The organism is Marinifilum fragile JCM 15579, from assembly GCF_001310955.1.
GTDB lineage: Bacteria > Bacteroidota > Bacteroidia > Bacteroidales > Marinifilaceae > Marinifilum > Marinifilum fragile.
In genome coordinates, this window is sequence record NZ_BAZX01000009.1 from 1 (window position 1) to 57,671 (window position 57,671).

General features: G+C 35.8%; 46 protein-coding genes, 1 pseudogene and 1 riboswitch (1 of these 48 running past the window's edge). Of the genes and pseudogenes, 17 read left to right on the forward strand and 30 right to left on the reverse strand.

Annotated features, from left to right (window positions below; all coding sequences use genetic code 11):
* Positions 1–386 precede the first annotated feature (386 nt).
* The 4 genes from JCM15579_RS08625 (at position 387) to JCM15579_RS08640 (ending at position 4,061) form a co-directional block, all read left to right on the forward strand.
* Positions 387–1,115, forward strand: coding sequence for a polyprenol monophosphomannose synthase (locus tag JCM15579_RS08625; RefSeq protein WP_245625856.1), 729 nt, complete (start codon positions 387–389; stop codon positions 1,113–1,115).
* Between the two features lie 31 nt (positions 1,116–1,146).
* Entirely contained in the window at positions 1,147–2,487 is a 1,341-nt protein-coding gene (locus JCM15579_RS08630) for a dihydroorotase (protein WP_054718676.1), read from the forward strand.
* A gap of 21 nt (positions 2,488–2,508) precedes the next feature.
* Positions 2,509–3,006, forward strand: a complete 498-nt coding sequence (locus tag JCM15579_RS08635) for a hypothetical protein (protein WP_054718679.1) — start codon at positions 2,509–2,511, stop codon at positions 3,004–3,006.
* A gap of 113 nt (positions 3,007–3,119) precedes the next feature.
* Complete coding sequence (locus JCM15579_RS08640) at positions 3,120–4,061, forward strand: 2-hydroxyacid dehydrogenase (RefSeq protein ID WP_054718682.1); 942 nt, start codon at positions 3,120–3,122, stop codon at positions 4,059–4,061.
* A 56-nt stretch (positions 4,062–4,117) separates the two neighbouring features.
* Here the strand turns inward: JCM15579_RS08640 and JCM15579_RS08645 are convergent, their stop codons facing one another.
* The 10 genes from JCM15579_RS08645 to JCM15579_RS08690 all read right to left on the reverse strand — a co-directional run bounded on the left by JCM15579_RS08645 (position 4,118) and on the right by JCM15579_RS08690 (position 18,304).
* Positions 4,118–4,756, reverse strand: a complete 639-nt coding sequence (locus tag JCM15579_RS08645; protein ID WP_054718684.1) for a hypothetical protein — start codon at positions 4,754–4,756, stop codon at positions 4,118–4,120.
* Positions 4,757–4,899: 143 nt separating this feature from the next.
* Positions 4,900–5,421: a hypothetical protein gene (locus JCM15579_RS08650; RefSeq protein ID WP_054718687.1), complete on the reverse strand. Its 522-nt coding sequence runs from the start codon at positions 5,419–5,421 to the stop codon at positions 4,900–4,902.
* A 183-nt stretch (positions 5,422–5,604) separates the two neighbouring features.
* On the reverse strand, positions 5,605–6,021 hold the full coding sequence (locus JCM15579_RS08655) for a hypothetical protein (protein WP_157471404.1): 417 nt from the start codon (positions 6,019–6,021) through the stop codon (positions 5,605–5,607).
* Between the two features lie 242 nt (positions 6,022–6,263).
* Positions 6,264–7,223, reverse strand: coding sequence for a methylenetetrahydrofolate reductase (locus JCM15579_RS08660; protein ID WP_054718692.1), 960 nt, complete (start codon positions 7,221–7,223; stop codon positions 6,264–6,266).
* Positions 7,224–7,288: 65 nt separating this feature from the next.
* Complete coding sequence (gene metH / locus JCM15579_RS08665; RefSeq protein ID WP_054718995.1) at positions 7,289–10,957, reverse strand: methionine synthase; 3,669 nt, start codon at positions 10,955–10,957, stop codon at positions 7,289–7,291.
* Position 10,958: 1 nt separating this feature from the next.
* On the reverse strand, positions 10,959–12,218 hold the full coding sequence (locus JCM15579_RS08670) for an aspartate kinase (protein WP_172677404.1): 1,260 nt from the start codon (positions 12,216–12,218) through the stop codon (positions 10,959–10,961).
* A 37-nt stretch (positions 12,219–12,255) separates the two neighbouring features.
* A complete protein-coding gene (locus tag JCM15579_RS08675; protein ID WP_245625858.1) occupies positions 12,256–13,350 on the reverse strand; it encodes a homoserine dehydrogenase in 1,095 nt (364 codons plus the stop codon).
* 84 nt (positions 13,351–13,434) lie between these two features.
* On the reverse strand, positions 13,435–14,469 hold the full coding sequence (locus tag JCM15579_RS08680) for a homoserine O-acetyltransferase family protein (RefSeq protein ID WP_054718698.1): 1,035 nt from the start codon (positions 14,467–14,469) through the stop codon (positions 13,435–13,437).
* A 122-nt stretch (positions 14,470–14,591) separates the two neighbouring features.
* Positions 14,592–15,911: an O-acetylhomoserine aminocarboxypropyltransferase/cysteine synthase family protein gene (locus JCM15579_RS08685; RefSeq protein ID WP_054718701.1), complete on the reverse strand. Its 1,320-nt coding sequence runs from the start codon at positions 15,909–15,911 to the stop codon at positions 14,592–14,594.
* Between the two features lie 472 nt (positions 15,912–16,383).
* Positions 16,384–16,495: riboswitch (SAM riboswitch) on the reverse strand.
* Between the two features lie 552 nt (positions 16,496–17,047).
* Positions 17,048–18,304 carry an aspartate kinase gene (locus tag JCM15579_RS08690; protein ID WP_054718704.1) on the reverse strand — a complete coding sequence of 419 codons (1,257 nt, stop codon included), beginning with the start codon at positions 18,302–18,304 and terminating at the stop codon, positions 17,048–17,050.
* Between the two features lie 289 nt (positions 18,305–18,593).
* On the opposite strand from JCM15579_RS08690, the gene fbp reads away from it, so the two are divergent.
* The 3 genes and pseudogenes from fbp (at position 18,594) to mfd (ending at position 24,147) form a co-directional block, all read left to right on the forward strand.
* On the forward strand, positions 18,594–19,616 hold the full coding sequence (gene fbp, locus JCM15579_RS08695; RefSeq protein WP_054718707.1) for a class 1 fructose-bisphosphatase: 1,023 nt from the start codon (positions 18,594–18,596) through the stop codon (positions 19,614–19,616).
* Between the two features lie 772 nt (positions 19,617–20,388).
* Positions 20,389–20,442 (forward strand): annotated as a pseudogene (locus tag JCM15579_RS22420) (hypothetical protein); the annotation flags it as partial.
* A 354-nt stretch (positions 20,443–20,796) separates the two neighbouring features.
* On the forward strand, positions 20,797–24,147 hold the full coding sequence (mfd, locus tag JCM15579_RS08705) for a transcription-repair coupling factor (RefSeq protein ID WP_083464613.1): 3,351 nt from the start codon (positions 20,797–20,799) through the stop codon (positions 24,145–24,147).
* A 66-nt stretch (positions 24,148–24,213) separates the two neighbouring features.
* Here the strand turns inward: mfd and JCM15579_RS08710 are convergent, their stop codons facing one another.
* Entirely contained in the window at positions 24,214–25,680 is a 1,467-nt protein-coding gene (locus JCM15579_RS08710; RefSeq protein ID WP_054718712.1) for a PAS domain S-box protein, read from the reverse strand.
* Between the two features lie 205 nt (positions 25,681–25,885).
* On the opposite strand from JCM15579_RS08710, the gene JCM15579_RS08715 reads away from it, so the two are divergent.
* The 6 genes from JCM15579_RS08715 to JCM15579_RS08735 all read left to right on the forward strand — a co-directional run bounded on the left by JCM15579_RS08715 (position 25,886) and on the right by JCM15579_RS08735 (position 32,667).
* On the forward strand, positions 25,886–26,629 hold the full coding sequence (locus tag JCM15579_RS08715; protein ID WP_054718716.1) for a type III pantothenate kinase: 744 nt from the start codon (positions 25,886–25,888) through the stop codon (positions 26,627–26,629).
* Between the two features lie 254 nt (positions 26,630–26,883).
* Positions 26,884–28,224 (forward strand): tetratricopeptide repeat protein, encoded by a 1,341-nt coding sequence (locus tag JCM15579_RS08720; protein WP_054718719.1) that lies wholly within the window; start codon positions 26,884–26,886, stop codon positions 28,222–28,224.
* The gene (lptC, locus tag JCM15579_RS08725; protein WP_054718722.1) at positions 28,217–28,795 is read left to right on the forward strand and encodes an LPS export ABC transporter periplasmic protein LptC; all 579 of its coding nucleotides are present in this window, start codon (positions 28,217–28,219) and stop codon (positions 28,793–28,795) included. The genes JCM15579_RS08720 and lptC overlap by 8 nt, the downstream gene beginning before the upstream one ends.
* A gap of 50 nt (positions 28,796–28,845) precedes the next feature.
* Positions 28,846–29,049: a hypothetical protein gene (locus JCM15579_RS20185; protein WP_157471406.1), complete on the forward strand. Its 204-nt coding sequence runs from the start codon at positions 28,846–28,848 to the stop codon at positions 29,047–29,049.
* On the forward strand, positions 29,050–30,309 hold the full coding sequence (locus JCM15579_RS08730; RefSeq protein ID WP_054718725.1) for a hemolysin family protein: 1,260 nt from the start codon (positions 29,050–29,052) through the stop codon (positions 30,307–30,309).
* A 234-nt stretch (positions 30,310–30,543) separates the two neighbouring features.
* The gene (locus tag JCM15579_RS08735) at positions 30,544–32,667 is read left to right on the forward strand and encodes a peptidylprolyl isomerase (RefSeq protein WP_054718728.1); all 2,124 of its coding nucleotides are present in this window, start codon (positions 30,544–30,546) and stop codon (positions 32,665–32,667) included.
* A gap of 280 nt (positions 32,668–32,947) precedes the next feature.
* Here the strand turns inward: JCM15579_RS08735 and JCM15579_RS08740 are convergent, their stop codons facing one another.
* The 15 genes from JCM15579_RS08740 to mraZ form a co-directional block, all read right to left on the reverse strand.
* Complete coding sequence (locus tag JCM15579_RS08740) at positions 32,948–33,394, reverse strand: GatB/YqeY domain-containing protein (protein WP_054718731.1); 447 nt, start codon at positions 33,392–33,394, stop codon at positions 32,948–32,950.
* 25 nt (positions 33,395–33,419) lie between these two features.
* The gene (ftsZ, locus tag JCM15579_RS08745) at positions 33,420–34,643 is read right to left on the reverse strand and encodes a cell division protein FtsZ (protein ID WP_054718734.1); all 1,224 of its coding nucleotides are present in this window, start codon (positions 34,641–34,643) and stop codon (positions 33,420–33,422) included.
* A gap of 54 nt (positions 34,644–34,697) precedes the next feature.
* On the reverse strand, positions 34,698–36,002 hold the full coding sequence (gene ftsZ / locus JCM15579_RS08750) for a cell division protein FtsZ (protein ID WP_054718737.1): 1,305 nt from the start codon (positions 36,000–36,002) through the stop codon (positions 34,698–34,700).
* A 32-nt stretch (positions 36,003–36,034) separates the two neighbouring features.
* Positions 36,035–37,297 carry a cell division protein FtsA gene (ftsA, locus tag JCM15579_RS08755; protein ID WP_054718740.1) on the reverse strand — a complete coding sequence of 421 codons (1,263 nt, stop codon included), beginning with the start codon at positions 37,295–37,297 and terminating at the stop codon, positions 36,035–36,037.
* A 1-nt stretch (position 37,298) separates the two neighbouring features.
* Positions 37,299–38,030: a cell division protein FtsQ/DivIB gene (locus JCM15579_RS08760; RefSeq protein ID WP_054718742.1), complete on the reverse strand. Its 732-nt coding sequence runs from the start codon at positions 38,028–38,030 to the stop codon at positions 37,299–37,301.
* Position 38,031: 1 nt separating this feature from the next.
* Complete coding sequence (murC, locus tag JCM15579_RS08765; protein WP_054718745.1) at positions 38,032–39,399, reverse strand: UDP-N-acetylmuramate--L-alanine ligase; 1,368 nt, start codon at positions 39,397–39,399, stop codon at positions 38,032–38,034.
* A 1-nt stretch (position 39,400) separates the two neighbouring features.
* Positions 39,401–40,501, reverse strand: coding sequence for an undecaprenyldiphospho-muramoylpentapeptide beta-N-acetylglucosaminyltransferase (gene murG / locus JCM15579_RS08770; protein ID WP_054718748.1), 1,101 nt, complete (start codon positions 40,499–40,501; stop codon positions 39,401–39,403).
* Positions 40,485–41,675 (reverse strand): FtsW/RodA/SpoVE family cell cycle protein, encoded by a 1,191-nt coding sequence (locus JCM15579_RS08775; RefSeq protein WP_054718751.1) that lies wholly within the window; start codon positions 41,673–41,675, stop codon positions 40,485–40,487. Before JCM15579_RS08775 ends, murG begins: the two co-directional genes overlap by 17 nt.
* 12 nt (positions 41,676–41,687) lie before the next feature.
* On the reverse strand, positions 41,688–43,025 hold the full coding sequence (murD, locus tag JCM15579_RS08780) for a UDP-N-acetylmuramoyl-L-alanine--D-glutamate ligase (protein ID WP_054719002.1): 1,338 nt from the start codon (positions 43,023–43,025) through the stop codon (positions 41,688–41,690).
* A 5-nt stretch (positions 43,026–43,030) separates the two neighbouring features.
* Positions 43,031–44,284: a phospho-N-acetylmuramoyl-pentapeptide-transferase gene (gene mraY / locus JCM15579_RS08785; RefSeq protein WP_054718753.1), complete on the reverse strand. Its 1,254-nt coding sequence runs from the start codon at positions 44,282–44,284 to the stop codon at positions 43,031–43,033.
* Positions 44,285–44,286: 2 nt separating this feature from the next.
* Positions 44,287–45,744, reverse strand: a complete 1,458-nt coding sequence (locus JCM15579_RS08790; protein ID WP_054718756.1) for a UDP-N-acetylmuramoyl-L-alanyl-D-glutamate--2,6-diaminopimelate ligase — start codon at positions 45,742–45,744, stop codon at positions 44,287–44,289.
* 10 nt (positions 45,745–45,754) lie between these two features.
* The gene (locus tag JCM15579_RS08795) at positions 45,755–47,872 is read right to left on the reverse strand and encodes a PASTA domain-containing penicillin-binding protein (RefSeq protein ID WP_054718759.1); all 2,118 of its coding nucleotides are present in this window, start codon (positions 47,870–47,872) and stop codon (positions 45,755–45,757) included.
* On the reverse strand, positions 47,872–48,252 hold the full coding sequence (locus tag JCM15579_RS08800; RefSeq protein ID WP_054719005.1) for an FtsL-like putative cell division protein: 381 nt from the start codon (positions 48,250–48,252) through the stop codon (positions 47,872–47,874). The genes JCM15579_RS08795 and JCM15579_RS08800 overlap by 1 nt, the downstream gene beginning before the upstream one ends.
* A gap of 4 nt (positions 48,253–48,256) precedes the next feature.
* The gene (gene rsmH, locus JCM15579_RS08805; protein WP_054718762.1) at positions 48,257–49,159 is read right to left on the reverse strand and encodes a 16S rRNA (cytosine(1402)-N(4))-methyltransferase RsmH; all 903 of its coding nucleotides are present in this window, start codon (positions 49,157–49,159) and stop codon (positions 48,257–48,259) included.
* A 64-nt stretch (positions 49,160–49,223) separates the two neighbouring features.
* Positions 49,224–49,688 carry a division/cell wall cluster transcriptional repressor MraZ gene (mraZ, locus tag JCM15579_RS08810; protein WP_054718765.1) on the reverse strand — a complete coding sequence of 155 codons (465 nt, stop codon included), beginning with the start codon at positions 49,686–49,688 and terminating at the stop codon, positions 49,224–49,226.
* Between the two features lie 207 nt (positions 49,689–49,895).
* Between mraZ and glsA the strand changes: the two genes are divergently transcribed.
* Both glsA and glsB read left to right on the forward strand, forming a co-directional pair.
* Positions 49,896–50,726 carry a lyso-glycine lipid O-acyltransferase GlsA gene (gene glsA, locus JCM15579_RS08815; RefSeq protein ID WP_054718768.1) on the forward strand — a complete coding sequence of 277 codons (831 nt, stop codon included), beginning with the start codon at positions 49,896–49,898 and terminating at the stop codon, positions 50,724–50,726.
* Positions 50,727–50,852: 126 nt separating this feature from the next.
* Positions 50,853–51,833, forward strand: coding sequence for a glycine N(alpha)-acyltransferase GlsB (glsB, locus tag JCM15579_RS08820; RefSeq protein WP_054718771.1), 981 nt, complete (start codon positions 50,853–50,855; stop codon positions 51,831–51,833).
* Between the two features lie 71 nt (positions 51,834–51,904).
* On the opposite strand, the gene JCM15579_RS08825 is transcribed toward glsB, so the two are convergent.
* From JCM15579_RS08825 to JCM15579_RS08835, 3 genes are read right to left on the reverse strand one after another with little or no spacing between them, the layout of a single operon-like run.
* Positions 51,905–53,806, reverse strand: coding sequence for an amidophosphoribosyltransferase (locus tag JCM15579_RS08825; protein ID WP_054718774.1), 1,902 nt, complete (start codon positions 53,804–53,806; stop codon positions 51,905–51,907).
* A 36-nt stretch (positions 53,807–53,842) separates the two neighbouring features.
* Positions 53,843–54,325 carry a hypothetical protein gene (locus tag JCM15579_RS08830; RefSeq protein ID WP_054718777.1) on the reverse strand — a complete coding sequence of 161 codons (483 nt, stop codon included), beginning with the start codon at positions 54,323–54,325 and terminating at the stop codon, positions 53,843–53,845.
* 56 nt (positions 54,326–54,381) lie between these two features.
* The gene (locus JCM15579_RS08835) at positions 54,382–55,218 is read right to left on the reverse strand and encodes a universal stress protein (RefSeq protein WP_054718782.1); all 837 of its coding nucleotides are present in this window, start codon (positions 55,216–55,218) and stop codon (positions 54,382–54,384) included.
* 515 nt (positions 55,219–55,733) lie between these two features.
* Between JCM15579_RS08835 and miaB the strand changes: the two genes are divergently transcribed.
* Both miaB and JCM15579_RS08845 read left to right on the forward strand, forming a co-directional pair.
* Complete coding sequence (gene miaB, locus JCM15579_RS08840; RefSeq protein WP_083464615.1) at positions 55,734–57,056, forward strand: tRNA (N6-isopentenyl adenosine(37)-C2)-methylthiotransferase MiaB; 1,323 nt, start codon at positions 55,734–55,736, stop codon at positions 57,054–57,056.
* A gap of 66 nt (positions 57,057–57,122) precedes the next feature.
* A complete protein-coding gene (locus JCM15579_RS08845; protein WP_054718788.1) occupies positions 57,123–57,641 on the forward strand; it encodes a GNAT family N-acetyltransferase in 519 nt (172 codons plus the stop codon).
* Positions 57,642–57,646: 5 nt separating this feature from the next.
* On the opposite strand, the gene JCM15579_RS08850 is transcribed toward JCM15579_RS08845, so the two are convergent.
* On the reverse strand, positions 57,647–57,671 hold the 3' portion of the coding sequence (locus JCM15579_RS08850; RefSeq protein ID WP_083464610.1) for an STAS domain-containing protein. The gene runs 287 nt beyond the window's last position; only the last 25 of its 312 coding nucleotides appear in the window; its start codon lies off the right edge, out of view; it ends in the stop codon at positions 57,647–57,649.

Genomic DNA, 57,671 nt, shown 5'->3' on the forward strand with positions numbered 1-57,671 from the left:
ATACCCATGTAAAGCGGCTGCAAAGATAACACATACTTTTTCAACTTTCCAAATCCAAAAACCAAACTTTTTCTCTACACCAACCTAACTTACTCATAACCCGTGAGAAAAAATTTAGAGAAATTTTCAGCGAATGTGATTTTTGATTGTTTTAAATATCTATTCGCTCATTTTTTCATGCACTACCCATAGAAACGATCCGGTAGGGATAGAAGCGGCATCCTTTTTCGAAGAATGAGGAAAAGATATAGCGGATAGCCCGACCCGAAGGGGACTGGCATAATTAATCATGGATTTCACTCTTTTTAACGAATGGAAATGACAGTTTTATTACAGATATACTATCTTCGTGCTAATAAATTGTTTTACAAATTAATTCTCTGAAGGTGACAAATAGACTTGTTATTATTCCGACCTACAATGAAAAAGAAAATATTGAATCCATTGTTAGGAAAGTATTTTCGCTGGAAAAAGCTTTTGATATCTTAATAATTGAAGACAATTCTCCTGACGGAACTGCTGCAATTGTAAAAAATTTGCAGAAGGAGTTTTCTCAGCTACACATGATAGAGCGCAAAGGAAAGCTTGGCCTAGGTACCGCATATATTGCCGGCTTTAAATGGGCACTTGAAAACAACTACGAATATGTATTTGAAATGGATGCCGATTTTTCACACAATCCGGAAGATTTGGTTCGTTTATACGAAGCTTGCGCTAATCAAGGTGGAGATATGGCCATTGGTTCACGCTATGTTTCTGGTGTAAATGTTGTAAATTGGCCTATGGGTAGGGTTTTGATGTCGTATTTTGCATCGAAGTACGTAAGAATTGTAACAGGAATGAAGATTCATGATGCAACTGCTGGCTTTAAATGTTATACCAGAAAGGTACTTGAAACCATTAATTTGGATAAAATTAGATTTAAAGGGTATGCTTTCCAGATAGAAATGAAATTTACCACATGGAAATTTGGCTTCAATATTATTGAAGTGCCAATCATTTTTACGGATAGAACACAAGGAACTTCGAAAATGAGTGGTGGTATTTTTAACGAAGCTGTGTGGGGCGTAATTAAAATGAAACTACGCAGCTTTTTTACCAAATACGAAAGATAGATTTTAAAATACTTAGAACTAAACAACCAAAATGTCAACTTATTTAATACAAAATGCCTTAATCATTAACGAGGGCAGGAAATTCGCCGGAAGTGTGCTGGTGAAAGATCAATTGATTGAAGAAATTTATACATCCACTCCTGAAAAGGTTGATTCATCGTGGAAGGTTATTGATGCTGGTGGCAAGTTGCTAATTCCCGGTGTGATCGATGATCAGGTACATTTTCGCGATCCAGGAATGCCACACAAAGGTGATTTGTATACCGAATCGAAAGCTGCTGTAGCAGGTGGTACCACTTCCTTTATGGATATGCCAAATGTAAAACCACAAACAGTTACCCAAGAGTTACTTGCAGAGCGTTACAAGCTTGGTGCTGAAAAATCACTGGCCAACTACTCGTTCTACATGGGTGCTACCAATGACAATCTGGAAGAGATTTTAAAAACGGATCCTAAATCGGTTTGTGGGATTAAAATCTTCATGGGATCATCTACAGGGAATATGTTGGTGGATGATATTGATACGCTTTCGCAGATTTTTGAAAAAGCTCCTCTGCTGATTGCTACGCATTGTGAGGACACACCAACCATTGAAAAAAATCAGGCTGAATACCTTGAAAAATATGGCGAGGACATTCCAATGGAATATCATGGAGTGATTAGAAGTGCCGAAGCTTGTTACAAATCTTCATCGAAAGCCGTGGAGTTGGCTAAGAAATACAACACTCGTTTACACATCCTTCATTTATCTTCCGGAATTGAGATGGATCTGTTTGACAACTCGATTCCTTCGAAAGATAAAAGAATTACAACTGAGGTTTGTGTACATCACTTATGGTTTGATGACAAAGATTACTTGACTAAAAAATCAAGAATACGCTGGAATCCTGCCGTTAAAACCAAAGCAGATCAGGATAAACTTTGGGAAGCATTGCTTGACGACAGATTGGATATAATTGCAACAGATCATGCACCTCATACTGAAGAAGAGAAAGATGGCAACTATTTGAATTCTGCAGGTGGAGGTCCTTTGGTTCAACATTCACTTGTGGCAATGTTGGAGCAAGCACGACGCGGCAAAATTAGTCTTGAAAAAGTGATTGAAAAAATGTGTCACACTCCTGCTGAGATTTTCCAAGTTGAAAAAAGAGGTTTTATCCGTAAAGGGTATTACGCAGATTTGGTATTGGTTAAGGAGGAAGATTGGACTGCCAACAAAGAAAACACATTGTATAAGTGTGGTTGGACTCCTTTCGATGGAGAAAAATTCCAATACATGGTTGAAAAAACTTTTGTGAATGGTCACTTGGTGTATAACAATGGTAAGTTTGATGAAAGCACGAAAGGTATGCGCTTAAGTTTCGATCGTTAACAAACACATATTATATAGAACATGAAAAAATTCTATTATACCTCAACAGCTCTGATTATCTCAGGGCTGTTTTTGTTTTCTTGCCAAAACAAACCAGAAAATTCGTCTACAAAAACAGAAGGTGAGCTTATTGCAGATCCTATTATTTACGAGGTGATCGTAAAAAATCCCAACCTGGATGATGAATGGCTGAACGAATGCCTGAAGAATACCAATAGCTCTTACCTAATCGTGCAAGTTTTGAAAGAAGTAAAAGCTGGTAATTTAAAGGCATATGATTATTACGACAATCACGAATTATCCATTAGTGAAATCAAACAAATTATTAAAGAAAATAATTTGAACGAGAGAACTGGAAAAATTCAGTTTGAAGAGAATTGGTATTGGGACAAGAATCTGTTACAACTAAAAAAAGAGGTTAAAAAACTGATGTTTGGCTTCGAAATATACGATGCTACCGGAAAACTGAGAGGTTATAAAGCCAGTTTTGTTGTGGATTTGGAAAGAGTGAGTGAATGATGAATTACATTCTAAATAAATGCTACGATTTATAAATTTCAATCTATTTTTGCATGAAATCCCGGAATCACAGAATCTCCTTATTCTTGATGTCCTTAACTTGATACTAAAAAATGAAAGTTCTATTTATAGATTCAACACACCCTCGTTTATTAGAAATGCTTCAAAATGCAGGTTTCGACTGCACGTATGCTCCTGAAAAAAACAAAGAGGAACTACTAGAAATATTTCCTGAGTTCGATGGTTTTATCATTCGAAGTAAGTTCAAATTGACCAAAGCAGAACTTGATATCGCCTCAAAACTTAAGTTTATTGGTAGAGTAGGTGCCGGATTGGAAAATATTGATGTTGAATATGCAGAAAGCAAAGGCATTAAATGCTTCAATGCTCCGGAAGGAAACCGCGACGCCGTTGGTGAGCATGCCATAGGTATGCTTTTAACTCTCTTCAATAATTTGTGTCGATGCAATTGGGAAGTTCGCAATGGAATGTGGAGACGTGAAGAAAACCGTGGAATTGAGATTATGGGCAAGACCGTAGGAATTATTGGATACGGAAACATGGGTGGAGCTTTTGCCCAAAGACTAAAAGGATTTGGTTGTAACGTAATTGCCTACGATAAATACAAGTTTAACTATACCGATGATTATTGTACTGAAAAACAGTTAGATGATTTGTTTGAGCAATGCGACATTCTAAGTCTGCATGTTCCACAAACCGAAGAAACCATGTTTATGGTGAATGATGAATTTCTGAATCAATTCAAAAAACCAATTTTCCTTATTAATACTGCACGCGGAAAAGTGGTTCGTATTGCTGATTTGGTGAAAAATCTAAAATCAGGACAGGTTAAAGGTGCTTGCTTAGACGTCCTGGAATACGAAAAAACTTCATTTGAAGATTTGCATGCTTCTGAACTTCCTGCTGAATTTCAATATTTAATTGAAGCTGAGAATGTATTGCTGAGTCCACATATTGGAGGTTGGACACATGAATCAAACATTAAACTTTCCGAGGTTACCGCTCAGAAAATCATTGATGAATTCACATTCTAAATATCAAAAGCCTCAATTCTATAGAATTGAGGCTTTCTTGTATCTTAAAATACTATCTAAAATTGTACAATCAAATCCGGTTCATTCATAAAAACTGATTGATTTTGCAATTGTTCTGCCAAATCATATAAAATTTCAATTTCAGATGAGTTGATAAACCAATCTTGAGTTGTATAAATTCCTACATACGATTTACCTTTCAGCTCCGGAATAAAGTCAATATTCAACATATTTATCCCAACTCTTAATCGAACATCAAAATCAAAAGCTTTTAAAATCAACTTCTGAATTTTGGCATTGATGAAAATCTTATTGGTTCCAATTGCTGTAAACTCATCAAATACAACTTGAGAATCAAAGGAGTCAACACCTGTTTTATAGTATTTCTTTTTTACAAACAAACTTATTTTATCGAATATGTGTTTTTTTCGAACACATATCTTTGTTTCTCTTGAAACATCAATAGGAAAAAACACACCACTATAAATCGAAAAATTATCCAATCTACGAGAATCTCCAAAACAAGCAAAAAAGACTCTTTTGTAATCATTCCCAGGTATACTTACAAATCTTCGGTGATAAGTAACAGGATGTAGTGCATTAGAGGGATACGCTTTCTCGCTAAAATTAATTTTACGATGCGTTTTAAGAGCAAAATCTTTTAATTTCTCAATAGAAGATTTTTCTTTTTCCATTTGGTAGCTGCAGTTTAATGATTAAAGTTTATCAAGACATTAATATACTTCAATTTCAATTCAGAATCAAAATACATTATTAACAGACTGTTAGTAACTTTAATTAGACCAAGATTAAAAGATTATCTATTTAATTTTATAAGCTACGCCAATTCCAAAATAATTATAGCTTCATCTGTTATTTCAACTTTAGCTTCAACCAGAACAGATAAGCCATTACCAATTTCCACATCTACCCCAGCTGGTAACCAAAGCGCCAATTTAGAATTATTGACCATATAATCACTATCCAATCCTGATGTAAATTTTATATTTGATCGAATAGGAGTGCTATATTTCACAGCTGCATCGAGAGCCATTTTACTAAAATGATGGGCTCCAGCTGAAATTGAGAACTTTTCTGCAAGCCACAACTCTATATCAGCACCATAATAACCATCTCTACTTAAAGGATCGATACTTACACCAAGATCCATTTTCTTTCCTAATCCATATTCACCATGAAAAAAAGTTCTAAAATCATCGCTTCCATCAAAAATAAAAAACCCAGGCTCAAAGGCAACAACCAATTCTCCCTTTTTTAAGATATCAGAAGAATCAAAAATTTGTCCAAATGATACCATTGATCCCATCATAAACGTTAAGGCAATTATAATCTTTTTCATATTCAGTTATTCTAATATTATTTATTATTAAACTACTAAATTAACTATAATTCTAAATTTTAAAACATAAAAATGATTAAAATTCATCAATTGAATTCTTGTTCAGTTTATTTGTATTAAATACCACAACGTAATCACTTAGTTTAAATAGACTTACATTCAATTAAAATGAATTACCGAGAATTAGAATCCATAGGCCATTCCAACTCCAAAATAATGATAGGCTTCATCGGTTAGTTCAATTTCTGATTCCATAATTAAGGACCAACCATTACCAACCGAAACTCTTATTCCTAATGGAATCCAAAGAGGAATTTTGGTTTCATTTCCAAATACAATATCCATATCTAAACCAGTGATTAGTTTAGTACCTCTTGCCAATGGCACAGTAACATTTGCCGTTCCATCCAATGCAAAATCGTGAAAGTGATGAGCTCCTGCTGATAATGAAAGCGTTTTACTGAAACCAAATTCAATATCTCCACCGTAATAATTTTCATCACCAAAAACTCCAAACTTTCCTGCCAAGTCAATATTCTGTCCTAATCCAACACCTGCATGAAAAAACATCATAAAATCAGTTTCTCCATCGTAAACCAACAAGGATGGTTCAAAACCGATTGCAGCTTCTCCTTCTTTTAAAATTCCAGATGTATTAAAAACCTAAGCTTTTGATAAAAACGCTCCACTCATCAGTAACAATAGAATAATTGTCTTTCTCATATCTTTATTAATTATCAATTCTATTTTTTAACTGTGACAAACCTACTTTTATTGCAGTTTCTACATAAAAAAATCCCTCTTCAGACTTGAAAAGGGATTTGGTTTTGTTTCCAATTTTGTTAATAAATTGCCTTTGCAATATCTCTAACGCAACTGGATGCCATTAGTGTGTAAAAATGCAATGATGGCACACCATGTTGAATCAACTCTTTACTTTGCTGAATTCCCCACTCTACCCCAACTTGTTTTACCTCATCGTTGGTTTTACATTTACGAACTTCAGCAGCTAAAGTCTCTGGTATTTCAGTTTTAAAAATCTGAGGAAGCACATTTAATTGAGAAAGAGCAGAAATAGGCTTGATTCCCGGTACAATTGGGACAGTGATTCCTGCTTCTCGAACTTTTTTCTCAAAATCAAAAAACTTCTGATTATCGAAAAACATCTGGGTTACAATATAATCTGCACCTGCATCTACTTTCTTTTTCAGCCAGTACAAATCCGAATCCATATTTGGAGCCTCCTCATGTTTTTCTGGATATCCTGCAGTTCCATATGAAAATGGAGTTTCAAATGGTTCAACATGAGTTCCATCTAAAAAAATTCCATTATTGATATCATTAACCTGCCCAATCAAATCAATCGCATATTTGTGTTCTCCTTCACTTGAAATAAAATCATGACGAGGCGAAGTATCACCTTTCAAAAGCAATAAATCGTGAATTCCCAAAAAATTCAGATCTAAAAGTGCATTTTCTGTTTCTTCGGGAGTAAATCCGCTACAAATAACATGAGGAACAACCGTTAGTTTGTATTTATTCTGAATGGCAGCTGCCACAGCAACTGTTCCCGGACGTTTACGAGTGATCTTCTTCTCGAATCCTCCATTTGGCGACTCTACGAAAACAACTTCATCACGGTGTGCTGTAATATTTATATACTTTGGGTCGAACTCGCGAAGTTTTTCTATGGTATTAAATACCTTGTATATACTATTACCTCTTAAAGGAGGCAACAATTCAAAAGAGAAGTGTGTGGTTTTATTCTCAATTGCCTGATTTAAATGTTCAATTACTTTCATCCGGTTAATTTTAGATGTGAGATTCTAATAAATCTCAAAAATCGTATTCTAATAATTTGATGTTTCTATAAAATAGCCGTTAATAGCTTCTTGGCTTCCTTTTCCGATATTCCCTTACGCTCAGCGTAGTCTTTTACCTGATCTTCTTTGATCTTATCAATCGAAAAATAAATTGCATCGGGATGAGCCAATACCAAACCACTTACTGAAGCTGCAGGATACATGGCATAGCTTTCGGTTAATGTTGCTCCAATATTCTCCTCAACCTGCAAGAAATCCCAAAGTACTTTCTTTTCGGAATGTTCTGGTAAGGAAGGATAACCAAAGGCCGGACGAATTCCCTGGTACTTTTCACGTAACATTTCCTCAACGCTCAGGTCTTCTCCATTTGCATAGGCCCAATCTTCTTTACGGATTTTTTCATGCAACAATTCTGTGTATGCTTCGGCCAATCTATCTGCCAAAATCTTAATCATGATACTGTTGTAATCATCATTTTGCTCAGTATATTTTTGCAGACTCGCTTCTATTCCCAGCCCAGCTGTTACTACAAATGATCCTATATAATCAATTCGTCCCGATTCAATTGGAGCAATAAAATCGCTCAAACACAAGTTGCTTAAACCTTTTGAAAATTTCTCCTGCTGACGAATTTGAGTAAATCGCTTCAACTCTGAACTTCTTTCCTCATCAGAATAAATGACAATGTCATCGCCTACTGCATTTGCCGGGAACAATCCATAAACTGCACTAGCTTCCAAAAGATTCTCCTTTTCAATCTTGTCCAACATTTTATTGGCATCGTCGAAAAGCTTTTTGGCCTCATCCTTGTAATCCGGATCTTCCATAATTTCCGGATACATGCATTTCAACTCCCAGGCTACAAAAAAGAAGGTCCAATCAATATATTTTCTTATTTCACTAATAGAGAAATTCTTCTGTACTTGTAAACCAATTTTCTTTGGTTTGTATATTGGTGATTTGGTCCAATCAATTGCCTCCGCATTTGCTCTTGCCTCTTGCAAAGAATAATAATCAGCCGATTTTTGCTTGACATGATTCTCTCTTACCTCTTGATATTGCACTTTTACACCAGCTAAATATTCTTCGCGTTTACTCTTGTCACATAATTTTTTGAAAATACCTACCGACTGAGAAGCATCGCTCACATGCACTACTCCATTTTTATAGTTTGGCTCAATCTTAACTGCCGTATGTAATTCCGATGTTGTTGCACCTCCCACTACCAAAGGGATATCAAATCCTTCTCGTTGCATCTCTTCGGCAACAAAACACATCTCTTCCAGGGATGGTGTAATCAAACCACTCAATCCGATGGCATCAACATTTTCTTGTTTGGCCACTTCCAAGATCTTCGAACATGGAACCATCACACCCAAATCGATCACTTCAAAATTGTTACATCCCAAAACTACATCCACAATATTTTTGCCGATATCATGAACATCACCTTTTACTGTTGCCATTAGAATTTTACCTGCATTTTTGGCATCGGCGGCATTGCTTTTCTCTTTTTCGATAAAGGGTTGAAGGTATGCAACGGCTTTTTTCATCACCCTTGCAGATTTTACTACCTGAGGAAGAAACATTTTTCCATCGCCGAACAACTCACCAACTATATTCATACCGTCCATTAAAGGTTTTTCGATTACCTCCAATGCTTTCGGATAATTTTGACGAGCCTCTTCAGCGTCCTCTTCTATATAATCGGTAATTCCTTTTACCAAGGAGTAAGACAATCTCTCATTGACTGATTTTTCCCTCCAAATATCCTTTTTTGCTTGACTTGTTCCTGCCGATTTTAATCCTTCGGCAAATTCTATTAAGATTTCAGTAGCATCAGGTTTCCTGTTCAACACTACATCTTCCACCTTCTCTAATAATTCCGGTTCAATCTCATCGTAAATCTGCAACATTCCAGGATTTACAATTCCCATATCCAAACCTTCCTTAATGGCGTGATACAAGAAAACCGAATGCATCGCTTCACGAACCACATTGTTCCCACGGAAAGAAAAAGACAGGTTACTAATTCCTCCACTAATTTTTGCATGTGGAAGATTCTCCTTGATCCATCTTACGGTATTTATAAAATCAACAGCATAATTGTTGTGTTCCTCTATTCCAGTAGCTATTGCCAATACATTTGGATCGAAGATGATATCTTCTGGCGGGAAACCAACTTTCTCTGTCAATATTTTATAAGCTCTACCACAAATTTCAATTCTGCGCTCATAAGTATCGGCCTGACCTTTTTCGTCGAAAGCCATTACCACAGCAGCAGCTCCATACCTTTTAATTTGGGTAGCATACTTTATAAATTCCTCTTCGCCCTCTTTCAATGAAATGGAGTTTACCACTGATTTTCCCTGTACACATTTCAAACCAGCTTCCAACACAGTCCATTTCGAAGAATCAATCATGACAGGAACGCGAGAAATTTCCGGTTCTGAAACCAACAGTTTCAGAAAGACATCCATCTCTTTCTCAGCATCTAACATGGCATCATCCATGTTCACATCAATAATTTGAGCACCATTTTCGACCTGTGAACGAGCAATTGAAAGCGCCTCCTCGTATTTTTCTTCACGGATTAATCTCGCAAACTTTCGAGAACCTGCAACATTGGTACGCTCACCTACATTCACAAAGTTGCTCATAGAGTTGATGCGCAACATCTCTAATCCGCTTAAGCGAGTTTCCGTTTCCACAACAGGAATTTCTCTAGGCGAAGCATCTTTAACTACTTCGGCAATTGCAGCAATATGATCTGGTCTTGTTCCGCAACATCCTCCTACAATATTTACCTTTTTGTTCTCCAGTAACTCCTTTAAATCACCCACCATGGTGGTAGGAGTTTCATCGTATTCGCCCAATTCGTTTGGCAAACCAGCATTAGGATATACACTTACATATACAGGCAACAAAGTATCCAATTGCTGGATAAATGGAATCAAATCCTTTGCCCCGAAAGCACAATTCAGGCCAATACTCAACAACCTCTCACATTTCATCGAAGTTACAAAGGCTTCCAATGTCTGACCTGATAAGGTTCTCCCACTATTATCGGTGATCGTTCCTGAAATCATGATTGGTAGATCCAACTCTCTCTCTTCCAAAAGTTGATCTGCGGCATAAACAGCAGCTTTTGCATTAAGGGTATCGAAAATGGTTTCTATCAATAAGGCATCAACACCTCCATCAACCAAACCCTTAATTTGTTCGGTGTAAATTTCAACCAAATCATCAAAACTTACATCTCTGTAACCTGGATCTTCCACTTTTGGAGACATTGATGTGGTCTTATTTGTTGGACCAATGGCACCAGCTATCCACCTTGGCGTATTTGGATCTATTTTCTGAATTTCTTCAATCGCTCTTCGAGCATTCTTCACCGCTTCCAGATTCAATTCATAAGCAAGCTCTTCCAATTGATAATCAATCAAAGAAATCGCATTTGAATTAAAAGTATTGGTCTCTATGATATTGGCACCTGCTTTTAAAAATTCAAGGTGAATATTTTTAATAATATCTGGTTGAGTCAGCGTCAACAAATCATTGTGACCTTTTTGATCAGCTGAAATATTAGCAAATCTTTCTCCTCTAAAATCCGATTCAACTAATTTATAGGACTGAATCATGGTTCCCATTGCTCCATCGAGAACCAAAATCTGATTTTTTAATGCCTCTTTAATCGTAAAATTTTGCTTCATATTAATTTTCAACTGTAAGATAGATTGCTGTATTGCTATTTTTTTGCTCTACCAAAACATGGTGTTTGTTTTGAATTTCTTCAATCGTAGATGGCGTATAGTGTCGAACGGTTATTAACTCCAAATCTTCACTCAGATCTACTTCATATTTTTTACTCAATTCACCGATTAGCTCTTTAATATTTCTTACCGAACTATTAACACAAAATGCAAAACTAACAGCAGTGTTTTGAGTAAAATTAAGCTTAATTCTAAACTTTGTCACGAGTGAAAAGATAAAAACCAGATCTTTTTCGCCTATAAATGAAAAATTTAACGGTTTCAAATTCACCATAACCTGTTTTTTCTTCACAATATAGTTTGGCAACATGGGTTGAGGCTGCTCTCCCTTTGTAATCAAGGTTCCTTTCTGCGATGGATCGATAAATGATTTCACCCAAAGAGGAATTTGTTTTGCCTGCAAAGGCTTTATGGTTTTTGGATGAATTACCCTTGCCCCATAATACGACAACTCGATTGCTTCGTGATATGGAATCAAATCCAATTTGGTTGTTGTATCAAAATAATCAGGATCTGCATTTAATATTCCCAACACATCTTTCCAAATGATCATTTTATCAGCGCCAAGCAGATGAGCAAGGATTGCAGCCGTATAATCTGAACCTTCCCGTCCCAGCGAAGTGGTAAATCCTTTATCATCGCGGGCGATAAAACCTTGAGTAATGTAAAGGGCTTGCGAATCATCAACAAATTTTACATTCACCTTCTCTTTTGATGTTTCCCAATTGATATTGGCATCCAAGTAATTGTCATCAGAATCCAGACAGGTTCTGATATCAATCCACTGATTCTTTTGACCAGTTTCATTCAAATAACCTGAAATTATGGTTGTTGAAAGTAACTCGCCAAAACCAATCACCTGATCATATTCAAAATTGAACTGATCAGATGATGGCTTTGAAATTTTGGTTTCCAGCTCGACGAAAAGAGCGTTTACTTCCGAGATAATTTGTTCTGGCACCTCTTCGAATAAATCGTTGAGCACTGAAATGTGGTTCTTTTTCAGTGTCTCGAAGTGATTCCAACATTTATCGCTTCCCGAAAAATATGCATCTACCAATTCTTCCAGCAGGTTTGTTGTTGATCCTATTGCCGAAATCACGACAGCTAGAGGGCGCTTTACCTTAGCTATAATCTGACAGATGTTTCGTATGGCAGCCGCATCTTTTACAGATACACCACCGAATTTGTATATTATCATTTTTCTTTTTGATCTTAGATGTGATTTCCCCAGCAAATTATTCATCACCTAAATAGGCTATGAAAATATCTCGTCCTTTAATTTGCTGACGAATTTTTATCAAATCGGAAAGGTTCAATGTTCCAATCACATAATTGAATTCTTTCCCTGTTAGAGATTCCCTAATTTCTTTGAAATCGAACAGATCCAAATCATCCTTGTTCGTATATCTCAAATAAACCTCAACCTCCATATCATTGGTGTACTCTAAGCCTCCATAGTATTTTAGCTTTTTGTACTCATATTTATAATCGTAAGCCAATGCCGTAATATCCGATAATACCGCTGAACCGGTAGGATGTGCTCCTGCTCCTTTCCCATACATAAATTGGTTGTCGTAGAAATTTCCTTGAATCAACACTCCGTTGTAATGACTCTCAACGGTATAAGCATGTTCTTCAGGTTTCACAAACTTAGGCGCTACCAAAAGGTTCACATGGTTTCCATTTACCTTAGTCACTTTTCCTAACAATCTGATTTTATATCCTTTCTGCGAAGCCAATTCGATATCCTTTGGCGATAAGTTCGAAATTCCAAAGTTGAAAACCTGATCAGGATGCACAAAAAGTCCAAAACCATGAACGGTTAGAATGATCAACTTGTATAGTGTATCAAATCCATCAACATCTGATGTTGGATCACTTTCGGCAAAACCTAGATCTTGTGCTTGTTTCAAGGCAACATCGTAATCCAAATTTTCATTAAAAATCTTCGTAAGAATGTAATTCGATGAACCATTCAAAATTCCACTTACCGATTGTAACAGGTCATTATCGTAGTACTCTTCCAGGTTTCTAATAATTGGAATACTACCACAAGCCGATGCTTCATATACAAATGAAACTTTGTGCTGCCATTGCAATTGAATCAATTCCTCGATATGGTAAGCCAACATTTTTTTATTGGCTGAAACTACATGCTTTCCATTTTTCAGAGCTGTTTTTACAATCTGATAAGCTGCATCAGCATCATCAATCAATTCCGCAACAACATTAATTTCAGGATCATTTAAAATATCATCAGGGTTCGTGGTTAAAACTTCTGAATCTAAATCTCTCTCCTTTTCGCCATCTTTTACACATACCTTTACAATAGAGGCATCAAGCCTTTACTATTTTTCAGAACGTGGGCCAATCCGGAACCAACAACTCCGTATCCGAATACACCTATTTTAAGTTTATTGCTCATTGATTTTGCTTTCGATTAAAAATGATTGTAGTACTTTGCTTAATTGTTCTTGTTCTAAAAGGAATCCATCATGACCATATAGCGAATGGATTTCCATGTATTGAGCTTGCGGAATATGATCCGCAATAAATTTTTGTTCATTGATCGGGAAAATCTGATCTGAATCGACTCCAATGACAAGTGTTCTTGATTTGATTTCATTCAGAGCTTTGATTAATCCACCTCTATTTCTTCCCATATCATGGCTGTCCATGATTTTTGACAAATGCCAGTAAGAGTATGCATTAAATCTTCGAGCTAACTTTTCCCCCTGGTATCTTTGGTAAGAGCTTGCACGATAATCATCGGTCTTACCATCATCATTCTCTTGTTGCGAATGATCGTAAGTTGCATAGGTTCTGTAACTCAACAATGCAATTGATCGAGCCACTCTCATTCCATCCAAACCTGCTTCATCATTCGATTCCTTCCAGGTAGGATCAACTTCAATCGACATTCTTTGCGATTCGTTAAAGGCAATTCCCCAAGGTGAGTGCTTGGCATTCGATGCCAAAACCACCAAATTGTCTAACTTACCATTCAACAAGTAAGCCCACTCCAAGGCTTGCATGCCTCCCAGTGAGCTACCAATCATCATATGAATGCGGTTAATATTTAAATGTTTTCGTAAAATTTCGTGTGCCGCCACCAAGTCGCGTACGGTCAATTGTGGAAAATCGTGATAGTATGCTTGTCCATTCTCCGGATTTTTAGATAGAGGTCCCGTTGTACCGTAACATGAACCAATAAAATTGGCACATACGATAAAATAATCCTTGGGATTAAAAAAGTCCTTCTCTCCAAAAAGCCCTGACCACCAATCGAAAACATCAGAATTGGCAGTAAGTGCATGACAAACCCAAATCACATTATTTCGCGAAGGATCGTACTCCCCATAGGTGTGATAAGCAATGGTCAACTCCTTAAGGCGTTCGCCCGATTCAAGTTGTAAACCTTCTTTATGGATGTAACAATTTGGATTCACTGGTTAAAAATTTTGAGTATTGTTGTTTTTGTTTTTGTGAAAATCCCTTAAGGTAAGGATGTTAAAAGTTCCCTGAACGGAATCTTTTTAAAGAATAATTCCGTTCAGGATTGCTATAAGAACTAATTGATTGTCTCTACATTAATTGCCTTTTCAATCGCTTGCTTAATATCCGCTTTGATATCTTCAATGTGCTCTATTCCTACTGATATTCTCAGCAAACCTGGCTCAACTCCTGATGCTTTTTGTTCTTCCAAAGTCAGCTGCTCATGAGTTGTTGAGCTTGGATGAATGATCAAAGTTTTTGCATCACCAAGATTTGCAACATGTGAAAGTAGTTCTACTCCATCCACCAATTTGTCGGCAACTTCTTTTCCACCTTTCACTTTGAAAGTAAGCACAGAACCAGCACCTTTCTTAAAATATTTCTTAGCTCTTTCGTAGTATGGGCTCGATGGCAAACCAGGATAATTCACTTGTTCCACCCAATCTTGCTCTTGCAACCACTCAGCCAATGCCAGCGTATTTTCAACATGTCGATCCAAACGAAGCGAAAGAGTTTCCAATCCTTGCAGTAGCAGAAATGAATTGAATGGACTTTGACTACATCCATAATCTCTCAAACCTTCTACTCTGGCACGAATTGCAAAGGCGATGTTTCCAAAAGGTCCATCTACTCCAAACACATCTGAGAAAACCAGACCATGATAACCTTCAGATGGCTCAGAAAACTGAGGGAATTTTCCATTACTCCAATTGTAATTTCCTCCATCAACAAGCACACCGCCAACTGCAGTACCATGACCACAAATCCATTTGGTTGCCGATTCAACTACAACATTGGCTCCATGTTCCAATGGACGGAACAGATATCCTCCCGCTCCAAGGGTATTGTCAACAATTAGTGGCAAATCGTGTTCTTTTGCAATGGCTGATACTTTATCGAAATCAGGAATTGAAAACTTTGGATTTGGCAATGCCTCTACATAAATCGCTTTTGTTTTTTCATCGATTAGAGGTACAATGGTTTCAGGATAATCTATATCAACAAACTTACACTGAATGCCCAAGCGCTTGAATTGTACCTTAAACTGGTTGTAGGTTCCACCGTAAATTTGTGAAGCACTAATGAAATTATCACCTGCTTCCAAAATATTGGTCAAAGCCAAAAATTGAGCTGCTTGACCCGATCCTGTTGCAACTGCTGCAACTCCCCCTTCCAATGCTGCAATTCTCTTTTCGAAAACATCATTGGTTGGATTCATTAATCGAGTATAAATGTTTCCAAACGCTTTTAAGCCAAACAAATCTGCTGCATGCTTCGAGTCGTTAAAAGTGTAGGCCGTAGTTTGGTACAAAGGAACTGCTCGTGAATTTGTTGTTGCTTCAACTTCTTGTCCTGCGTGGATCTGTAATGTTTCGTATCTTAAATTTTTTGACATGGCGATTCTTATTTATAGCTGTCAGCTCCCGATAGCTATCGGAATTACATGGCGCTTGTTTTTAAGCCACGTAATTGGTAACAGCTTAGGATTATAATATCCTTGATTTAAAATTTGATTAATTAGTTTAAGAAGCAAAGGCTTCTGGTTGTCGCAAATTCCGTATCTATCTCATGCACAATCAATCTGAATGCTTCGATAGATTCAGTTTAGATTGTATCAATTCCTATTTCTGAAAATCAGAAACAATTGAAAAAGTAAATTAGAATTTGAATTCCCTGGTTCGGAGTTATTTTATACGCACCAGCATCTAAAAAATAGGGAAAGATCTTAGACAGAATGCGTTACAGCATACGCATCATTAGCTGCATTCGCATCATAGTGGTAATAGATGCCAAAGTTTGCAACTGAATGTTTTGCTCTTGTTGAGCCTGCTTTTGAATGTGAATTTCTGTCTTCTTCATGATCGTTTAATTTATATTCACCAAATTAAATGGTCAGGATTTGACACCTTTCAGCTTTTAGTTTTGCCGGGGTTGTCAGAAGGTCATCGAGCCTGTTCTCTCACTTCTTCTGTATAAATTAATGATATCCTCCTGCGAGTATTACCTTAAATATCTGCAACAAATATAGGCATGATTTTTTAATCTCCAAATAAAAGAGGCACAACTCTTATTTTTTATTTCCTGAAAATGTGCAAACTATACCTTATATAGGCACAGGTGATTTTTTTGTGAAAAAAAAAATTAAAAACCTCATCCACATTCCCTTTCTACTGGCCTTATTTATGCAAATAATATTTTCTTAATTATAATTCAACAATGAATTAGACATACAATCTTTCAATTCTAAATTCTCACCTCTTAGGGGAGATGCCGACAGGCAGAGGTGTATTTTTGATGGTATTTTTCTTTTTTCACCCTATTCCCTGTAGGGATTTTCCCTAAAAGGGAAAAACTCAACTTGAAAAAGTCTTATAAAATTCAATCAAAATAAATAATTCAAACCGCATTAATGCTATTTCTACCAAAATTCATTGCTATGTTGATAAATCCAAAGCAATGCCTTGAATCTACGATAAAAAATAAAAAAAGGACATGTCATGACATGTCCCTACGGTATCTATATAAATTGAATTATACAATCACAAATTGTGCGGTATCTCTGCTTCGTTGTTCCAATAAAATTTCTCTTCCTGCAGTCATTCTTTCCACCGCCTCATCATCATGATGACGAATGGTAATTAGCTCTACATTATCGTTGTATTTTACTTCAAAATCTTGAGAAATTTCATTCAACAAATTATTCAATCTTCTCTCGGATTTATCTACACATACCGAAAAGCTAATTGCCGAATTTTGAGTTAGATTCACCTTCATGCGATGTTTTGCAAAAAGCGCGAACAAGGAACTTAAATTTTCCTCTAAAATGAAAGAAAAATCTGTTGGTCGAATGGATATCAACACCTGATCTTGTTTACGAATATACACTGGCAATTGCTTTTCCATCTGTTTAGATGCTGTGCTAATTAAAGTGCCAGGTTCGCTATAGTTGATAAAGGATCGTACCTGCAATGGAATCTTCTTTCGTTTAATCGGTTGAATCGTTTTTGGATGAATCACTTTAGCTCCATAAAACGCCAACTCGATTGCCTCTTGATACGAAATTCTTTCCAACTTCTGTGCATCATCCAGCCATTTTGGATCAGCATTCATAATTCCAGGAACATCTTTCCAGATTGACAATTTATCTACATCGAGAATGTAGGACAGAATTGCAGCAGTATAGTCCGATCCTTCGCGACCTAAAGTAGTAGTTTGATTGGTAGTTGTTCCGCCCAAAAAGCCCTGTGTTACATACACAAAAGTATTATTGAAACTAAAAGCTTGGGGTACTAGTTTTTGGGACAGCTCCCAATCGATTTTTCCTTCTCGATAACTATTGTCCGTTTTTAAGCAAGTTCTGATATCAACCCATTTATTTGGCGATCCACTTTTTTTCAGATATTCCGAAACAATGGTGGTTGAAATCAGCTCCCCGAACGAAACAATCTGATCGTAATCAAAATCGTAATCCAAAGTTGGTTCTCCCTGCAAATAACAATGAAGTTGCTCGAACAATCGATTTACTTTTTCATAAACTTCATCTTCCTTATTTACAAACAACTCATGAATGATGTCGAAATGATAAGACTTTACCTCACGAAACTTTGATTCTACCGAATCTGATTTTGCACAAAAGTCATCGGTAATTTGCTCCAAAGCATTGGTTGTTTTGCCCATTGCCGAAAGAACAATAATGGTTTCGTCTTTATAAGATTGAACAATCTTTACAAAATTCTTGACACCTTCGGCACTATTTACCGATGCGCCTCCAAATTTAAATATGTTCATGTAAAATTACTTAAGTTTTATAGATTTTGGCTTTTGCCACTTTTTACAAAAATTGAAGGTACTAAATAAAGTTTGAGCAAAGCAAAATTATTTTTCAATATTTTGATTTTTTTACATTTTTTAAGATAACAATATGCTGTATAATAGCTCAAAATTGATTTAACCGTAAAAAATTCAATTTTTATTGAAAAAAAACTTTTCTGTCAACGTTTGAAATAAGGGTTTGGCATTAAATAAAAAAGCATAACTTTATGCCACCAAATGAATGTAAACCAAAAGCCTTTTTAAAATGACTGAACACAATAATGTTCAAACCCTGAATCAATTTATTATTGAGCGTCAGTCTGATCATCCGGGAGCAAAAGGAGAGTTATCTCGTTTGCTTCATCACGTGGAAATTGCTGCCAAAATTGTAAACCGTGCTGTAAACAAAGCCGGTTTGGTAGATATTCTTGGTGAGCACGGCGATCAGAATGTTCAGGGGGAAGATCAGCAAAAGCTGGATGTTTTTGCCGATACACACTTTATTGATGCCTTAAGAGCAAGTGGCGAATGTGCTGCTGTTGCTTCGGAAGAGAACGAAGACATTATTATTTTCGAAAATGAGTTGTCCAAAAACGGAAAGTATGTTTTCTGCATGGATCCATTGGATGGCTCTTCGAATATTGATGTAAATGTTTCCATTGGAACCATTTTCTCGATTTTTGAACGCATTTCACCTCGCGGACAAGTTGCCAACATTGAAGACTTCTTACAAGAAGGAACCAAACAGGTTGCTGCTGGGTATATTATCTATGGATCATCAACCATGTTGGTGTATACCACAGGTAATGGTGTAAACGGATTTACGCTTGATCCATCAATCGGAGAATTCTGTTTGTCGCATCCAAACATCAAAACACCAAAATCGGGAACCATTTATTCCATTAACGAGGGAAACTACATTAATTTCCCACAAGGAGTAAAAAAATACATTAAGTATTGCCAGGAGAAAGATGCTCGCAGCAAACGACCATTTACTTCGCGATACATTGGTTCTTTGGTAGCTGATTTCCATCGCAACCTTTTAAAAGGTGGTATTTTTATTTACCCACAAACCAATAAAAATCCTGATGGCAAGCTGCGATTGATGTATGAATGCAATCCTGTTGCATTTATTGCTGAACAAGCTGGCGGTATGGCTACCGATGGAAATGGCAGAATCATGGAAATTACTCCTGAATCGCTGCACCAGCGTGTACCATTTTATACTGGTTCGACCAATATGGTGAAAAAAACAGAAGAGTTTCTACACTTCTTCAACAATATTTGATTTCAACAACTAACCAGAACTCAAAATGCAAAGCCACTTCTCAGTTGAGAAGTGGCTTTGGTTTTTTCTACATTTGAGATTCTCACTTCAGATGAGACTCTCAATATTTTTATTTATACTCTCAACTTAGAATGAGAGCATCAGAACAAGCAACGCATTATTGACATCCACCTCACTTTGTTGTAATTTAGCTACACCAATCTCATACCTTCTTAAGCATACTTTATTCAATTTAAAATCTTATAGAAATGAAATCGATATGCATCCTATTGATGTTGCTTTATTTTGCAATGCCAGCCTTATCGCAAAAAGAAAAAGTAATTATCAACGACATAGAGTTGAACCAAAGTCAAATTAAAGAGTTTGAAGAATATTACGGTGCTAAGCCTCTTCCTGGTAATTATTGGTATGATAAAACCAGTGGTTTGTATGGTGTTGTTGGCTATGCTTCATTCGGTTTTATGCTACCAAATCATGACTTGGGCCAGTTAAAGCGTAATGCCTCAAACGGACAAACCAATGTGATTGTAAATGGAAGGGAATTGCCACAAAACGAATGGCTGGTTTGGAGCTATATACTGGGCTATTACATTCAACCAGGGAATTACTGGTTCGATCATTTGGGAAATGCAGGCTATGTCGGAAATCCTATTCCTACGGTAAATTTATACTTGGCCGCACAACAAAATGGCTACAGTGGCAAGGGAAGTGGCGGCGATAATTTTTGGTCGACTCGATTTAGTGCCGGCAATTACGATCAAGGCAATACCAGAGGTTATGTAAGTGTGCCGGGGCATGGGCCTGTTGGGTATGGATTTTAAGTTGAATCAAGGGTTGAAAAAATGGTTTAAAAAATAATGGAAAAGTTTATTTAGGAATTCTTCCCTTCTAGGGAAGATGACGACAGCCAGAAGGGTGTATTTTTAATTGTATTGTTCTTATTTCACCCTTTCCCCTACCGGGATTTTCCCTAGGAGGGAAAAAACTCAACTTGAAAAAGCGATGAAATTTATTATGGTCTAATCAATACGGTTATTTTAACCCTTGATTGGAATTTCTAGTAAAATCCAATTTCCAAATCACAAAATACAACCCCTTCTAAGATTGGGATTTGAGCATAACAGCTTGGTTTCTGAAACTTTTCCCTAAATTTGCCTTTCAATCAATAAAAAGGGATTCATTGGAACTTCGAGAACTAAAAAACATTTTTGCTGGTCACCCAGCACGATTCAGCATTGAGAAACATTTACATGATAACAGCAATTTTCACCTACACTTGCGTGGATTGGTAGGGTCGGCTTTGCCCGTAATGGTTTCATCATTGGAAAAGCAAGCCAAACCTCAACTGTTTATTTTGAATGATAAAGAGGAAGCTGCCTATTTTTATAATGATTTGTGCAGTTTGATTGACGAAAGTTCGGTTCTTTTCTTTCCATCATCATACAAACGTTCGGTACAATACGAAAAAACGGATAATTCCAATATCGTTCTGCGCGCCGAAACTTTAAACCGATTAAATTCTAATCATCAACCAAGCTACATTGTTACTTTTCCCGAGGCAATTGTTGAGAAAGTAATCAGTAAGGATCAACTGACCGAAAACACACTTAAAATTAAAGTGGGTGAGAAACTCTCACCTGAATTTGTAGAGGAAGTTTTGGTGGACTATGAGTTCGAGCGTGCCGATTTTGTAGTTGAACCAGGTCAGTTTTCGATTCGTGGTAGCATCATCGATATCTTTTCTTTTTCGGATGAACATCCATACAGAATCGATTTCTTCGGTGAAGAAGTGGATTCCATCCGTGTGTTCAATGTGGAAAATCAACTTTCGATTAAAAAGTTGGATACGGTAGATATCATTCCAAATATTCAGGAAAATCTTCTAAAGAATTCAAGAATATCATTCCTGAACTTTGCTCCAGAGAATTCGGTTTTTTGGTGTAAAAATGTACAGTTCATCAGCGACAGAATTCAGGCAATCTATGAAAATACCATTGAGAAAGTTCCTACTTTGGAATTGGGAGAAGATACGGTTGCAACCAAAGATTACCTGATAAAAGGTTTGGATTTCATCGATCATCTGAATGAATATTCCTGTATTGAATTTGGGCAAAAATTCTTTTTCCCAACTGAAAACGAAATTCAGTTCAACCAGGTACCACAACCTGCTTTCAATAAAAATTTCGATTTGCTGGGCGAACACTTGCTGAATAACAATGCAAGGGCCGAAAGCAATTATATTCTATCAGATAATGCCAAACAGATTGAACGCATTCAAAATATTTTCGACGATAAAGGCATTGAAGTCGAGTTTCAATCTGTAGATCAAACCTTGCACGAAGGTTTTTCCGATCGGGATTTAAGAATTTCGGTATTTACCGATCATCAGATTTTCGACCGTTACCACAAGTTCCGGTTAAAAACAGCAACGGTACACAAAGCAAAGGAGTCGGTTACCTTAAAAGAAATCAACCGACTTCATCCGGGCGATTATATCGTTCATGCGGATCATGGAATCGGTCGTTTTGGAGGTTTGCAGAAGATTGATGTAAATGGAAAAGATCAGGAAGCAATCCGTTTGGTGTACAAAGACAATGACATTTTGTTTGTGAGTTTACACTCGCTACACAAAATTTCTAAATACAAAGGCAAAGATGGGACAGCTCCTAAAATTTACAAGTTGGGAACCGGAGCATGGCAAAAACTAAAAGAGAAAACCAAGAGCAAGGTTAAAGATATTGCCAAAGAATTGATCGCCCTTTATGCAAAACGCAAAGCAGAAAGAGGATTTCAGTTCAGTCCCGATTCGTACTTGCAACAAGAGCTGGAAGCTTCTTTTATTTATGAAGACACGCCAGACCAGGTAAAAGCTACCAAAGCTACCAAAGAAGGAATGGAATCGCCATTCCCAATGGACCGATTGGTTTGTGGTGATGTTGGTTTCGGGAAAACCGAAATTGCCATTCGTGCTGCTTTTAAAGCTGTAGCCGACAACAAACAGGTTGCGGTTTTGGTTCCAACAACCATTCTGGCCTTCCAACATTTTAAAACTTTCAGCGATCGTTTAAAGAATTTCCCTTGCCGTGTTGATTACATCAGCCGCATGCGAAAGGCAAAAGATCAAAAAGAGATTTTGAAAGATCTTAAAGCTGGTCAAATCGACATTTTAATCGGAACTCACCGAATAATTGGAAAAGATATCGACTTTAAAGATTTGGGATTGCTGGTTGTTGATGAAGAGCAAAAATTTGGAGTGTCGGTAAAAGAAAAGTTGAAGCAGATGAAAGTAAATGTGGATACTTTAACACTAACTGCAACACCAATTCCAAGAACACTGCAATTCTCATTAATGGGGGCTCGCGATCTGTCAATTATCAATACGCCGCCACCAAACCGATATCCGATTGTAACCGAAGTACACAATTTTAACGAAGACATTATCCGCGAAGCCATTACATATGAAGTGGAGCGCAACGGACAGGTTTTCTTTATCCATAATCGTGTTCAAAATATTAAAGAGGTTCAGGATATGATTCACAGAACGGTTCCTGGAGTTTCAACGGTTGTTGCCCATGGTCAAATGGATGGACCAAAATTGGAAAAAATCATGCTTGAGTTTATTCGAGGGGATTACGATGTATTAATTGCAACAACCATTATCGAATCGGGCTTGGACATTCCGAATGCAAATACCATTATTATTAACAATGGTCAGAATTTTGGATTGAGTGAATTGCATCAGTTGCGAGGCCGTGTGGGACGTTCAAACAAAAAGGCATTCTGCTATCTATTGACTCCTCCTATGGAATCAATGACCCAGGAAGCCAGACAAAGACTGCAAGCCATCGAGAACTTCTCAGAACTGGGAAGCGGATTCAACATTGCCATGCAAGATTTGGATATTCGTGGAGCTGGAAATCTTTTGGGAGGTGAACAATCTGGTTTTATTACTGATATTGGATACGAAACCTATCAGCGAATTCTGAATGAAGCAATGCTTGAATTGAAAGAAAACGAATTCAAGGATGTTTTTGCCGATGAAAAGAAAGAGGAAGAAAAAGAAGTAATCCGTTTTATTAACGATTGTCAGATTGATACCGATCTTGAAATTCTATTCCCGGAAGAATATGTAGAAAGTATTTCCGAAAGAGTTCGCCTGTATCGTGAATTGGATAATATCGAAACCGAAGAAGAAATCGAAAAATTCGAAGACCAACTAAAAGACCGATTTGGCAATTTGCCTGAACCAAGTATTGAATTGCTAAACGTGGTTCGTTTACGATGGTTGGCTCTTGATTTGGGAATTGAAAAGCTGATCTTAAAAAGCAACAAGTTGGTTCTTTATTTTATTTCCGATCAGGATTCTCCTTTCTATCAATCGGCTCAATTCAGTAAAGTGCTTCAATTCTTACAAGCCCAAACAATTCCTTGTAAAATGAAAGAAGCAAAAAACAGACTGAGCTTAAGCTTCGAAAAAATTTCGAATATTGTTGCAGCCACTGACACACTGAAGAAAATAAATCAGGAATGATGATAAAATAAAAGATCGCTAAGCTTAATCCTCAGCGATCTTTTTAATATTTTATTGGTGTGAAATTTAATCTTCTTGTATTTCTCTCAGCAACACCAAAGCCTTATCATTTCCCAAATTGGTAATTCGTGCTTCATACCAATACTTACCTTTTACAGATTCCATTTCATATTTAAACTTCTCCATAAAACCCACATTTAAAACTTTCTCTATTTTCTCTTTGGCCAATTGCAAAACTTCACCTGAAAATACCTTATCCAGGTAAGCTCCTATAATTTCATCTTTAGGAAGATCTAAAACAGAATGATCATCCATTTTATAATCTTCAAAAATCCCCTCACGATTCACAACAAAAATTAAATCAGGAATTGCATTAATTAAATCTTTATTTCGGCGCTCACTTTCCTCAAGCATCAGCTGACTTTTCATACGAACCGTTACATCTCTTACATAGCAAACTATTCCTTTATCGATTCCCTTTTCGCTTTTTAACATCGACGAATATAGCTTCAGATAGGTTTCTTTCCCATCGATATCAAATAGAAGTTCTACTTCGTAATTGCTATCTTTTTCGGTTGGAATCAATAAATCCTCAGCAAATGATTTTTCCCTTCCAGACAAGGATAATTCGCTATAAGGTTTGCCAATCATCTCTGATTCACTTTTGCCAAAAATTCTTTCGCATCCTTTGTTCCATGATTTTACGATTCCATTCAAATCGAAGGTAACCACACCGTCATGGAAATGATTAATAATATCCGCTTTTTCAGCCAGCATCTCCCGGTAGGCATATTCTTGAGTTACATCACGTATAATAAACTGAAGATTATTCTTTCCATTAAACTCAATATGAGCCGCAGTTAATCCTACGTCAAACGGATCACCATGAATGGTTTTAAATTTAAGGTGAGTATATTCAATTCCTTGTCCCATTTGAACCGCTCGATCAAACTTTTCTTTAAATTCCTCCTGATATTCTTCACTGACATAAGACAGAAGTTGAAGCCCCATTAAATCTTCAATATACGCGGTTCTAAATAATTTTAATCCCAAACAATTTAGATATTCAATTCCGCCTGCTTCGTTAATCACCAAAATAGCCTCGGGTGAATCAGTAATAAAATTACGGAATCGCGTTTCTCTCATTTTTTGATCCAAATCAAACTGATGCTTATAAAACGCCAACTCAATTGATATTCCCAACTCTTTTTTATCAATTGGTTTAACCAGGTATCCGTATGAATGGGTATTAATTACTCTTTGTATGGTCGATTCTTCAGTATCGCTGGAAAGAAAAATAACAGGAATATCAAATTTAGATTTTATCAATTCGGTTGTTTGAATACCGTCCAGATCTCCTCCCAAATGAACGTCCATTAGAACAATATCCGGATTTAATTTTTCGCACAAACGAATGGCTTCCTTACCATCCTCAACAATTCCTAACAAATCGTAACCTAATTCCTTCAAGAACATTCTGAAAATGGTCGAAATTAGGTTGTCATCCTCAACGATTAAAATCTTTTTTTTCATTAAGTAATAATTGAAAATTTGACCGACACCAATACCTTTTAACACCTAGAGCACGGGTTATTCTCCTTCAAAACAAACAAAGAGGATTAATCTTCATTAATTCCTTTAGAAAAACCTGTTGGGCGTTTAATTTATATGCCTAAAGTTTACTAATTTTAAGCGATTTTACAAGCTATTTATAATAATACACATCAATTATTTTCCATTGAATCTTATAATTGACATAGGCAACACAAAAATTAAAGCTAGTATCTTTCTAAAAGAAGAATTAAATACTACCAAAGCTTCGGAAAAAGTGGATGTCGAATTTGCAAAGGAACTACTATATGAATTCCCTACAATAGAAAAAGTAATCATTTCTTCGGTTCGTGAATATCCCGATAAGTTGATAAATTTTCTTAAAACGAGAATTCAACATGTTTTCTTTTTTGACTCTAAGCTTCCTATACCTGTTGAAAATTTATATGAATCTAAAAACACTTTAGGTTACGATAGACTGGCAGCGTGTATTGGTGCATATGCTATGTATCCCAATCAGAACATTTTGGTAATTGATGCGGGAACTGCCATCACCTTCGACTTTTTGAATAAAAAAGGACAATACATTGGAGGATGTATTTCTCTTGGTTTAAGTATGCGATACAAAGCTTTAAATCATTTCACAAAAAAGCTACCACTGCTTTCTGTAAATGAAGATTATCCATTAATTGGGAAAAATACCAATGAAGCAATAACCGGTGGGGTACAAAATGGAATTGTGTTTGAAATAGATTCATACATCAATCAACTAAAAGAGAAACATGCCGATCTAAAAGTAATACTAACAGGTGGTGACGCTCCTTTTTTATACAAAAGCATTAGTAGCACATCAATTCTCGAGTCGAATGTACTGGCAATTGGACTGAACCGCATCCTGGAATTTAATATTTTGGAAGGCTCTAATAATTAACAAAGTTTTTGTTGATTTCCAATTTATTTATAGTTTTGCAAGAAGCTTATTTTTGAGCTTTAAAATGGTTATTTAGAACGAATTCAAAACTTATACTAAAACTTTGGTATGAGTTTTGCAGTTTTAGTTCCAACAAAACTAAAACTTTCGTTATATTTATTCTGACTTAATAGATATGACGTTTTTTAAGGAGATCCTAAGACCATTTTTATAGTTTTGCAACAAATAAACTTGATTATAAAAAATTTAGTAACATGAAAACAAGATTTACAATAGCAACTGTGGTTCTTTTGCTTTCAAGTATGTTTACCCTTAAGGCACAGACTTTGGAATCAAAATATGGATTGGATAGTGCCCAGACTGTTTTAAACGCCTCTCTGTATGTTGAGATGGTGAAGCAAAAAAATTACGAAGAAGCTCTTAAAGGTTGGAGATACGTTTACAATAATGCTCCAGCTTTCCAAAAGACAACTTATATCAAAGGTGTTACAATTATGCGTGGTATGCTACGTAAAACCAAAAACCCAAAGTATCTCGACACTTTGATGATGGTTTACGATCAGCGTATCAAATATTTTGGAAAAGATCGTAAATATCCTGAAGGATGGATTCTAGGTCGTAAAGGTGGTGATATGTTTACCTACAACAAGAAGAGTAATATCGCCGCAATGAAAGAAGCTTACAGCATTTTGAAGAAATCTATCGAAATGCAGCAACTAGAATCAGAAGCTACAGTAATTAATAATACAATGGAAGCATCTGGTGTACTTGTTAAAGCTGGTGAAATTGAACCAGAAGAAGTAATCGATAACTATCTTCTTTTCATGGACATGGCTAAAAAACAAATTGATGCTGAAACCAGCGAAAAGACAAAAGAAAACCTTGAAAATGCTCGTAAAAATGTAGAGCAAATTTTCTTTAATGCTGGTGTTGCTGACTGCGAAACATTAAGCAATATCTTTACAGCTAAATTTGAGGCTCACAAAGATGATATGGTTTTGATCAACAAAATCCTTCGTATGTTGAATCGTCAGGAATGTGAAGATGGTGCTTTATACGCAATGGTTGCTGAAAGAAAATATGAATTAGAACCAAATGCTGATGCTGCTCACAACTTGGCTAAAATGTTTATCAAGAAAAAAGAGTTTGGTAAGAGTAAAGATTACTTAGAACAAGCTATAGAATTGGAAGAAGATGCTGAAATCAAAGCTGATTTACATTATAAACTAGCTTCTATTCAATTTCTTCAAGGTCAATTAAGCGCTTCTAAATCAAATGCTTTAAAAGCTGCTGATTTGAAACAAAATTGGGGATTGCCATATATTTTAATTGGTAAAACATATGCTTCATACAGTCAAAAGTATGGTTCGTCTGATCTTGATCATAAAAAAGTATTTTGGGTTGCTGTGGATAAATTTAAAAAAGCAAAAGCTATTGATCCAGAATGCGCTGCAGATGCTCAAAAACTTATCTCTGATTACTCAAGACATTTTCCTGGAAAAGAGGAAGCTTTCTTTGAAGGAATTAAGAACGGTGACGTTGTAAAAATTGGAGATTGGATTAACGAAACTACAAAGGCTAGACTTAATGAATAGTACGCCAAAAAATAAATACAATATTATCAAAAGCATTGTAATCCTTTCGGGGATTGCAATGCTTTTGTCTTGTGAGAACAGCATGAAAGAGGTGCAGAGTCTTACAACCAACCAAAATCTTCCTTTGCAACAAGGCAAAGAGGTTGAATTTATTTTCACCGATTCAACAAAAATTCAATACCGAGCTTTTGCTATAGAATTTATTGAAACAGATTCGGAAGAAAAAGGAATGCTTCAAGAATTCCCCAAAGGTGGCAAGATCATTTCGTATGATAAAGATGAAAGTGTAGCATGGGAAATTAAAGCCAACTATGCAAAGCATTACCCTAAGGATGAACTTTGGGAGTTAAGAAATAATGTGGTTGCCAAAAGTGCAGACGGAAAAACAATTAGTTCTGAACTTATGTTTTGGGATCACACTAAACAGTTAATTTATTCAGATCAGTACACCAGAATTATAACCTCTGATGGTCAAGTTCTAGAAGGTTCCAGCTTTTCAACCGATGAAGACATGAATGAATTACGAATGACACAAGGCTCAGGAAAAGTATATTTTGAGGACAAAAAGTAAGCAATAATCAATAAAGCTTATTATCTTGCATACAACAAAACCTGATTAAAGTGAATCAAAAACTACCATTAGTATTAGAAATTGTTTGGCTGATTGTAATGATTGCCAGTGCTAGCCTTGCCGTATACAGAACAATGCAAACCAATTTCTCCGAGAATATTTTATTGTACGTTATAGCAATATTAGCAGCTTTAATGTATACTTCGCGTAGATATCTTAGACGAACCCGAGAGAAAAACCAATCCCAAAAGTAAATGAATGATCTGATCATCATTTTTGCCATGCTTGCTCTTTCCGCCTTTTTTTCAGGAATGGAAATTGCCTTTATTGCTGCCAACAAATTGCGCATGGAGTTGGATAGAAGTAAAAATACGGTTTCGTCCAGAATTATATCTATCTTTTCTCGATATCCTGGTCACTACATAAGTACCATGCTGGTTGGTAACAACATTGCACTTGTAGTATATGGTATTGTTATGGCAAAAATACTTGAACCTTCAATCCAGCTTTGGGTTGATTCTGAATCATTGGTTTTAACCATTCAAACAATAATCTCGACCATTTTGATTTTGGTGACAGCAGAGTTTATTCCAAAAACATTATTTAGGCTGAACCCTAATTTTGCATTGAATCTTTTTGCCTTACCTGTAATGTTCTTTTACATCTTGTTTTATCCGGTTACAATAATAACCATGATGCTATCAAAGAATATTATTCACAAACTATTCAAAACCAAAATTACCGAAGACGAGGAAACACAAGCTTTTGGTAAAATTGACCTAGATCACTTGGTGCAGGAAGGACAGGACACTCAAGCCATTGCTGAAGATGAATTGCATGATATCAAGATTTTTCGAAATGCACTGGATTTTTCGAAGGTTAAACTGCGCGAATGTATCGTTCCCAGGAATGAAATAGAGGCCATGGAATTAAATGGTACACTTGAAGAATTAACTCAGAGGTTCATTGAAACAGGCTACTCAAGAATTCTAATTTACAAGGACTCCATTGATAACATTATTGGCTACGTTCATTCATCGGTAATATTTAAAAAACCACAAAGTATTAAATCAGCCTTAAGCCGAATTATTTTTGTGCCGGAAACTATGGCAGCGCATAAACTGCTTAACCTGTTTACCAAGGAACAGAAAAGCATTGCCGTAGTTGTTGATGAATTTGGCGGTACTGCAGGTATGGTTACCATAGAGGATATCATGGAAGAGATATTTGGTGAAATTGAAGATGAACATGATAATATTGACCTAGAGGAAGAAGTATTATCCGAGAATGAATTTATTTTCTCCGGTCGATTAGAGATCGATTACCTGAATGACAAATATGATTTAAACCTTCCTGAATCGGAAGATTTTGAAACCTTGAATGGATTCATTCTATTTAATCACGAAAGTATACCTAAGTACAACGAAACCATCAGAATTGAGAACTTTAATTTTAAGATTGTAGAAGTGAGTAATACCAGGGTTGAGAAAATTAAATTAACCATTATCGATTAGTTCTTTATTTCTCATTCACTGAATATTAGACTCAAAACCTACCCATAAATCATCATTGCTATTAGCAATTAATATTTGCCTGAAAACTCCTCATCTGAACATCAATCTTCAAACATTCATCAAGTAATTTTTACTTTACTATAAAAGACGCCAAACTGATAGCCATAAAAAGCAATCATTTCCCATTTTTTTGTATATTCGTAGCCTAATTAAGAAATATTTAAATCTTTTTCGATGGCAACATTACAGAAAATAAGAAACCGTGGTGTGTTTATTGGGATCATCATTGGGGGAGCTTTGTTCGCATTTATTGCTGGTGACGCTCTAAAATCGGGTGGTTCCTTATTGACGAATTCACGAAATGAAATGGCAGAAATTGCAGGTGAATCAGTAAATATTCGTGACTTTCAGAATCGATTCAACCATAATATTGAAGTAGCTAAAATGATGTCTGGTCAATCTTCAATTCCATCAGAACAAATGGATAGATTAAGAGAACAGACTTGGCAGCAAATGGTTCAAGAAATGGTAATGAATGTTGAATATGATGAATTAGGAATTTCAGTAACTTCTGATGAATTATTCGACATGGTTCAAGGTAGAAATATCGATCCTACAATTCGTCAAATGTTCCAAGGTCAAGACGGAACTTTTAACAAAGAACAAGTAGTTGCAACTCTTCAACAGTTAATTAACGCTCCTAAGGGAACTCCACAAAAAAACTATTGGTTGAACATCGAAAATGCAATGACTACTCAGAGAACTTTAACCAAGTACAATGCTTTAATCCAAAAAGGTTTGTACATGCCAAATGCAATGGTTAAAGATCTAGCTACCAAAGGAAGCAAAAAAGTAGATATCAACTATATTGTTAAAAATTACAACTTAATTCCAGATAGTACAATTACTGTAAGCGATTCTGAAATTAAAGAGTACTACAACGAACACAAAGAATTATTCGAACAAACTGAATCAAGAAGAATTGATTACGTTCCATTCTTGGTTGAGCCTTCGACTGATGATTATAAAGCTACTGAAAATTCGGTTGCTGATTTAAAAGCAGATTTTGCTGCTGAAACCAACAATGCTCAATTTGTAGAGTTAAATGCTGATACGGATTTCAACCCTTTCTATTTGAAAAAAGAAGACATTACAAATGCTGAATTAGCAGAGTTTGCATTCTCAGGCAAAAAAGGTGATGTTAGTAATGTATACTCAGAAGGTGATTCATACAAATTGGCTAAGATTAACGAAATTAAAATGCTTCCTGATTCTGTTAAAGCTCGTCACATCTTAATTCGTCCAATAAATGGAGATTATGTTGCTGCACAAGCGAAAGCAGACAGCTTAAAATCATTACTTGAAAAAGGTGCTCGTTTCGATGATTTAGCAAAAGCTAATTCAGATGACCAAGGATCAGCTATTAACGGTGGTGATCTTGGTTGGTTCACACAAGGTAAAATGGTTCTTCCATTTAGTGAGGCTGCTTTCGATTCAAAAAGAAACGAAATCAAAGTTGTTCTAACTCAATTTGGAGCTCACGTTTTACAAGTATCCAACAAAGGAAAAGATGTAAAGAAAGTACAGTTGGCCATTGTTGATCGTAAAGTTGAAGCAAGTAACAAAACAATTCAGGCTGCTTACGCTAAAGCTCGTACATTTGCTGGTAACAACCTAAGCAAAGAATCTTTCTTAAAAGCTGTATCTGAGCAAAACTTACAAAGAAGAACTGCTAACCTAAGAAGAGATACCAAGAACATTCCTGGTCTTGAAAACTCAAGAGAATTGGTTAGAGCAGCATACCAAACTGATGATATGGAAAGTGTTTTGATGAACAATGAACAGTCAGCAGTATTCGAATTTGGTGATAAATTTGTAGTTGCAGTTCTTTCTAGTATCAAAGAAGAAGGTTTCGCAAACATTAATGATGTAGCTTCTACTATTAAACGCGAGATTAGAAAAGAGAAGAAAGCTGAGCAAATGATTGCTGAATTGAAGAAAAATAGCCAAGGAGCACAATCGCTTCTATCTGTAGCACAAAAAGAAAATCTTGAAGTAAAAAATGCAACTGGTGTTAGCTTCTCTTCATTCCAGATTCCTGGTGCAGGTATTGAACCAAACGTAATTAGTACTGCTTCTCTTCTTGAAAAAGGAAAAATTTCTGCTCCAATTGAAGGTAACCAAGGCGTTTACATGGTATTAGTTACCAATGAAACAAGTGATGAAGTTACTGATGATACTGTTGAAGCTTTCAAAGCAAGATTAGAACAAGGATACCAATATCGTACAAACTATCAAGCATTTCAGGCATTAAGAGAAAATGCTAATGTTGTTGATAAAAGATATAAGTTTTACTAGACAATAGTAAACACATAAGAAAAAAGCGAGGTGATTCATTCATCTCGCTTTTTTTATTAGATGCTGATACGGTAGTAATGACTAACACCCCACAGAATCTTTATTTAAGTAATGAAGCTGATGAAGCTATTCACCTAGGGTTAAGACACGTACATTTATCCGTAAATCATATCGTCAACAATGAATAAATTGCTCTTTAATAGATGTTAAAAGTTCATTCCACGAAAAAAGAGCTGTCAACAAAAGACAACTCTTTTTCAATATCGTACAATAAAAGAATTTACGAAAGTAAAGCTTTTACCTTATCAGCAACGGCTTTACCATCGGCTTTACCTGCCAATTGTTTTGTAGCCATTCCCATTACTTTTCCCATTTCTTTCATTGATGAAGCTCCTGTATCAGCAATAATTTTTTGAACTGCTGCAGTCAATTCCTCATCGTTCATTTGAGCTGGCAGATACACTTCAAGAAAACTCATTTCAAGCAATTCCGTATCAGCCAAATCTTCTCTTCCACCCTCCTTATAGGTATCAGCCGCATCTTTACGTTGCTTCACCAACTTCTGAATGATCTTAACAGCTGCCGCATCTTCAATTTCCGAAGCTCCTGTTTTAGTCATTTCAAGTGTAAGAGCAGTTTTTGCAGATCTTATTGCCTGTAACTTATCTTTTTCTTTTGCTTTCATTGCAGATTTCATATCTGCATTAATTTGTTCAAGTAAGCTCATAATATTTTATTTTATCAAAATTCGTTTATTCATCATCCAGAGTAAATTTAATCACATTTCCTGAATGATAACGTTTTTGATCTAGTTTCTGTTGTTTGCGTTTGTATGCAGGAATACTTTCGAACTCATCAATTTCTGCATCCTTTAAATCCGTTAGAACCACCTTTTTTTCCTCAACTATTGGTTCCTCTTCCAACGACATTTTAGTTTGCTGAGCTGTACCTCTTCCACCTCTAAATGCAGTCGCTTTTGGTTTTTCAATTTCCTCAGTTATTCCACCATTTTCAAATCCTGTGGCAATAATGGTAACAGATACTTTCTTTCCTAATGCTAAATCCTGACCTGTTCCCCAAATAATAGATGCGCTGTCGCCAACCGCTTCCTGAACGTAATCCGTAATTTCACCAACCTCGTCCATGGTAACTTCCTCTTCTCCAGAGCTAATATTCAAAAGAATATTTCGAGCTCCACGAACATCGTTGCTATTCAATAAAGGAGATGTTAATGCTTCTCGAATGGCATTTACTGATCGGTCTTCACCTTCTGCCGAGGCTGATCCCATAACAGCAACACCACTATCAGTCATTACCGTTTTTACATCTTCAAAATCCACGTTAATGTATCCATGTAAGGTAATAATTTCGGCAATTCCTTTGGCTGCTGTTGCCAATACATCATCTGCTTTGGCAAAGGCAGTTGAAAGCTTTAAATCTCCGTATATTTCACTCAATTTCTCATTATTAATCACCAATAATGAGTCTACATTTTCTTTTAATTTATTAATCCCCTCAATTGCTTGATTCAACCTTTGACGACCTTCAAAACGGAAAGGAATGGTTACAATTCCTACTGTCAAAATTCCTTGTTCTTTTGCAGCTTTGGCAATTACTGGAGCAGCACCTGTTCCGGTTCCTCCACCCATTCCTGCAGTAATGAAAACCATTTTGGTATTATCGGCTAATACTTCATTAACATCATCAATATTTTCAATAGCCGATTGTGCTCCTCGTTCAGGTTTATTTCCGGCTCCTCTACCTTCAGTTAACGATTCGCCCAATTGAATTTTAACAGGTATTTCACTATTCTCCAAAGCCTGTGCATCGGTATTGCAAATTACGAAATCTACATCCTTAATTCCTTGCTGAAACATGTAATTTACAGCATTACCACCACCTCCGCCAACACCAATTACCTTTATAATTGATGATTCATTCTCGGGTAAGCTAAAATCAATTAAATCTTCTGCCATTTTTTATACTTCTAATCTCTCCGAATTTATAATCACAATATCAAATTATTGAGCCTACATAGGAGTATCCTTGTTATCAAATATATTTGAGAAACTTTTCTTAAACCAACCATTTAAGCTATCCTGTTCTTCCTCATCATCCTCTACTTCTTTAATTTCATTCTGATAATTTGGAATAGACTCTGATTTGACATTTCTTTTCACTTCAAAAATTTCTTCTTTTTCTTCCTCAGAGCGTTTACGCATTAATTCCTCGCGACGCTGAATTTCTTCTCTTCTTTTTGCAGCTGCTTTTTCTTCTTCCGCAGCCGGATTTTCAATGATTAATTCCAATTTAGGAGCATCCTCAGCTCTTTTTCTTGGTTCAATCATCAATTCTGGAATAGGATTTTCTGAAAATCCAGTTGCAATGATGGTAACGCTTAATTCGTCTCCCATTTTCTCATTGTAACCATTTCCCCAGATTACACTCACATCATCTCCAACAACATCCTGCACATAATCGGTAATCTGACTCACCTCCTGCATGGTAACTTCTTCATCACCCGAAATAATATTCAAAAGAATATTTCGAGCTCCAACAATATTATTGCTATTTAAAAGAGGTGATGTTAAAGCTTCTTCGATAGCTCGAATTGATCTATCAGGCCCCGAAGCCTTAGCGGATCCCATTACAGCCACACCACTATTTCTCATTACTGTTTCAACATCAGCAAAATCGACATTTACGTATCCAGCAACAGTTATAATTTCAGCGATACTTTTTGCAGCTACTGAAAGGACATTATCAGCTTCGGCAAATGCTTCAGAAAGTTTTAAATCTCCATACATTAACCTCAACTTTTCATTGTTAATAATCAACAATGCATCAACATGCTTTTCAAGGTTTTCAATTCCTTCCAAAGCCTGTTGAATTCTTTTCTTTCCTTCAAATCTAAAAGGTATTGTAACAATTCCTACCGTAAGCACATCTTGTTGGCGAGCAGCTTCCGCAATAATAGGTGCAGCACCGGTACCGGTTCCTCCACCCATACCAGCAGTTACAAAAACCATTTTAGTTTTTTCACTCAAAACCTTATTAATATCATCTAAACTTTCGATTGCAGACTCTCTACCACGTTCAGGTTTATTTCCTGCTCCTCTTCCTTCGGTTAGCGATTTTCCCAACTGAACTTTAATTGGGACAGGACTATTTTCGAGTGCTTGTGAATCAGTATTACAAACTACAAAATCAACCCCTGTAATTCCTTCTCTTAGCATGTGATTGACGGCGTTTCCTCCTCCGCCACCGACACCAATTACTTTAATTATGGATTTTTCTTTTGGTTCAAAATCAACCGGTAATAATTCGTCAATCATGATCTCACAGTATTAGGGTTACAATAAGTTTTTTACATATCCACATCATGGGTATCAAATAAAGATCCTAGGAATGCTGTAATTCCTCTTTTCTTTTTTGGTCTATTTCCATTTAAATCGGTCTTTTCCAAAGGCTTTGTTTTGGGTTTTTCCATGCCTTTTAATAAAAGACCAATAGAGGTTGAATACATTGGATGATCAATATTCTCATCAAAATTAACTTTTGAATTTCTAGGGAATCCTATTCTTACATCCAAATTCGTTCTTTGTTGTGTTAAAACATTTAGATTGGTTAGTAAACTTCCGCCACCAGTTAACACAATTCCAGCTCCAATTTTATCTTTTAATCCTGTTGATTCAACCTGAAATTTAACTGAATCAATGATTTCCTCCATTCTACACTGGATAATTTGCGCAAGAAACTTAAAAGATATGTCTTTCTCGTCCCATCCTCCGCCAGCAGGAATAGTAACTACTTTATCATCTGAAGTCATATCAGCCACAGCTTCACCAAACTGCACTTTTAATGCCTCGGCCTGTCTTAAAAGTACCGAACATGCCTCTTTTATATCTCTGGTTACATGATCTCCACCAAAAGGAATGACCGAAGCATGCTTTAAAACGCCATCAAAATAAACGGTTACATCCGTGGTTCCACCACCTATATCGACAAGTACAACTCCAGCCTCTTTCTCTTCCTTGGTTAGAACTGCCAAGGATGAAGCCAAAGGCTCCAGAACCAATTCTTCTACATCCAATCCAACTTCGCGAACACATTTTTCGATGTTTCTGGCGGAAGCAGTTCTCCCAATTATAATATTGAAATGACCATCTAACCTTCGTCCTGCCATTCCAAGAGGGTTCTTTATTCCAACCTCCTTATCAACAACAAATTCTTGAGGAATTACATGTAAGATTTGCTCACCAATTTCAACAGGATGCTTGTAGTTCTCATTGGTAATTTGCTCTATATCTTCCTTAGTAATTTCTTCAACCGAATTTTCTATATACTTAAATTTCCTCTCTTTAACTATACGAATATGCTGTCCGGCAATTCCTACATAAACTTTGGAAATTTCCTTATTGGCTTTTTCTTTCAAACGAGCTACAGCTTCATTAATAGCCTCGATTGTAAGTTCAATATCATGAATTACTCCACGCTTTACACCTTTAGAAACAGTACGCTCCATACCCAATATGGTAAGTTTTCCGTCATCAGAAACCTCTCCAAGTATGGCAACAATTTTTGTTGTCCCTATATCAATTGCGGCTATTATATTATTCGTCCCAACCATTCTAGTTCTTTTTTGTACAAACCACCTGATTTTCGTACTTCAGGTTGATTCTTTTGTATCTGTTCCACCCGGTTTTTGCAAATCCATCGGTGTACAAAGCATACAATTTTTTGAATTTCTTCTGATAATTTTCAATGCTTCCCAACTCAATTTTATGTGCTCCAACGCGAGGTACTAAAACATACTCTTTCTCACGGGTTACATGTATTTGAGTTATTTGCGACTTCCAAAATTCATCATTTGTAATAAATTTTACCAAATCAAAAAGCTCTTCTTTTATCAACAGCTCATTTACTGCCCCCGAAACCACCAAAACCCTTGATGTAAATTTAGGGGATAATGGCATTTTCTTTCCTTCCTCATCAATATAATATCCTCTTCCCTGTAAAATACGAACAATAGGATTTCTCTGATGAATTTCAACAATCAGATTTCCCGAAAGTGAAGAATAAACCTCCGACTTTTTCACATATGGAACCTGATTGATCTTATCCTCCAAAACTTCCTTATTTATTGCATAAACAGAGTTTCCTTCCCAATCTGGATACTGCTTTTTTACAATTGTCTCTACATCTTTATTACTTACAAAACCACTGTCTACACTATCTTTCACCTTAACTTTTATATCATTTAGGACAATGGCATCTCTTTTCTCACCTACAAACGAGAAGCTTACCAATAAATATCCCAGCAATGATACCCAAATTAATATGACAGTAATTTTTCTAAGCATGTTATTGTTTTTCTATCAACATATTTTTAATTGGTTCTACCAGCTTATCTATATCTCCAGCCCCTAAAGTTAAAAGCACTTCCAAATCCTTTTGTTTCAGCAAATCAATCAATTCCTCTTTTGTACAAATACGCACAGGAACTGTAATATTTTTCATGATCATTCTGGAGTTTACGCCTTCAATTGGTAATTCTCTTGCAGGATAAATATCCAACAAGATTACTTCATCCAAAAGGCTTAAACTTTTTGCAAATCCTTCTGCAAAATCCCTGGTTCTGGTATATAAATGCGGCTGAAAGATTCCTGTTATTTTCTTATTTGGATAAATATCTCTAACCGATGATATGCTTTCTTTCAACTCCTTTGGGTGATGTGCATAATCATCAATAAAGACCAAATTGTCTTTTCTAATTTGATAATCAAATCTTCTTCTAACCCCCTCAAATGAAGACAATGCAGTTCTGATTTCATCTTCCTCCACTCCACCAAGAATAGCAACACTACAAGCACCTATTGCATTTTCAACATTAATCTTTCCTGGATAAGAGAATTTTAACTTTTCAAATACTCCATACGGATGAACCAAGTCAAACTGATAGAATCCTTCAACAAGTGTTAGATTTTTGGCATAAAAATCTGCAACTTCATTCAGTGAATAGGTGTACTTTTCAACCTCAATATCCTCTAAATGTAAACCTTTTTTATGCACTAATATTCCATCCTGTTTTATTTGACCGGCATATTCCTGAAAACTCTTTACCAATTCTGATTTATCGCCGTAAATATCCAAATGATCAGCATCCATTGATGTAATCAATGCAATTTTAGGATGCAATTGCAAAAAAGATCGATCAAACTCGTCAGCTTCCAGAATTACCCATGGACTATCTTTACTCAATAAAAGATTTGATTGATAGTTTCGTGAGATACCTCCCAAAAATGCATTACAACCCATTTTTGACTTGTTAAAAATATGAGCTGTTATGGTTGAAACCGTCGTTTTCCCATGAGTCCCTGCAATTCCAATTCCATTTAAATCATCTGAAAGCAAACCCAAAACCTGAGATCGTTTCATAATGGTAAATCTATTCAATCTGAAATAACTCAATTGCTGATGATCTTTTGGAATGGCAGGAGTAAATACTATCAAAGTATTTTCCTTATTCAGAAATTCATTTGGTATTGTATCCAAATCATCTTCGAAAGTAATATTAATACCTTCTTCAATCAGTTCACCTGTTAGTTTGGTAGATGTTCTATCATATCCAAACACATTTTTGCCAATGGAATGAAAATAGCGTGCAATTGCACTCATACCAATTCCACCGATACCAACGAAATAAATATTTTTAAAATCTTCTAACTTCATATTAAATCATTGCTAAAATGTGTTCTGCTATATCATCTGCTGCATCTGGTTTGGCCAATAACTTACAGTTCTTAGCCAAGCGTGCACATTTTTCTTTATCATCTATCAATTCCAATGCCTGTGGAATTAAATTCTCTTCGGCCTCTATATCTTTCACCATCACAGCTGCATCTTTATTTACCAATGCCATCGCATTTTTGGTTTGGTGATCTTCTGATACATTAGGCGAAGGCACCAAAATACATGCTTTCTCAACCAAGCACAATTCAGAAATAGTTCCTGCTCCTGCTCTTGAAATTACAATATCTGCAGCTGCATAAGCCAAATCCATACGGCTCAAAAAATCAGTAACCCTTAAATTAGGCAAATCCCAATTATCCAGTTCCGTCTTCACTTTTTCTATATAAAACTTACCAGTTTGCCAAATCACCTGAACTCCTGATTGAGAAATGGCATCAAGTGAATTTAAAACACTATTGTTTATTGTTCTTGCGCCCAAACTTCCCCCAACAATCAAAATTGTTTTTTTATCAGACTTCAAGTCAAAATGCTTTAAGGCTTCCTCTCTTTTCGATTCAATTTCCATCAAATCCTTACGAACAGGATTCCCTGTCATCACAATCTTCTCTTTGGGAAAGAATCGATCCATCCCTTCGTAAGCAACACAAATTTTTTTAGCCTTTTTAGCTAGTAATTTATTAGTGATCCCGGCATAGGAATTTTGTTCCTGAATTAATGCAGGTACACCTAGTTTTGCAGCCACATGCAATAATGGACCACTGGCATAACCACCTACTCCAACTACAGCATCGGGCTTAAATCCTTTTACAATGGCCTTTGCCTTCCAAATGCTTTTCAATAAGCGCGAGAAAAACTTCAAATTCTCTTTTGAAAAACTTCGCTGTAAGCCACGAATTGGCAACCCTACAATATCGTATCCAGCGGCAGGAACTTTTTCCATTTCCATTTTACCTTCGGCTCCCACAAACAAAATTTCACAATCCTGATGTTTTTGCTTTAAGGCATTGGCAATAGAAATGGCCGGATAGATATGTCCTCCGGTTCCTCCTCCGCTAACTATTATTTTAATTTTCTGCTTCATTCAATCTTTTTTCTTCTTCGTTTGCCCAATTACTGATACTTAATATCATACCGAGAGCAGCACTTGTAAATATCAAGGAGGTTCCTCCCATACTGACCAAAGGCAATGGCTGACCTGTTACAGGAATTAAATTCACCGAAACAGCCATATTTGTCAAAGCCTGAAAAACGATACTTAAGGTTAAACCTATGACCAAAAATGCGGGAAATGTTCTACTACATTTCCGAACTATTATTCCAGCCCGATACAGTAAAAACAGATATAAGACAAGAATTCCAAATCCTCCAATCCATCCCATTTCCTCGAGTATAATGGCATAAATAAAATCGGAATATGGATGTGGTAAAAAATTTCGTTGTGTACTATTGCCAGGCATTTTACCAAAAATACCACCCGAAACCACTGCAATTTTTGCTTGTTCAACCTGGTAGTTTTGATTGTTGTTTATGCTTCGTTCTTCATCGAAGAAATTCTCGATTCTGCTACGAACTGTTTGAACACGTCCCAAACTAGGAATTACCGGAGCCAATGCAATCAACAATACCAAAACCAGCAAAACTGCAGCAATACTGCCAAACAAATATTTATAAGCTACACGACCTATAAACATCAAAATATAACAGATACCTCCTAATAATACAGAGGTAGAAAAGTCATCTAAAAATATCAGAAAACAAACTATTCCTATTGGAATAATTAGCTGAATAAAAGCTTCTTTACTACACCCTAACGTTCCTTGAAACCTCGATAAAGTTCTTGAAACATGTAATATTAAAGCCAGCTTTGCCAATTCCGAGGGTTGAAAATTAAATCCAATACCGGGAATTGTAATCCATCGGGAAGCATCATTCAAATTCGTACCAATTAGTTTGGCCAGTATTAGCATTCCAACAGATATTATTAGAATAATATTTGCAAAACTGGAATAATAGCGGTGTGGCATGGCATGTACAAAGTACATGATCACAAAACATCCACCCAGCAAAACCAATTGTTTTATCAAAAAATAAGATGTGTTTCCTCCACGAACTTTATAAGCCAAAGTCCCAGTTGAGCTATAAACCACCAGCAACGAAACCAAAGACAAAAGCAAAATAACAATCCAAATCACTTTATCGCCTCTAAGTTTAGGATTCTTAATCCAGTTCCATATTCTTGCCAGCCAGTTTTGCATAAACTATTCCTTTTACAAATTTCTTACTTCTTCTTTAAATTGATCTCCTCTGTCTTCATATGATTTAAACAAATCGAAGCTTGCACAAGCCGGTGATAACAAGACCACCTCATCTTTACTAGCTATTTCATAGGATAATTTCACAGCCTTTTCCATTGAATCTGCATCAACAATTGTCTCAACTCTTCCATCAAAAGCTTTATGAATTTTTTCATTATCAATACCTAAGCATACAATTGCCTTCACTTTTTCATCAACCAAATCAAAAAGTACTGAATAATCATTTCCTTTATCAACACCACCAACAATCCAAACTACCGGATCTTCCATACTTTCCAAAGCATACCAGGTTGAATTAATGTTTGTAGCTTTCGAATCATTGATAAATTGAATACCTCGCACTTTCACAATTTTTTCCAATCGGTGATTTACACCCTGAAAATCGCTTAAACTCTCACGTATTGCATCTTTTCTAATGCCTAATACACTTCCGGCAATTCCTGATGCCAATGAATTATATACGTTGTGTATCCCAGGTAATGATAAATCCTTTTTATCCATAGATATTTTGTATTCGTTACAATCAATTGTTAACAATTCGTTCTCAAGCCATCCTCCTACTTTCAGTTCTTCTTTAACTGAAAAAGGAAATAGTTGAGCTTTAGAGTTCCAATTCTCCATTTCTTTGCGAATGATTTCATCATCGCAACAATACACAAAAGCATCACTTTCTGTAAGATTTTGTGCAATGCGAAACTTCGAATCGATATAGTTCTGCATCTTATAATTGTACCGATCTAAATGATCAGGTGTAATATTTAATAATATCGCGATATCCGCTTTAAACAGATACATTCCATCCAATTGAAAACTGCTCAATTCAACCACATAGTAATCAAAATTTTTCTCAGCAACCTGCCAAGCTAAACTTTCGCCAACATTACCAGCCAAACCAACATTTAAACCTGCTTTTTTCAGCATATGATAAAGCATTAAGGTTGTAGTGGTTTTACCATTACTTCCAGTAATGCAAATCATCTTCGCATTAGTGTATCTTCCTGCAAATTCTATTTCTGAGATAACAGGAATGCTTTTTTCCTTCAGCCTAATAATTAAAGGTGCCGTATCTGGAATTCCAGGGCTTTTCACAACCTCGCTAGCCGAAAGGATTTTATCTTCGCTATGTTTTCCCTCCTCGAAATCAATTTTATACTCTTGAAGAGCTTTTTTGTACTTATCACTGATTTTTCCAAGATCAGATACAAACACATCGAATCCTTTTGTCTGAGCAAGAACTGCAGCTCCAACTCCACTCTCGCCTGCTCCTAATATCACAATTCTTCCTGCCATAAACATTAGCGAATTTTAAGTGTTACTATTGTGATTACCGCAAGGAAAATTCCGATAATCCAAAAGCGAGTTACAATTTTTGGCTCTGGATATCCCTTCATTTGATAGTGATGATGCAATGGAGCCATTCTAAATATCCTTCGACCTTCTCCAAATTTCTTCTTGGTATATTTAAACCATGAAACCTGCATCATTACTGAAATATTCTCTACCAAGAAGATTCCACATAAGATAGGAATCAACAATTCTTTATGAATGATAATAGCAAACACTGCAATAATTCCACCCAAAGCCAAACTTCCCGTATCGCCCATGAACACCTGTGCCGGAAATGAATTGTACCACATGAAACCAATGGTAGCTCCAATAAATGCAGCAATAAACACCACCAACTCACCCGAATTTGGGATATACATGATATTCAAATAATCAGCATAAACAACATGCCCAGACACATAAGCCAGAATCCCAAGTGTTGCACCAATAATTGCAGATGAACCAGTTGCTAAACCATCCAATCCATCTGTAATATTTGCTCCATTTGAAACGGCAGTAACAATAAAAATGGTAATAACAATAAATACCAACCATGCCAATTTAGGTGCATGCTCCCCTGCAAAGCTTACCAGATATTCATAATCAAACTCATTATTTTTAAAGAATGGGATGGTGGTTTTTGTTGATTTTACATCAGTAGTAAGTCTTGTAACACCAGGTTTCTCCGTAGTAAACCCTTCATCTACCAATTCAGTCTTTACGCCAATATCTTCAATACTAGCCTTTTCACGAATAACAACATCATCGCTCAAATAAAGAGTAAGGCCAACAATTAACCCAAGTCCTATCTGCCCCGCAACCTTGAACCTCCCTTTTAATCCTTCTTTGTCTTTCTTAAAAACTTTAATGTAGTCATCAACAAAACCAATAAAACCAAGCCAAACAGTTGTAATCACCATTAAAATGATATAGGTGTTCTCTAGTTTTGCAAAAAGTAGAACAGGAATCAGAATCGAAATGATAATGATAATTCCTCCCATTGTTGGAGTCCCTTTTTTCTCAAGCTGACCAGCAAGACCCAAATCACGAACGATTTCACCGATTTGTTGTTTTTGAAGTAATAAAATAATTTTCTTCCCAAATACCGTTGATATAAACAAGGACAACATAATTGCCATTGACGCACGAAACGAAATGTAATCGAACATTCCAGCACCTGGAAAATCTAACTGATTTAAATATCTGAACAAATAATAAAACATACCTACAGTTTAAAAATTTCTTGTATTACTTCTTTATCATCAAAATGATGTTTCACTCCTTTTATTTCCTGATAATCCTCGTGACCTTTTCCAGCTACCAGGATGATATCTCCTTTTTGAGCCAACATGCAAGCTGTGCGAATGGCTTCTTTTCTATCGGTAATTGCTAAAACTTTTCTCAAGTCACTTGCATCAACACCTTCTTTCATATCCGAAATAATCTGATCCGGATCTTCCGACCTTGGATTATCCGAGGTCAAAATTACCTTATCACTTAAGTTCGCACTGATTTTTGCCATTATTGGTCGCTTGGTTTTATCTCTATCGCCTCCACACCCAACAACAGTAATCACCTGCTCATTTCTGGTTCGTAATGCTTCTATGGTTTCTAAGACATTTTTCAATGCATCTGGTGTATGTGCATAATCAACAATAGCCATTACTCCTTCCGGAGATATGATGCTCTCAAATCTTCCATCCACTGAAGTCAGTTCACTAATTCCGCGAAGTACTTCTTCCTTATCCTGATTCAACAATCGAGCAGCTGCATAAACAGCCAACAGGTTATGAGCATTGAAATCTCCAATAAAATTGGTCCATGTTTCAACACCATCGATCTCCAACAACATTCCAGTAAAATGCTTTTCCAAAATCTTACATCTAAAATCTGCGAAAGAACGAGATGAATACAAAAACTTATATGCTTTTGTATTTTGCAGCATTAACTTACCGTTCTTATCATCAGCATTTGTTATGGCAAAGGATGTTTTACCTAAATCATCAAAAAAGCGCTTCTTCACTTTCAAGTACGCATCAAATGTTTTGTGATAATCCAAATGATCATGGGTAATATTGGTAAATATTCCTCCTTTATATTGCAATGCACCAATGCGTTTTTGATCGATTGCATGTGAGCTTACTTCCATAAAACAGAATTCACACCCTTCAGCAACCATATCTGCAAGTAATGCATTTAATTGTAATGGATCTGGAGTGGTATGAGTAGCTACAATCTCTTTCTCATCTACATAGTTTCTTACCGTTGATAACAATCCCACTTTGTACCCTAACTTTTTGAAAAGTCGATACAACAATGTTGCAATTGTTGTTTTCCCATTTGTACCTGTTACACCAACCAGTTGAATATCATGTGTTGGTTTTCCATAGTAATTATGTGCCAATTCAGACAACACAGCCAATGAATCTTCTACAATGATATAGGTAGTTTCAGAATTTGTAACTTCTGGTAATTCTTCACAAACAATAACTTTTGCACCTTTCTCTTCCACTGATGCAATATACTGGTGTCCATCACTCACTGTTCCTCTGCAAGCTACAAAAAGATCTCCTTCCTCAACCTTTCGGGAATCAAAATGAATGTTGTTGATTTCAACATCACTCATCCCTTTTAGGCTTTCTATTTTAACCGAACTAAACAGTTCATTTATCTTCACACTCATATCTTATTCTTTAAGATAAATCTATCGTTATTTCATCTCCTGAATGGAAATTGCTACCAGGACGCAAAGATTGCTTGGAAACTGAACCAACTCCACGAACATGAACTCTCAACCCTGCATTTTCCAATATATACAATGCGTCTTGCACGCCCATTCCTTTTACATTTGGAACCAAAAAGCTTTTCACTCTTCTGTATTTATATTCAATCACAGAATCTTTACGAGATGTAACCACCCATTCCGTTTGAATTTCCTGATTTGTAATGTCAATATTTAAATCATTAAAAACCAAATCTAAATCCTCTTTGCTTCCATTTAACGAAACAGGTACTTTTGGCTCTTCATCATCTTCATTTTCTCTTTCGGGATGCATTGAATAACTCATCGCATACACCTTATCTGCAATTGATTTAAAAACTGGTCCCGCCACTTGGTTCCCATAAAATCCTTTGGTCTTATTCGGACGATTAATTACTACAATGCAAGAATACATTGGATCATCGGCAGGAAAATAGCCCACGAATGAAGCCTGATAAACCTTATGACCGTAACCTTTTTTACCATCTGCAATTTGCGCTGTACCAGTTTTTCCAGCTATTTTATAACTTGAATTCCTCAAGTTTCGAGCAGTACCCCTTAAAACTACACCTTCCAGCATATTTTGGACGGTTTCCAATGTTTGCCCTGAACAAATCTTGGATTTCAAAACTTCATCATCAAACTTTGAAATTACCTCTCCATGATATCTAATCTCCTTCACAAATTTTGGTTTCATCATTTTACCATCATTTGCAATTGCATTGTAAAAAGTCAATGTCTGCAAAGGCGTTTGATGAATCGAATATCCTATTGACATCCAAGGCAATGAAATTCCGGACCAGGTTGGATCATCAGGATACTTAATTTTTGGTGCACCTTCACCTCTAATTTCTAATCCAAGAGGTTCATTTAGTCGAAAATCGTACAAACGATTAATAAATTCTCTTGGTTTATTTTTATAGTGTTCATCTACCAATCTTGAAATCCCAACATTAGAAGATTTTTCGAAAGCTTCCTGAACGGTTATCTTACCATATCCTCCGTAATGTGAATCCCTCATTTTAGCATTGTAGAAACTATAAATTCCATTACCCGTATCAACCGAATCCATCGGACCAACATAACCATCCTCCAACAAAGCCATCATAGATGCTAACTTAAAGGTTGAACCTGGTTCGGTTGCCTCCCCAATGGCATAGTTATACATCTCACTATACACATTTTTCTTTTCATCATACCCAATATTGGCAATGGCCTTAATGGCTCCTGTCTTTACCTCCATTAAAATTGCTGATCCATGATGCGCATTATATTTCACCAATTGATGATACAAGGCCGATTCTGCCACATCTTGATAATTTACATCAATGGTTGTAATCAGATCATTTCCATCCTTGGGTTCCACCATGTTTACAGGCAACCACCTGCCCGACATTTTTTGCATGATACTCACCCCATCAACACCTTTAAGCTCACTCTCAAAAGCACCTTCCATACCAACTCTTCCGATCAGCTCATCATTTTCTTCTTTATTAAGGTAACCAATTGTTCTTGTAGCTAAATTTCTATGAGGCTGCCTTCTGATATTTTCCTGTTCACAAATTAAACCGCCTTTGTTTTGACCTAATCGGAACAACGGAAAGTTTCTAATCACCTTAAGTTCGTTGTAATTCACCTTACGGCGATTTATTAAAACATATCGGTTAGACTTTTTCTTATATTTTGAATTCCATAGAAAACGGCGGTACTCATTTTTCGATTTATCTTTGAAAAATTGCGACAGGCAAAGCGCCAAAGAATCAACCTTTGATTTAAAAGCTTCGTCGGTTAATCCGGAAGCTCTAAAATCCATTCTCAACTGATAGTATGGCAAGGAAGTTGCCAAAAGACGTCCATCTTCAGCACATATATCACCTCGATTGGCATGCACGGTTACATCACGTTGTGAGATCTTTTGAGCTTTTCCTCTCCAGTAATCTCCCTCGAACAATTGTAAAGTCACAACGCGTCCTACAATCATTAATGCAAAAAGCATTACAACTGCATACACCAAACCAACTCGCCATATGATATCCTTTTTTATTGGCACTATTTATCGATGTAAATTTTTACAGGAGGCTCTGTTGATTCAATCAAGCCCAAACCTTCCTTTTGAACTCGTTTTAAGACCTCCGACTGTTTACTCATATACATTAAATCCGAAGCCGTTGTAATCGACTCGAATCTTAAATCTTTCAATTCCTTTTCAAGGCTAACCATATCTCTATAAACCTTTTCTGATTTATATCGATTACTGATATAGAAGATACCAAGAACAACCAAAAAAAGCACAAATGGCAATTGCTGAACAACTGCCGATTTAGTCAAAATACTACCATCAATAAAATCCTTTACCGAAGCACTGGAGATTTCCTTTTGCTCCTTGGTAGGACTCACAAAATCGTTGTATTTCTTTCTAAACCTGAACATGCTATTATAAATTTGGTTTTGCAATTCTTAGTTTGGCACTTCTTGCCCTTCCATTTCTTTCAATTTCTTCTTCAGTAGGCAGAATTACCTTTCTGTTTACACTCTTCAATGGCGTTTGAACATTTCCAAAAAAATCTTTCTCTGCTCCTCCTTCAAACTTTCCATCTCGAATGTAATTTTTAACCAAGCGATCCTCTAACGAGTGATATGTTATTACCACCAATCTACCTTCCGGCTTCAACACATCAGCACATTGTTCCAACATTTCTTTAAGAACATCCATCTCCTTGTTCACTTCAATTCTTAATGCCTGAAAAACCTGGGCCAAATATTTATGATCTTTAAACTTTGGCACACATGGAGAGATCACTTCTTTAAACTGCTGTATGGTTTCAAAATTGTTCTCCTTTCGATAATTTTCAATCAACTTCACCAACTTTCCAGGATTTTTCACCTCTCCATACATTTTGAAAATTTTAAACAAATCTTCAACATCGTAATTATTTAGAATATCGGCTGCAGTAAAATCAGAACTCTGGTTCATTCTCATATCCAAATCTCCATCGAAACGAAATGAAAATCCACGTTCCGCCACATCAAATTCGTGAGAAGAAACTCCTAAGTCAGCCAGAATTCCATCAATCTTCTCATACCCCAGATACTTTACAAAGTTTTTGAAGTATCTGAAATTATGACGTACGAAAATAAATTTTTCATCATCTGGTACATTGGCTTCAGCATCTTCATCCTGGTCAAAACCAATCAATTTTCCAGTAGTTAAATGCTTCAAAATCTCTCTTGAATGACCACCTCCTCCAAAGGTTAAATCCACATAGATTCCCTCAGGGTTGATATTCAATCCTTCAATACATTCATCCAACAAAACTGGTATATGATATTCACTCATTTTTAATCTTTTAATCACTATTTAAATCAAGTGCGAAGAAAACCAATGTTTTTCTCAAAATCAATTATAAATCAGGATTAATACTCCCTCCTAAAATTTCATTAGCCAGACTGCTAAAATCATCGTCCGACAATGCTGGTTTTTCATAGGATTCGGTATCCCAAATTTCAATTTTATCATCCTGTCCAGCCAAGGTTATATCCTTTTTGAAGCCAGCAAAATCAAAAAACTTCTTGGGAATTAAAATCCTTCCATTACTATCAACAAGAACCTCAGCCGTACCCCTATAAAATTCACGCATAAAGGCTGCATGTCTTTTATTAAAGGTATTTACTCTGGCTCTAACCATCTCAATTTGTCTTTCCCATTCTTTCATCGGATACAAATCAAGACATTTATCATGCAGATTTTTTCTAAGCACACAACGATTCTCAGAATCTCCATTTAGGAGCTTCCGAAACGCTGAAGGCAACAAAACTCGTCCTTTTGCGTCCAACTTACACTGATAATCACCTATGAATGTTTGCATTAAAAAAATCAATTTACAATTGTAAAATTAGAGAAAAAAACTCCCACTTTCAACCACATACTCCCACTTTTATTGTATTGTTGATAACTTTTCTGTATTGTAACAATTATTTATTCTTCAGGATGTTCTATTATGTCCTTAAAATTGGACTAACAATGCAATAAATTTGCGATATTTGCTGGTCTAAATAATCTATGCTAAACTTTTATGGAAAGTAATTCAGATAATTATTTGAAAATTGATGTCGAAAAAGTATTTGCAAGCAAAAGCGAAAAGCTAGCAAAACTTCTTCCTGGTTTCATTGTAAGATATTTAAAACGAATTATTCATCAGGATGAGATCAACGATTTCCTATCTAGAAACTATCAAAAACATGGAATTGAATTTGCAGATAGTGTTTTGGAGGAACTTGATATCAAATTCAAAGTTGAAGGACTTGAAAACATCGATAAGAACGGAAGGTATTTATTTGCTTCCAACCACCCACTTGGAGGACCAGATGGAATTATTCTAATAAGCATTTTTGGGAAAGAATTTGGAAATATAAGGTTTTTAGTAAATGATATCCTAATGAATATCAAAAACCTGACTGATGTATTTATTCCAATAAACAAACACGGGGGACAAGCCAAAAATGCTGCAATTCTACTGGAGAATGCATATCAATCCGAAGCTACAATTCTAACATTTCCTGCCGGTTTGGTCTCACGAAAACAGAAGGGAAAAATTGAAGATTTAGAATGGAAGAAGAGTTTTATCTCAAAAGCAATAAAACACAAAAGAGATATTGTACCCATTTACATGGATGGTAGAAACTCCAACTTTTTCTACAATTTAGCCAATCTGAGAAAGTTCTTTGGATTAAAATCTAATTTGGAAATGTTATATTTGCCGAATGAACTGTTTAAGCAAAGAGGTAAAACTTTCACTGTTAGAATTGGAAGACCTGTTTCTTATAAAACTTTTGACAAGAGCTTATCGTATGATAAGTGGGCTGAAAAAATGAAAAAAGAAACTTACAAACTTGCAGACCACTAAATGCTAAAATTACTTTGATCAAAAATTAAATAATATTCGTATTATCTGATTCGATTAGTGATTAATTTCATTGCCCATTAAAACCAAAAATAAAATCATCCTGTATGGGATTAACACCACTTTAAAATGAAAGAAATTATACCCCCTGTACCTAGAGAACTGCTTGAAAAAGAGCTGACAGAAGAGAGATTTGTGCGCAAGACCAACAAGGGGTCTAATGAAATCTATTGCTTTACTCATCATGATTCGCCTAACTTAATGAAGGAAGTAGGCCGATTAAGAGAAATTACTTTTAGAAAAGCTGGTGGTGGAACTGGTAAAGAGATTGATATCGATAAATTCGACATCGATGAAAAACCATACCACCAATTAATTGTTTGGGATCCAAAAGCCAAGGAAATTTTGGGTGGTTACCGTTATATTTTATGTAGCGAAGCTCCTGTTGATGAAAATGGAGAGACTTACTTGGCAACATCAAGACTTTTTAACTTCTCAGATGATTTTAAAAAGAACTATATGCCACACATGATTGAACTTGGCCGTTCTTTTGTTCAACCTGATTATCAATCAATAAAGAAAGGCAGAAAAAGCTTATATGCTTTAGATAATTTATGGGATGGACTTGGTGCTTTAATCGTTGATTACCCTGAGATTAAATATTTCTTTGGAAAAGTAACCATGTATCCTCACTTCAATAGAGATGCAAGAAATCACATTCTTTATTTCATGAACAAGATGTTTAATGATGTAGAAAAATTGGCTTGGCCAACCACTCCGCTTCAAACAAACATGGATGAAGATCAATTGGCTAAAGATTTTTGCGGTGAAACATTCGATGAGAATTATAAAATTCTATCACAAAACGTTCGAAAGAACGGTGAAAATATTCCTCCACTTATCAATGCTTACATGGGCTTATCGCCAACAATGAAATGCTTTGGTACGGCAGTAAACACTCATTTTGGTGATGTGGAAGAAACAGGGATAATGATTACCATTGCAGATGTTTACGAAAACAAAAAAGATAGACATATTTCATCTTACTTGTCGTTTCTGAACATCAAATTCCCAAAGAAACCAAATCTTAAAATATTCAAGAAAAAATAAAGCTTAATGCTTATAAAATAAGAAAGCCGATCAAAAAATGATCGGCTTTTCTATTTCATATTAAAACCTTATTAATAAGATCTTTTATCGTTTCCTTCTACGTAGTTAATGAATGAAGTATTCACAACTTTATTTCCACCTGGAGTTGGATAGTTTCCAGTAAAATACCAGTCTCCATTATTTTCTGGACATGCCTCATGAAGGTTTTCTACTGATTGATACACAATTTGTACTTCAGCATTCATACCTTCAGGAGTAAGTAATTCTGCAATTTTTGCTGAAATTTCCTCTGCTGTAAACGGTTTGTAAATTTCTTTCACGTAATTGACAATCTCTTCTTTTGGAAGATTTTGTTGAGCCTTACACTTTTTATAAGTCTCTTCAATAACATGCTCCATTCCACGCTCCTTAAGCATTGCAATGGTTGCGTTAAAGGCAATGAACTCACCCATTCTAGTCATATCAATACCATAACAATCTGGATATCGAATTTGCGGAGCTGAGGAAACAATGACAATCTTTTTAGGATGCAAACGGTCTAAAATTCTTAAAATACTTTTCTTAAGTGTTGTACCACGAACAATAGAGTCATCAATCACAACAAGATTATCTTCTTGATTCTTCACAACTCCATAAGTAACATCATAAACATGACCAACCAAATCATCTCTTCCTTCGTCGTTAGTGATGAAAGTTCTAAGTTTGACATCCTTAATTGCAATCTTCTCAACTCGAGGCTCTACTGAAATAATTTCTTGTAATTTCTCCTCAGTCCAATTGTCATTTAAGTCATGAATCTGCTGTTTCTTTTTCTCCATCAGATTCTGGCGTACACCTTCCATCATACCATAAAAGGCAGTTTCTGCTGTGTTTGGAATAAAAGAAAATACAGTATTTGCGATATCATTATCTACTGAATCTAGAATTGCAGGAGTCAACAATTGCCCCAATTTCTTTCGTTCTAAATAAATATCCTTATCGCTACCTCTTGAGAAATAAATTCTTTCGAACGAGCAAGATCTTCTTTTCTGAGGAATACGAATCGGCACCTCTTCTACTTTACCATCTTTCTTGATAATAACCGCGTTACCAGGAGTAATTTCCTTAATAGTATTAGCGCGGACATTAAATGTTGTTTGAATTACTGGCCTTTCCGAGGCAACTACAACAACTTCATCATCCTGGTAATAAAATGCCGGACGAATTCCCCATGGATCGCGCATTACAAACGAATCGCCATGACCAAACATACCTCCAACTGCATAGCCACCGTCCCAAGATCTACTTGCACTTGAAAGAACTTTTTGAATATCAATGCTTTCTTCAATTAAAGGAGAAATCTCTCTATTTGAATATCCATCATTTTTATACTGACGGAACAACATTTGATTTTCTTCATCCAAGTAGTGACCTACTTTTTCTAAAATGGTAACCGTATCAGTATAATCCTTAGGATGCTGTCCCAAATCAACCAAAAGGTTAAAAAGCTCATCAACATTGGTAAGATTAAAATTTCCTGCCAATACTAAATTTCTCGACTTCCAATTGTTTTCACGCATTACAGGATGAACAAAATCAATACTGTTACGTCCAAAGGTTCCGTATCTCAGATGTCCCAAATACAATTCACTTGCAAAAGGTAAATTTTTCTTTGCCCATACAGGATCTTTAAAATTTTCAGGATTATTCTTTTCTTCCCCACGCAATCTTCCATAAATGTTTTCGAAAACTTCCTTAATGGGTTGGTTGCCACACGATCTTTCTCTGGAAATATACTTTTCTCCAGGAGACTGATCTAACTTTAAACCAACAACACCTGCACCTTCCTGTCCTCTATTGTGTTGTTTTTCCATCAACAAATAAAGCTTTTGAATACCATATTGCCAGGATCCATATTTTTCCTTATAGTATTCAAGAGGTTTAAGCAGTCGGATCATTGCTATCCCGCACTCATGCTTTAATTGGTCACTCATTCTTTTATTCTTAAATGGTTATTTAGTATGTTTTTTCTATTCTACATTGTCGTTAATAATTAACTCAGTCTCTTTTTCCAATGGTTCCATTTCTGAAAACATTATCTCTGTTTTCACCGGATAACAATTTGGGTAAAATTCAGAACATGCCTTATACAACTCAATTGATTCAAGTTTTGTTCTAAAATTTCCTACTCGAACCCTAAAATCAGGAGCTGTATACACGACATAAGCTCTTTCATCAGGAAAGAGTTCTAAAAACTCTTCTTTTATTTTGAAAGCTTTTTCTCTATCGGTACTACCTCCAAAAAAAATCTGAATTCTATATCCCGTGAAACTTTGTTTCTGAGAATTTATTATACTATCGGTTGCAAGCAATTGATCAATTCGTTCATCTTGAAGAATATTAACTACTCCAACTGAATCATTCTTTTTTTCAATGTTTTCATAATTCTGAGCATTTGCAGAACCTCCAATCAACATGAAAACAAAAACTGCTATAAACCAACAAAACTGCATATTTGTATCTTTAAAATTTATAAATAGCCTCTACTCTAAATCTGATAACCAAATTTCTATTTCCAATTAGGAACAGAAAGAATTGGCACTTCTGATTTATTCACCATTTGCTCTGCATATGATCCAAAAAACATGCTAAAAGTTGTTTCGGCCTGTTCGGTCATAATGGCTATTAAATCAGCATTTACCTCTCTTGCATACTCAAGAGCCGTTGTGGTATTATTATCTCCTTTACGGATATCTTTGACCACTTCTATATTTTTCTCTTTCAAATATTCTTCTGCTTGTCTCATATAGTGTTCAATCTTTCCAACAATTGCAGTGTCGGATGATTCATGAACACCTAGAATATGAACTTTTGCTTTACAAGCTTCAGCCAATTCAGCCACATAAGGAATTTTCTTTCTGGTTTCATTACTGGCATCAAATGGCATTAAAATCGTATTCACTTCGCTCTTCGACAATTCTTCCCGAACCGTAACCACAGGACAAGTTGCATTGCTTACGACCTTAAAAGCATTGCTTCCAATAAAAAACTCTTCAAAGCCCGAAGCACCAAAAGCTCCCATCACAATCAAGTAACAATCACCATACTTTGCCTGATTAACGATCTCTCGGTAAACACTACCAGTTCTTATTTTAAAATCAAAAACTCCATTCTCTACATGGTACGCAGGCGAATGAAGTTCTATCAGTTTTTCAAAATATTCTTGAACGGTATGCACTATTTGATCCTCAAATTCATTGAAGTGAAATGGAATCTCAAATTTTTTTGATTTTTTCACATGAATCATTCTCAAATCCGTACCGAGATTGTTTGCTAAACCAAGTGCAAACTTTAAAGCCTTGAGCGAATCACCCGAAAAATCTATTGGAACCAAAATACGTTTCATCTGTTTACAATTTTCTTTTAGGTAAGATGGAACTTACCATTCTTAAATAATTATTCTCGCATAAGAGTTAACAATTATTTACTCACGGACGTTACATCTTTCATAGTTTTTCAATATTCTGTGATACAAATACAGTTCCCAATGTCAATTTACATAAACAAAATTGGCAACCACGAGAGAATTCATTTCTAAACCCACTCAATATCAAGACCTTTTAAAAAGCTGAATTTGCGGGATAAAAATACACAAAATTATTTAGCAACAAACACAATTTTAAATCCAAGACATTCTAAAAAAAGAACAAAATGAATTCGAGAAGAATAAATACCAACACTATTAAATTTACAAATTTATCAGAGAATAAAGGACATCTATTTTTCTAACTCAAACACAATTAATTCCTAAGCAATAAAGTCTTTATAACAATTCTAAATGATCGTATTCTGCCTTGTTAATCAATTGAGATAATGTACCTTTGCCCGAAATTTTAAACTGAGGATATCAGAATGAGCGAAATGAGCAAGAAATTGTTTTTGGAGACTTACGGATGCCAAATGAATGTGGCAGACAGTGAAGTGGTTGCTGCAATTATGCAACACGATGGATTTGAAATTACCAAAACAAGAGAAGAAGCAGATGTAATTCTAGTCAATACATGTTCGGTGCGCGAAAATGCAGAACAAAGAGTTCGAGGACGAGTTCAGGGATTTTCGGAACTAAAGAAAAAGAACCCTAAACTTTTGGTAGGTGTTATTGGCTGCATGGCAGAACGTTTGGGTGATAAACTTTTTGAACAAGAGAAAAATGTAAATATTGTAGTTGGTCCGGATGCTTATATGGATTTGCCAATGTTGGTAAAAAAAGCAGAAAATGGAGAAAAAGCCATCAATATTGAATTGTCGCTAACCGAAACCTACAAAGATATTTGTCCTTCAAGAATCGATGAAACTGCTATTTCAGGATTCGTTTCAATCATGCGTGGTTGCAATAATTTCTGCACCTATTGTATTGTTCCTTACACAAGAGGTAGAGAGAGAAGCCGTAACCCTGAAAGCATTGTAAAAGAGGTAAGAGATTTGGCTGAAAAAGGTTACAAAGAAGTTACCTTACTCGGACAAAACGTAAACTCATTCAAATTTAAAAACTCAGTTTCAGAAATCAATTTTCCTGAATTATTGGAAATGGTTGCCAAAGCAGAACCTAACATGAGAATTCGTTTTGCAACTTCACATCCAAAAGATATGAGTGATGACACTTTAAAAGTAATTGCGAAGTATCCAAATATCTGTAAACACATCCACTTGCCAGTACAATCAGGTAGTGATTCCGTACTAAAAGATATGCGCAGAAAATATACTCGTGAATGGTACATGAACAGAATTGAAGCCATTCGTGAAATTGTACCAGACTGTGGTATTTCTACTGATATTTTCTGTGGCTTCCACAACGAAAGTGAAGAAGATTTTAAGCAAACTCTGGATCTAATGAAATGGGCAAAATACGATTTGGCTTTCATGTTTAAATACTCTGAAAGACCAGGAACATTTGCCTATAAAAATCTTGATGATAACATTCCTGAAGATGTAAAAAGTGAGCGTCTAACTCAAATGATTGAACTTCAAAATCAATTATCATTAGAAAGCAATCAAAAAGATATTGGACAAGTTTTCGAAGTTTTAGTTGAAGGTGTTTCTAAGAAATCAGAAGAAGAGTTGTTTGGACGAAGCTCACAAAACAAAGTAATTGTATTCCCAAGAAAGGATTATAAAGTTGGTGATTTTGTTCAAGTAAAAGTTACCGATTGTACTCAAGCAACATTAAGAGGAGAATCTGTATAATTCCATTGAGCCATGCAAAATGTATGGCTCATTTTTTATTCTTAAATTTATTTTAAAACTTCTATAATGAAAATCTCTATCCGTCCAGAAAATAAAAATGACTACTCTACAATATCAATGGTAAATGATATGGCTTTTGGTCAGGAAACAGAAGGCATGTTGATAGAGAAACTTCGCAAGAATAAAAAGTTTATAAAAGATTTATCCTTAGTAGCCTGCATGGGCAACGAAATTATTGGCCACATTCTTTTCTTTCCAATTACAATTAAGGGCAATAAACAAGAATTCAACACTTTGGCATTAGCGCCAATGTCGGTTATTCCAGAATTGCAAGGTTTGGGAATTGGAAGTCAATTGGTTGAAAAAGGAATAGAAAAAGCAAAAAAGCTGGGACACAAATCCGTAATCGTGCTAGGTCACGAAAATTACTATCCAAAATTTGGTTTTAAACCTGCTGCTACATTTAATATCAAGGCCCCGTTTGATGTTCCTGAAAATGCATTTATGGCTTTGGAAATGGTCAAAGATGCTTTGTCAACAGTTGAAGGAACCGTTGAATATCCAAAAGAATTTGATGAAGTTTAACAACTTCAGTTCTTGCCAATAGAGAATGAA

Coding starts and splice junctions, on each gene's coding strand:
- JCM15579_RS08735 (WP_054718728.1), top strand. CDS start 30,544: ATGGCAACATTACAGAAAATAAGAAACCGTGGTGTGTTTATTGGGATC.
- JCM15579_RS08740 (WP_054718731.1), bottom strand. CDS start 33,394: ATGAGCTTACTTGAACAAATTAATGCAGATATGAAATCTGCAATGAAA.
- JCM15579_RS08835 (WP_054718782.1), bottom strand. CDS start 55,218: ATGAAACGTATTTTGGTTCCAATAGATTTTTCGGGTGATTCGCTCAAG.
- JCM15579_RS08650 (WP_054718687.1), bottom strand. CDS start 5,421: ATGAAAAAGATTATAATTGCCTTAACGTTTATGATGGGATCAATGGTA.
- metH (WP_054718995.1), bottom strand. CDS start 10,957: ATGAAGCAAAATTTTACGATTAAAGAGGCATTAAAAAATCAGATTTTG.
- glsB (WP_054718771.1), top strand. CDS start 50,853: ATGAAAGAAATTATACCCCCTGTACCTAGAGAACTGCTTGAAAAAGAG.
- mraZ (WP_054718765.1), bottom strand. CDS start 49,688: ATGCAAACATTCATAGGTGATTATCAGTGTAAGTTGGACGCAAAAGGA.
- glsA (WP_054718768.1), top strand. CDS start 49,896: ATGGAAAGTAATTCAGATAATTATTTGAAAATTGATGTCGAAAAAGTA.
- JCM15579_RS08845 (WP_054718788.1), top strand. CDS start 57,123: ATGAAAATCTCTATCCGTCCAGAAAATAAAAATGACTACTCTACAATA.
- murD (WP_054719002.1), bottom strand. CDS start 43,025: ATGGCAGGAAGAATTGTGATATTAGGAGCAGGCGAGAGTGGAGTTGGA.
- mraY (WP_054718753.1), bottom strand. CDS start 44,284: ATGTTTTATTATTTGTTCAGATATTTAAATCAGTTAGATTTTCCAGGT.
- JCM15579_RS08635 (WP_054718679.1), top strand. CDS start 2,509: ATGAAAAAATTCTATTATACCTCAACAGCTCTGATTATCTCAGGGCTG.
- lptC (WP_054718722.1), top strand. CDS start 28,217: ATGAATAGTACGCCAAAAAATAAATACAATATTATCAAAAGCATTGTA.
- fbp (WP_054718707.1), top strand. CDS start 18,594: ATGACTGAACACAATAATGTTCAAACCCTGAATCAATTTATTATTGAG.
- JCM15579_RS08645 (WP_054718684.1), bottom strand. CDS start 4,756: ATGGAAAAAGAAAAATCTTCTATTGAGAAATTAAAAGATTTTGCTCTT.
- rsmH (WP_054718762.1), bottom strand. CDS start 49,159: ATGAGTGAATATCATATACCAGTTTTGTTGGATGAATGTATTGAAGGA.
- JCM15579_RS08685 (WP_054718701.1), bottom strand. CDS start 15,911: ATGTCAAAAAATTTAAGATACGAAACATTACAGATCCACGCAGGACAA.
- murG (WP_054718748.1), bottom strand. CDS start 40,501: ATGAAGCAGAAAATTAAAATAATAGTTAGCGGAGGAGGAACCGGAGGA.
- JCM15579_RS08630 (WP_054718676.1), top strand. CDS start 1,147: ATGTCAACTTATTTAATACAAAATGCCTTAATCATTAACGAGGGCAGG.
- JCM15579_RS08720 (WP_054718719.1), top strand. CDS start 26,884: ATGAAAACAAGATTTACAATAGCAACTGTGGTTCTTTTGCTTTCAAGT.
- JCM15579_RS08730 (WP_054718725.1), top strand. CDS start 29,050: ATGAATGATCTGATCATCATTTTTGCCATGCTTGCTCTTTCCGCCTTT.
- JCM15579_RS08760 (WP_054718742.1), bottom strand. CDS start 38,030: ATGCTTAGAAAAATTACTGTCATATTAATTTGGGTATCATTGCTGGGA.
- ftsZ (WP_054718737.1), bottom strand. CDS start 36,002: ATGATTGACGAATTATTACCGGTTGATTTTGAACCAAAAGAAAAATCC.
- JCM15579_RS08670 (WP_172677404.1), bottom strand. CDS start 12,218: ATGATAATATACAAATTCGGTGGTGTATCTGTAAAAGATGCGGCTGCC.
- ftsZ (WP_054718734.1), bottom strand. CDS start 34,643: ATGGCAGAAGATTTAATTGATTTTAGCTTACCCGAGAATGAATCATCA.
- JCM15579_RS08790 (WP_054718756.1), bottom strand. CDS start 45,744: ATGAGTGTGAAGATAAATGAACTGTTTAGTTCGGTTAAAATAGAAAGC.
- JCM15579_RS08775 (WP_054718751.1), bottom strand. CDS start 41,675: ATGCAAAACTGGCTGGCAAGAATATGGAACTGGATTAAGAATCCTAAA.
- JCM15579_RS08660 (WP_054718692.1), bottom strand. CDS start 7,223: ATGAAAGTAATTGAACATTTAAATCAGGCAATTGAGAATAAAACCACA.
- JCM15579_RS08800 (WP_054719005.1), bottom strand. CDS start 48,252: ATGTTCAGGTTTAGAAAGAAATACAACGATTTTGTGAGTCCTACCAAG.
- miaB (WP_083464615.1), top strand. CDS start 55,734: ATGAGCAAGAAATTGTTTTTGGAGACTTACGGATGCCAAATGAATGTG.
- JCM15579_RS08825 (WP_054718774.1), bottom strand. CDS start 53,806: ATGAGTGACCAATTAAAGCATGAGTGCGGGATAGCAATGATCCGACTG.
- murC (WP_054718745.1), bottom strand. CDS start 39,399: ATGAAGTTAGAAGATTTTAAAAATATTTATTTCGTTGGTATCGGTGGA.
- ftsA (WP_054718740.1), bottom strand. CDS start 37,297: ATGGTTGGGACGAATAATATAATAGCCGCAATTGATATAGGGACAACA.
- JCM15579_RS08830 (WP_054718777.1), bottom strand. CDS start 54,325: ATGCAGTTTTGTTGGTTTATAGCAGTTTTTGTTTTCATGTTGATTGGA.
- JCM15579_RS08710 (WP_054718712.1), bottom strand. CDS start 25,680: ATGAAAAAAAAGATTTTAATCGTTGAGGATGACAACCTAATTTCGACC.
- JCM15579_RS08690 (WP_054718704.1), bottom strand. CDS start 18,304: ATGAACATATTTAAATTTGGAGGCGCATCGGTAAATAGTGCCGAAGGT.
- JCM15579_RS08640 (WP_054718682.1), top strand. CDS start 3,120: ATGAAAGTTCTATTTATAGATTCAACACACCCTCGTTTATTAGAAATG.